Source organism: Microbulbifer mixtoriginis (SeqCode) (assembly GCF_052466765.1).
Genome location: NZ_CP174289.1, coordinates 1,383,449 through 1,441,119 on the forward strand (window position 1 = coordinate 1,383,449; position 57,671 = coordinate 1,441,119).

Sequence of the window (57,671 nt, forward strand, 5' to 3'; positions counted from 1 at the left end):
CGTCATTGAAATCCGCCTCGATCGGTGTACCAAATGCGGTGTGCACCCGCCCTTTGAAGCCGATCACACCCTTGCCGATGGAGGCCAGATCCTCGTTCTTGGCCTTCTTGTACTCGTCCTTGTGTTCGGTGATGTAGAGTTCCTTGGCTTTCTGGGCATCGCAGGGGTCCCACTCGTAGGAGATGGACAGGGGCACTATGTGCAACTTGCGCCAGAAATCCGCAAAGGGCATATCCCGATCTTTAGTCATGGCGAACATGGCCGCCAAGGCCGGATTAGTACGATCCATACCATCCTTCGCACGCCCGGAGCGCTGCGCGATCCACACATGCTCATTGTCATTCACGATGGAGTGGTAGATGTAGTTAGACAGCATTGTCGCCGACTGCAGCTTTTCCCTGCGGGTGCCAGAGCTGCGCTTAACGGTAAAGCACTTGTTGAGCTTCATAATATCGCCGGCAAACTGCTTGCCCAGCAGGTTATCGCCGATGGCGATTCGGGAGGTCTCATGCCCCTCCTTGTACATGGACACGATGGCAAAAGCCGGGTCCATGGCAATATCCCGGTGATTGCTTACAAAGAGGCAGGCGCGGTCCCGCGGCAGGGTATCCAGCCCGGAAATCGTCAGCCCGGAGGTGGTGCGGCTCACCACCTTGTCGATATATTTTTCTACAATCGCCTGCACACCACGTACATCGTGCACTTTGCGGAATTCAAAACGCAGGAACTGACGTACCAGCCAGGCCAGGGGGCCTTCCAAGCGTGCCAGTTTGGGGATCAGGAAATGCGCTACAGCGTGGGACATTTCCGGATCGGCGATCAGCCTGTCCAATACAGCACGCACCTCATCGTCGCGATAAGGGCGCATATCCTCAAATTGAGCGGGGTCTAACTCACTTGCTCTCATGACATCACTACCTGCCGGACCGACTATCTACCCGTGGCCCGGGCTCATTTTATTGTACGGCCACAGGGTAGCCGGGATAAGAAATCGGCGCAGAACATACCGGAAGCCTCGCCGAACTGCTAGCACCTCACCCGACCAGATCGATGACCAAGGCGATGAAAGAACCGTTAGACGGGTCAGTCAGCAAAAAGGTCCTCCTGTCCCAATGCTATTCAAAGTAGACTTCACCGTCCCAAGCCGGGAGAATAGGAAGGTCAACCGCCGCCGACGGCAAAAACAACGATAACGAATACGGCACAAGCCACGCAGTCAAGCAGGAGTCCACCTTGTCTCAAGCCACCCCCATAAATGAACCGCGCACGCCCAGCCTGCTGGATGCGTTGATCCCCCTGGGGATCCTGATCGCTCTCTTATCGCTGTCAGTGTACTTCTATGGCGCCGACTCCTCTTACGGCCCCAACCAAATTGCACTGCTGTTGTGCGCCTGCGTAGTTGCGCTGATGGGCATGAAAAATGGTCACAGCTGGAGTGATATGGAAGGCGGTATGCTGCACGGCATTGGCCTGGTATTCGGCGCGATTCTGATACTACTGGCAGTGGGTGCTTTGATCGGCAGTTGGATATTAGCCGGTACCGTGCCGTCGATGATTTATTACGGGGTACAGATTCTCTCGCCCCAATGGTTCTACGCCGCCAGTTGTATTATCTGTGCCGTAGTGGGTCTTAGCATCGGCTCCAGCTGGACCACCGCCGGCACACTGGGTGTGGCTCTGATGGGGATTGCCGGTGCACTTGGCTTGTCCCCGGAAATCACTGCGGGTGCGGTAATTTCCGGCGCCTACTTTGGCGATAAGATGTCGCCGCTATCTGACACGACTAACGTGGCTGCGGCGGTAACATCGAATGATCTGTTCCAGCACATCCGTCATATGATGTCGACCGCGATTCCAGCCTTCGTTATCGCCTTGGTGGTGTTCGCGTATCTCGGCCTCACTTCTGAGGCCAGCACTGCCTCCGCCTCAGATATCGAGTCTTTACTTACTGCCCTGAAGAGCGAATTCAAAATCTCCCTGATCAGCCTGCTGCCTCTGATCTTGCTACTCGCTATGGCCTGGCGCAAAGTCCCCGCCTTCCCCACGTTGATCGTCGGCTCCCTGGTGGGCTGTGCCATCGCACTGATTTTCGAACCAGAAGCTGCTCGCCGCCTAGGCGGAGGAGAAGGCGCATTGGCCACGCTCAAAGGCGCCTGGTACAGCCTGTTCGATGGCTATAAATCCACCTCCACGAATGAGAATGTCGCCGCACTCCTCTCGAAAGGCGGTATGAGCAGCATGCTCAATACCGTGTGGCTGATCACCTCGGCCATGGCCTTCGGTGGCGCCATGGAGCGCGCCGGCTTCCTACAGGTCATCGTTCAAGGTGTTTTATCACTCGTTAAAACTGTAGGTGGCCTGGTAACTGCCACCGTATTCACCTGCTTTGGCATGAACCTAGCCGCTGGTGACCAGTATATGGCGATTATTATTCCGGGCCGTATGTTCCGCGAAGCCTTCAAGGAAAAGGGCCTGCACGGGCTTAACTTGTCACGCACCCTCGAGGATTCTGGCACCATCACCTCCGTGCTGATTCCCTGGAATACCTGTGGAGCCTTTATGGCTGCAACGCTGGGTATTGGAACCTGGCAGTATTTACCTTTTGCCCTATTCAATATTATCTGCCCGCTGCTAGCGATCGCCTACGGCTGGTTGCACTTTAAGCAGATGCCGATCTCAGTTGCGGCCACAGCACCCTCCGATAAAAAAGAAGGAAATCTACAAAGCTGTCATGAGTGAAAGCGGTAGCCTGAGCGCCCTGATAAAAGAGGCGGACTTTAAATTACGCTGGTTCGATCTGGGCCGGCGTCTTCAATCTGTACCAAAGTCTACAGCCGAGGCTTTCGAGGCGGGCCAAAAAGCCTGGCCTCACCCCTATTTGCGCCAGGCCTGGAGCGGACTCTTACTGCAGCCCGTTGAGGGTGGTGAACCGGCGGTTTGGTTCTTGCGCTTTCCCCTCGATGAGCAGGGCAAGCTACAGCTACAGGCCCGCGATGGCTTGCTGCGCGCCCTGGCCCAAGAGCTGAAGCAGGCGCCCGCTTCGGAATCCGCAGCGCAGCTGGACCAATTACTGCAACAAAGCGGTCTACTTTATACTCCTTCCAACGAGCGCCAAGCTGCATTTCACGCGCACACCCAACGGCTTCTGAAGCGTACACCTAGCGCGCACTATGCAGCAGTACTCGACTATTTTCACAACCCCCAGAAGTCCCGCTGGGATAACCTGGCCCTACAGGGCATTGCCGATCTATCAGCCCGCTGGGACTCCCAGAAAGAGCTTCTGTTAAATCAGTTGTCCCATATTGCTGCGCCAGTTTTTGTCAATCTGTGCCACTGTCTGGAAAATGAAGCGGTCGATCACCAGTTGGTAGAAGTCATCGCCACTCGGGCACGTGACTCTTTACAAGATGACACTCCAGATTTCACCCTGATTGCCGCTGCAGTGCGTGGTATCTCTCATTCGCCGGCGCAGGGGTTGCGCAGCACTTTACTGCAAGAAGTTTTAAAGCATCTGACACAAAAATCATCGAGTGGCACTCAGAGCATCAAGGCTAAGTCTATAGAGCTTCTTGCTGCCATCGGCAGCCGCTGCCCCCAAGACCTAGAAAATCCACAATTAGCCAAACTCTGGCTCAATGCACTGGCAGATAGCGATAACCAGGATACCTTTAACTTATTGCTCTCTGACTTGATGTTTCTGCCCAAGGTGCGCACCTCTCTACTGAGTACATTACGTGACCCCGAACGGAATGAAACCCTTGCTCAGGCCTTCGGTCATTTCCTTCATGGACCCAAATCCATTCACTAGGATCTTCAATCTGGCAATGATGTAGCAAAATTTTGGCCTACCTCATTGCCATGCTTCACTCCTTAGCTTTACACACTTCACCTGTAAATGAATTTCGCCATCTTCATAAGAAGAGTACCCATCTGCGTAACGAATAAAAGACTGCCATTTTTAAATTCGCCAACTTCTATTCCAGCAATAGTTCACCTAAAATCCCGCTAAAGAAAACTGCAACAAAAAACATTAAAAAATAAATTCCAACGCCCTCCGCCGCCACAAAAAACAATACACTTAGCAGCGCCTCAGAAAGAAAACGCTATTTTTACAGCCTAAAACCCCACAAATTGGCGCAAGCTTCTTCCTGACTTTGCACCTGACAGCTATTTTTTTCCTGCGCCTATTACACTCAATTAGGCGGCTTCTTTGTAAAACACATTTTACAAAGCTGACCAACAGGTGACGTTTTATTGGCTATGCTAATGGCTAACATCAACGGAAAGGAGTTAGGGGATGAATTTCACTCCAGCCAAGTACTTAATCGGTATTATCAGTGCACTGGTTCTAGCAGGTTGCTGTAGCCCTCCGGCACCGCCAGCTTACTGCCCACCAGGTGCTGAACAAATTCCAGTTTCCATGGCCTGCCCTGCAGATGCTGACTGCTGGATGGCTTCTGACAGAGTACGCTGCATGAAAGTGGTGAAGTAAAATCTTTTCAAGCAGAACAGCGTGGTGATTCATACTAAATGAGGTTTTGACTAAATTTACACTGACAGACACACAAGTAACAAAGCATTATTTAGTATGGATCACCACCAAATGCCGCTTTAACGAGCGGCATTTGTTTTTTCTCTCCCCCATTCTTAGCGAAGACTCTTTTCTTGTAATAGACTGTACCGTCTCAGATACTGGTCCCGCGAAAGTAATAAGTTAGGATTGCCAACCCTTCGACACCAAGCGCCGTTCAGCTTGGGAAGACCGAAAAAATTACTCAAAAGAGAGTTTATTAACGACCACCATGACAAGTGAAACTCTGGCCCTGAGCCGTGCCTCTGCAATCAGACAACTCCAATTTCATTTCAAACAACAAAAGTGGTCTTTACGCGAACTTTTCGCCACCGATCCCCAGCGCACAACCAGTTTTAGCTGTGAAGCCTCTGGTATTTATCTGGACTTCAGTAAAAATCACCTGCGGCAGGACACTCTGCAACTGTTACTCGACTATGCCGAAGATCAGGATTTGGGCAGCCAGATTGCCGCCCTGCTTGACGGTGCCAATGTCAATAATACCGAACATCGATCAGCCCTACACACCGCCCTTCGCTTTCAGGGAGCGGCAAAAACCGAACACGAACGCGCCGTGGCCGACTGTCGCGTTCAGATGCAGCGATTTGCCGATAGCATCCATCAACAAAAATGGCTTGGATTCAGCGGCAAAGCTATTCGCCATATCGTCAATATCGGCATCGGTGGCTCCGATCTCGGTCCGCGTATGGTGGTTGAGGCTCTCGGCTCATGGCACAAGGAGAGTATTCGAGTACATTTCGTAGCAAATATTGATGGTGCCGACCTCAGTAATACCCTCAAAGGTCTCAACCCGGAAGAGACTCTCTTTATCATTGCCTCTAAATCTTTTTCCACTCTGGAAACCCGAGAGAATGCTCTAAGTGCACGTCGATGGGTACTAGCGGCGGGTGCCACTGAAAAACAATTATCCCAACACTTTGTTGCCGTAAGCAGCAATATTGTGGCCGCACAAGACTTTGGTATTGCCCCAGAAAATATTTTCCCTATGTGGGACTGGGTAGGTGGCCGCTACTCACTGTGGTCGGCCATTGGTCTGCCGATCATCCTGGCCTGCGGCTACAACGTTTATGAGCAACTATTGGCCGGTGCCCATAGCATGGACACCCATTTTGCCAGTGCCCCTCTGAAGGAAAGCCTGCCGGTATTGCTGGCTCTTATTCAGTTCTGGTATCGCCAGTGCTGGGGTGCCAGCAGCCAAGTGATTCTGCCCTATGCTCAGCGTCTATCCAAATTTCCCGCCTGGATGCAGCAATTGGATATGGAGAGCCTGGGTAAAAGCGTGGATAAAGAGGGCAAGCCTCTGGAGTATCCCAGCGGCAGTGTGATCTGGGGCACTGAGGGGACCAATGGACAGCACTCCTTCCATCAACTATTGCACCAGGGCACCGACCTGATTCCAGCGGATTTTATCGCCATCAAGCAACCGACCTCTGAGCTAAGCGAGCAACACCGCTGGTTACTGGCTTGCTGTATCAGCCAGAGCCAGGCTCTACTACGCGGCAAATCCCTGCACGAAGCCCGCCAGGAACTGGAGGATGCCGGCTATACCCACCGCGAAGCCCATGCGCTGGCACCACATAAAGCCATTCCCGGTAATCGCCCAAGTAATACTTTGATACTGGAAAAGTTAGACCCGCATCACCTGGGAGCTCTGTTAGCGCTTTACGAACACAAGGTATTCACCAGCGGTTGCCTTATGGGAATTAACCCATTTGACCAATGGGGGGTAGAGCTAGGCAAACAGTTAAGTGCGCAGATTTATAATGCCGCAGATGGAAATGTTCCCGAGGATTGGGATAGTTCAACTCGCTCTCTGATGGAAAAGCTCTTGTAAGACCATTTACAGAGAGCTCCACTAAAAAGGCCACATCAAAATGTGGCCTTTTTAGTTATGTTTCACAGAGAAAGAGAATTCTTTATTTCTGCGCCTCAGCACCACGTTTCAATAGAGGCTCAATCAAATCCAGTGGAAGTGGAAACACAATGGTTGAGCTATTATTTGCTCCGGCAATATCAATCATGGTCTGCATATAGCGCAAAGTAATGGCGTTAGCATTTTGAGATAGCTGATTGGCAGCTTCTGTTAACTTTAAGGCTGCCTGGGCTTCGCCTTCTGCATGAATTACCTTGGCTCGTCGTGCCCGCTCTGCTTCAGCCTGCTGGGCAATAGCACGCACCATGCTCTCATCCAGATCGATATGTTTAATTTCGACATTAGTGACCTTAACACCCCAGGCATCAGTTTGCTCATCAAGAATTTTTTGAATATCCACATTGAGTTTGTCCCGCTCGGAAAGCATCTCATCTAACTCATGCTTACCCAGTACAGATCGAAGCGTCGTCTGGGCCAGTTGACTGACAGCTTCATGATAAAATTCAACATTGATAATCGCTGACTGTGAATTAACAACCCGGTAATAAACTACCGCATTCACTTTTACTGAAACATTATCGCGACTTATCACATCCTGTGTAGGGACATCCATCACTACGGTGCGCAAGTCCACGCGCTCCATGGTCTGGATAATTGGGATGATGATAATCAGGCCAGGTCCTTTCACCGTCTGAAAGCGCCCCAGAAAAAAGACCACCGCACGCTCATATTCCCGCAAGATTCGGATGGCATACATCAATAGCAGTAATACCGCGAGCACCAACAGCCCAACAAAATAACTGACCATGCTTATCTCTCCCTATAACTGCTTATAAATTTTGCTGGGGTAAATTCGCACCAGCAAAAGCCAATTTAAATGCCAACCGCAATGACTAGCCCGGCTCAACATAGAGCAGCAAACCACGCTGGGCGATAACACGCACTCGCTGCCCAGGCTCCAGTGGCATCTCACAGTGCGCCCGCCATATTTCACCACCGAGGTGCACCAGCACCTCTTCTTCGCTCACATTACTCACCACCGCCACACGTCCCACCAGGGCCTGATCGGAGGCAAGTCGCGGTTTGCGCAAACTCCTACCCACCGCCATTAAAAGACCCAAAAGAAAAACACCACTCACTCCAGCAATTGCCGCGATGAGTTTTCGCGATACCTGCATGCCCGGCACATCGGTATCGATCAACATTACTGAACCAATCACCAAGGCAATAATTCCACCAATTCCCAAGGCGCCAAAACTGGGCATAAAGACTTCCGCCACAATCAAAAGCGCCCCAACAATAATCAACGCCAGCCCGGCATAATTAATCGGCAAAACCTGCAAAGCATAAAATGCCAAAAGCAGGCAGATAATCCCCACAATGCCGGGCACAAAAGCACCGGGGCTATACCCTTCAAAAATCAGCCCATAAATACCGATCAATAAAAGAATATAAGCCACCTGGGGATTGGTAATCAGAGCCAGTAATTCATTACGCCAATCTGGCTCGTAATTTTCTATGGGGAGTTGGGCAATCTCTGCCGAAATGGTAATTTCACCGGAATCAAGAGACACTTTACGTCCGGCCACTTGCTTCAGTAAATCCTCGTCATTCTTGGCAACAATATCGACAACATTCATCTCTAGCGCTTCCGAAGCGGTCAGAGTTGCCGCTTCACGAACGGCCTTCTCCGCCCACTCGGCATTGCGTCCATTGCGTTGTGCCAAGCCTCGAATAAAAGCAACGGAGTCATTAACCATCTTGCGCTCCATGGCGGTGCCGGATAATGGCTTTTCCTTTTTGTCCTCGTCTTTACCTTCTTCGTCGTCTTTATTCGCTTTTTCTTTTTCCTCTTTTTGGTCGCTCTCTTTCGGGTTGCCACCTGGAGATGGCGTTCCCGGTGGCCCGCCTATTTGTACCGGCGTGGCGGCCCCCAGGGTTGTAGCCGGGGCCATGGCTGCTATCTGGCTGGCATAGAGGATATAGGTGCCGGCACTGGCTGCACGGGCGCCCGAGGGGTACACATACATGGCAATAGGAATAGGAGAGGAAAGGATATGCTGAATAATATCCCGGGAAGCCGCATCCAGACCGCCTGGAGTATCGATATGCACAATGATTAGCTCAGCACCCCGCTCACCAGCACTCTCAGTGGCACGCTTAAAGTAATCCGTCGTAGAGGGACCTATGGCGCCATCAATAGTCAACAGCGCCACATGGGGGGAAGTACTTTCCTGTGCGGCACTTTTTGAAATCAAAACGACGAGGAGCAGCGTCAGGATGAGCGCGCCGCGCAAGAATACCGCTGACGATATCTGATTCGACATGCATCTTTCCCTGATGCGATTGCGGAGAAACCCGGGCCAGCCATCGTATTTCTGGCCGGGGTAACTCAATCAGATTAACAGAAAAAAACGGCGTTATCCGAAAACAAGGAAAGTGACGTTAAACCGGGTTGCGACGGCTATGCCAGTTTACTTCGCGGGCGTATTTATCCACTTGACGTTCCACCCCTAATAGCAGGGCGAACAGAGCCATACGCACCAGCAGGCCGTTATCGGTCTGGCGGAAAATCGCCAGGCTAGGATGTTCGTTCAGGTCGGTATCCAGTTCATTGGCCTCTGCGCGTGAATCCCTCGGCAGGGGGTGCATAATCACCGTATTGGGCTCTGCATAGCGAGTAAAAATCGCCCGGTTAAGGCGGAAACGCCCGCGATAGCGGTTGGCCTCATCCTGAGAGGCAAAGCGCTCTTCCTGGATACGGGTGGAATAGACGATATCCACATGAGCGATCGAGGATTCCAGCTGGTCGGTCACCGTTACCTCGTGCCCCACCTCGCGCAGCTTCTCCACAATCGCATCGGGCATTGCCAGCTCCGGTGGGGAAACCAGAGTGATATGCACACTGCCAAATAAGCACAGCAGCTTGCACAGGGAGTGCACGGTACGGCCGTGTTTGAGATCGCCAATCATGGCAATGCGGAAATCATCCAGGGTGCGGCCATGGGCGGCCAGCTCTTTGCGAATAGTGTAGAGATCCAACAACGCCTGCGTGGGATGCTCATTAGCGCCATCACCGCCGTTCACCACCGGCACGCGGCTCGCTGCGGCAAATTCTGCCACAGAGCCCTCCTGCGGGTGGCGCATACAAATCACATCGCTGTAGCCGGACAATACCCGCGCCGTATCGTAAAGGGATTCGCCCTTGGCCATAGCGCTGGCAGTAATCCCCACAGTTTCCCGAACCGTGCCACCCAGCAGGTTAAAAGCAGCCCCAAAACTCAGGCGGGTACGGGTGCTCGGCTCCATAAACATATTGCCGAGAATCGCCCCCTCCAATACGCGCGTTACTTTTTCGCGCTTTGCATAAGGGGTCATGGCGTCAGCCACATCGAATACGCGCTCTATATCGGCACGTTCGAACTGGCTGACAGACAGAATATTGGCTCCGATAAAGTCCATGGTTACTCCAGTGATTGCGCCTTGTGGGCGCGGGTGTTCGCGAGCGGCATTCTACTCGGGCACCGCAATAGAGCCCAGTGAAAGAATGGCCGCTGGCGCGATTCAACACATTAGGCGAGTAGGCTATCGCCCCAGTTTTCCAGCTCGGTAATCAGCGATATCCGCTCTGGATGCTGTACTCGCAGTTCGGACAGCTGGCGGAAGTAATCTTCGAGGGTGATAGAGGCCCCTGCGGTGGGATCGGTTAACCGCTGGAAACACCAGATCTGCCAGCGCTGATGTTCCTCGTCCGATAGGGTCTCTGGGAAGTTGCGCGCACGCATGCGGAACAATAACTCGGGTAGGCGCTTGTCACTGAATGGCACTTCGCCAGCCAGGGCTTCGGGCCCGCGGGCTGCCAAGCCGCGGTGCAGCTCACGGCAGATATCTCGGTCAGCATCGCTAAGGAAACCGCTGTAGAGATCCGCCTCTACATCTTTCTGGGGAAACTCCCGATCCAGAAATACGTTGTGCAGTTTCTCGGTCAGATCAACGCTTTTCAACTTCTGCCAGTTGGCTTCGCAAGCCGCTCGGTCGATGCCCAGTTCACTGGCACGTTTATCGTCGAGCATATTGGCTGGGGCCAATATCGGGCACTTGTTCAAGTGCACCAGTTTCAACCCAACCGGCAGTTCGCTTTCACCCAGTTGATCGCGAGCGGTATAGAGGCGCTCACGCAGCGTATCCGCATCCAGGTTGAGTAAAGGCTCGGGGTCCATCGCCAAATTGGCAACAATTACGGCGTTGCGATTCACCGGATGGCTGGCCAACGGCATCACGTAGGTCAAATGCCCATGATTGGCAGAAATCTTGCCAGAGATATGCAACAGCGGGCGGCGCTCACGCATATCAATCATCTTGGCGGCTTCCTGCTTTCGGCGCAGGCGGAAAACATAATCGTAAAGCTTCGGCTGTTGCTTGCGGATCAGCCGCGCCATATCTATCGTAGCGTGGACATCAGAGAGTGCATCGTGAGCGCCCTCGTGGGAAATTCCATTGGCTGCGGTCAGTTCTTCCAGGCGGAAAGACGGCGCACCGTCTTCGCGTGTCGGCCACTGGATACCCTCGGGGCGCAGGGCATAAGTGAGGCGCACCATGTCGATAATGTCCCAGCGGCTATTGCCAGAGCGCCACTCGCGCTCATAAGGATCGAGCAGATTGCGGTACAGGGTGTAGCGAGTTACTTCGTCATCAAAGCGCAAACTGTTGTAGCCCACTCCGCAGGTACCAGGAGCACCCAGTTCAGCGAGGATACGCTGGATAAATTCAATTTCCGGCACGCCGTTAGCCAGGGCCTTTTGCGGGCTGATGCCCGTCACCAGACTCGCCATGGGCTGCGGCAGGCAGTCCGCTGAAGGGCGGCAGTAAATCATCAATGGCTCGCCGACGATATTCAGCGCTTCGTCGGTCCTGATACCGGCAAACTGCGCCGGTTTGTCGGCACCCGGGTCTGTGCCCCAGGTTTCATAATCGTGCCAATAAAGTGTGGTAGAACTCACGGTACCTCCATAATTTGGCGGCATCATACCACTGAGCACCACACCATCTGGACACCTGACCCCAGATTTGAGTCGCTCTCCAGCCCTCGCTGGTTGCAAAGCCGCCACCGCCCATTAAAATTCGGCGTTTCCACGAATTTAAGACAGCTATAACCCTCTATGAATATTCGCCAACTCCTCTCCGACAAATTCCAGGCCGCCATGCTTGCCGCCGGTATCCCCGAAGAATGCGGCCCGATTGTGGCACCTGCGAAGAAAGCCGGATTTGGCGACTACCAGGCCAATGGCGCTATGGGCGCCGCCAAGCGACTGGGCACCAACCCGCGTGAGCTGGCCAGCAAGATCCTTGAGCAGCTGGACAAGGGCGATATGATCGAAAAGGTCGAGATCGCGGGTCCTGGCTTCTTAAACATCCATCTGAGTGAACAGTGGCTGAGCCAACAGCTGTTGGCTGCCCAAGGCGATAAGCGTCTCAATATTGCCTCTGTTGAAGAACCCAAAACCGTAGTCATCGACTATTCCCACCCCAATTTGGCCAAGGAAATGCACGTAGGCCATTTGCGAACCACCATTATCGGTGATGCCTTGGCGCGCTTATTGGAGTTCCAGGGCCACAAGGTGGTCCGTCAAAACCATATGGGCGACTGGGGCACCCAGTTCGGTATGTTACTGGCACATCTGTCCGACAAGCTGGCAGACAATGCTGCGGAAGTAGCCCTGGCCGACCTGGAAGTCTTCTACCGCGAAGCCAAAGTACGCTTCGACGAGGAAGAGGGTTTTGCAGACCGCGCCCGTGAATACGTTGTAAAACTGCAGGGCGGCGACGAACAGTGCCTGAAACTGTGGAAACAGTTTATCGATATTTCTATCAGCCACTGTGAAGAGATCTACTCCAAGCTCAATGTCACCCTTAAGCAGGAAGACGTTTACGCGGAGAGCCAGTACAACGACGATCTGCCAGTGCTGGTTAAAGAACTGCTGGATAACGACATCGCCGTAGAGGACCAGGGTGCTATCGTGGTGTTCCTGGAAGAGATGGCCGATAAAGAAGGCAATCCAAGCCCGATGATTATCCAGAAAAAGGGCGGTGGTTACCTATACGCTACCACCGATCTGGCTGCCATTCGCTACCGCGCAAACCAGCTCAATGCAGACCGTATTCTCTACGTAGTGGATGCCCGTCAATCCCTGCACTTACAGCAGGCCTTTGTCGCTTCACGCAAAGCGGGCTTTTTACCAGAATCCGTTTCTCTTGAGCACTGCGCTTTTGGCACCATGATGGGCGACGATGGCAAGCCGTTTAAAACCCGCAGCGGCGGTACGGTAAAACTGGCCGCCCTGCTAGAGGAGGCGGTAGAGCGCGCAGAAAAACTGGTAGCCGAGAAAAACCCTGAGCTGGATGCACAAACCTGTGCGGAAATCGCGCGCAAGGTAGGCATCGGCGCGGTGAAATATGCGGACCTAAGCAAGACCCGCACTAACGATTACATCTTCAGCTGGGAATCCATGCTCAGCTTTGAAGGCAATACGGCGCCTTATCTACAGTATGCCTATACCCGCGTGCGCAGTATTTTCCGCAAGGCCGGTATTGAGGCGAGTGAACTCAAGGGCGATATTAATCTGGAAAGTCCCCAAGAGCGCGCACTGGCAGTAAAACTGAACCAATTTGGTGAAATACTGGATCAGGTAGCCAAAGACACCTTCCCACACGTGCTCTGTACTTATTTGTACGAGCTTGCCAGTGCTTATATGAGCTTCTACGAAGCCTGCCCGGTCTTGAAAGAAGGGGTAAGCGAAGAACAGAAGCACAGCCGTCTGCAGCTGTGTAACCTGGTGGCCAGCACTATCGCGACTGGCCTCGGCTTGCTCGGTATTGAAGTTATGGAGCAGATGTAAATTGTTCTTGCCCGGCCATACCTCCAGCAAATATGCAGGCTGGCTGGCCGGGCGGCTCTCTGGCGGGCAGGCTTCCCTAGCCTCCAGCCAAACTATCCTGCACCATTCATTGCCCCACATAGGCCACCGTTTCCCCACTGGTCTAATTAAAGGAAAGTAACCCGTGAAAATCCTGATTACCGGCGCCTCCGGCCTGCTGGGCCGTAGTGTATTTAAGCAACTTTCCAACAACCCTACTTTTTCCGTAATCGGCACCGCTTTTTCTCGCTCAGGCGAAAACTTAATTCGCCTGGACTTATCGGATAGCAGCGCAGTGAAAGCTTCCCTGAACGATATCAAGCCGGAAGTGGTGATCCATTGTGCCGCTGAACGCTGGCCAGACCGCTGTGCTGACAATCCAGATACCACCTGGCAACTCAATGTCAGCAGCACAGAGTTGTTGTCCAAGCACTGTAGCGAAATCAATGCACAGTTGGTGTATATCAGCACAGACTATGTCTTTGATGGTACTGCCCCACCCTATGCCCCTGATGACACACCCAATCCCGTGAATTTTTACGGCCGCAGCAAGCTGGCGGGAGAGGAAGCAGTATTGAAAAACGGTAACCATTGGGTTTTAAGATTGCCCTGGCTGTTTGGACCCGTCTCCTACCTGGAAGAATCCGGTATTACCGCCCTATTAGAGACACTGCGAGAACAAAAACCGGTCACACTGGATCACTGGGCAATTCGTTTTCCCACCAGTGTGGAGGAAGTGGCAGAAGTATTGGAGCAATGCCTGTTGAAAACCCAGCGTGGCATCCAATTTGAAGGTATCTATCAGTGGAGCGGCGACACCGCCTGCACTCGCTTTGAACTTGCGCATATTATTGCCAAAGTGTGCGAATTGAGTGCTGACCATATCAGCGCAGATAGCAAACCCGATTTTTCAGTACCGCGCCCCTACAATTGTCAGCTGGATAAATCGCGCTTAACAAACCTGGGCATCAAAGGGACCGAACCATTGCCTCAGCAACTGGCACGCAACCTGAAATCTTTTATCCAGAATTAAAAGCTAATGGAAAACGAATAAAAGAAATTAAATGGTATAGGGATATACCTGTGCCGGCCTATAAGCCGGCATTAACTTTTGTAATTGAGCACTATTTATAGCTAACAAGCGTTAATGGTAGTTATTACAGGAGTGGCCATGTATCGACACAGGGAAGGGTCGTGAAATCGCCAATTAAAGACTCTCGAACCATAGGGAAATATAGATGAAATTAAAACGTTGGCTATCTGTCGGAGCCCTGATTCTTGGTAGCTTTGCAACCCTGGCCTCCTGCCATGCGGATAATGGTCGTCATGGAAAGCGCCTGCACCAAGCAACCAAAAATGAAGATGCCCAACCGATTATCTGGATCGGCGACTTCAATAACTTTGACGATGCCGTAGCATTGATGCTGATTGCCAAAGACCCGCGCTACACCCTGGAGCTGGCAGTGGTTGAAGACTCTTTCAATACTGTAGCGCACGGAGCCAATACGGTTTACAACATCCTCGAGTGGTTGGGTAACAACGATACCAAAGTGATACGCGGTGCCTACTTTGCCACTGAGGAGGTCGCTTACGGGGCTAACGGTAAGGCTTCCAGCGCTCCGGTAAATGACGACAACGCTGTAACTGACCGCGATGATTACCAGCTGCCCAACTCCTCCGATTTCAGCACCGGCACATGGAATCTGGAGCGCCGCAATGCCATGGGCATTAACCTTTATGGCCAGTATGTGCCCGGTCCCTGGCGTGACAACGGCTCCACCTTATACGGAACTGACCACCTAATCCCCCGCGCAAAACAGGAACACTACCGCTACCAAGGTAACAATGGTGTCTCCTTCAATTTTGAACTGGCCGAAGACATTATCCTGGAAACTCTGGATAAACTGGAGCAACGCCCAGTGGTTTTCAATACCGGCAAACTCACCACACTGGCCCGGGTACTTGGAAAAGCGAACGAAGAGCAGCTGGCAAAAATTGATCGTGTGATTATGATGGGTGGAGGCTTTGAGAATTATGAGCCGTTTACCGAGAATCACCAAGCAGCCTGCTTTGGCGATAAATCTAGAAATCTGGGCGGCAATATTTTCTCCCACCCAAGTTTTGGCTGTGACAGCGACTTCAGCACCCACCAGGAATTCAATATTCTACTCGACCCACTGAGTGCGCAGTGGGCCTTTAACGCCCTGAGTGAAAATGATATTGAAACCTATTTGGTACCCACCAACTCTACCGACATGGCCAAGGTACAGGGCAGCACCATCGAAGCCCTGGCTAAACGTCGCGCAACCCCTGAGGCCTGCTATACCTCTAAACTCCTCAGCTCTATCCGTGAATTTGAAGGTGGGGATTTCCAGGGTAATGGTGACTTCGCTATGGATGCAGTAATTCGCCTGTGGGATATTATCGCCGCACTGGTACTGTTGGAGCCTGAAACTCTAGAAATGGATCTGGTGGCCGGATTTATTGAAGTCGACCAGTTAAATACCGGTCTGGCTGACAGTATGACTCCTTACGACCCTATTTCCTTCGACCCCACCGTGGGTAAAACCACTTTTGCCGAAAACGGCGAGGGCCTAGAAGTGAATGTCGTAATGGGTATCAACCACGATGCCGCCCGCACTGCAATGATTGAGCGCCTGCGCGATCGTTTTAATTCTGCCCGTAAGGGATCTAGATGTAGACTGTAATTTACTAAATTGAAATTAGCCCCCCGTACTCTATTGACAGAGTGTTATGAGGGATATTGGGGGGCATTCGAAGATCCTTAATAAGGTAATTTTGAGAAATTAGTCAACCCTAAAGTACTAGTAATAATATTCTAAACCTACCTCTAAATAATCATCTTTTTGGAAACTACTCAATGGATCCTCTTTACCATAACTATTAAAAATCCATCCATTCACCCTCCACAGCCAAGAATTTGTAATCCTGCTCGATGCTTCAAGCTTTATAGCTCTGGAATTAAAATAATCAAGATCCTGGGTTACCCCCAGCAATATCTCAGTCCCTGCGATATCATTAACTGCAAGTCTAGTTCCTATAAAAATATCTTGCTGCCATGCTGTCGTAGCACTCTGTCCACGGGAATCATACAAAACCTCCGTTAGAATACCTAAATCCATATTTGTATCAGTGATCCCTACAAGGCTGTATTCAAAACCTGCGGTTATTGCAAAGTACTCTTTTTCACCAGTATCACGCCACAGAGCTTCGGAAACCCAAGAAAAATCTCCTTTTAGCCACTGGGCATCAATTCCAACTTGTCTAATCTGCCGGTAAAAAGGTAACAATTGCTGCTGGTTATAGATAAAATCAGGATCTCTACCAGTGCCCTGGAAATAGCTTACCCCCAGATCAACCGAATTCATACTAGTAGAGTATCTAACTGCAAAATCCAAATGCCTATTCCCTTTCGAGGACTTATACTGAGCAGACGAATTTTCAACGCCTAAACTAAGTCTCCCATCCTCACCTGGAAATGTACGTTCTCGAAAATAAGGGAGTAGAAAACCCTCAACACTTCCCCATTCCTTAATCCATGAAACATGAAGCATTGGCTGACCGAGTTTATCCTCATTATCTAATGATTCGATACTGTCAGTTTGATTAATTATATCCACTAGATGCTGAGACTCAGTTACACCCCAAAATACCTTACCTATTCCAAGATCAACCTCAAGATCTACCTCTTTAAAGTGATATCGCACCATAAATTCACGGATATCCCAGTGAGACCGTTCATCATCTAAAGCATCTAACCGTAAAAAAGGTACTATAGTGATGCTAGCACTGTCTTTCAAAAAAGATTGATAGAGTTCTGGTTCAACAAAAACAGAAGGCTGAAAGGTCTTCTGACCAACCTCGCCTCTAGCAAGGAATTGGCGATACTCAACTGCAGCAATCCCTCGTAATTCGACACAACTAGCACTAGAGGCGGAAGCAAGTAGAAATATAAAAAAAAGACAATTAAAGATGTGTAGCTTCATTGTAAAAAAATCAACGTATTCTTTTAAGCGTCGCTACATTAAAATCATCTTCACCCAACCCTACTTTAAATTTAAGATCATGAATGGTGAGCACAGTACTTTTGCCCGTCTGATGGTTTATCATTGTCAAAACATGTGCCCGCCAATATTGCTCCAAATATTGGCGATAGTCCTCCAAATGTAATGTTTTTAATAACTCTCCCTTTCGATCGTAAAATTCCGTTCTAATTGGTTGATAGTGATCTTTATCAATCCAGACTACCTGCCTTGTATAGCCAGAATACTCATCAGTAGGTATTTGTTCCACAACAAGGGTTTCCCTCCCCTTTATTAGCTCCTCTCTTAGATAGCTGAACTTATATTTCTGCAATTCAAAGGAAGTCATGTCTTCATAGGCAAATTCACTACTCATAAAAGGCCCTGATTTATTTCGTGAGGCTATTCGCTTAACTCTCTTTAACCGAGGTAGATAAAGCCACTGATCATCTGGACTATTAATGTGAGAATAGGATAAAAAAGCAGTTCCTTTTACATCACGAGGCTCATCAAATACAGTTAATCCTCTATCTCCATCACCTTCAATTTCCAGAGTTCTAACCCTAAGTTCTCTTGAGCTAGTTTCACCCAATGCATTTTTCAACAACATACTGACAGTTGCAATTGAGTCTCTCCAGCCTTCATCTCTTACCTTTCTCTCTTTGGCAATTTCCAGCCCCATTTCGGTATTCGCCATCGCGAGAGAAGCCAAAAGAAGTAACAGGCAAGTTAAAATTCCATTCTTTATCATGATTTTTCCTATTGATATTTTTAATTGGCAGCAGACAAAAGCTCATTGTTGGCCTTGGCTTGCACAATATCCGTTCTTCTATCAAAAATTAAAAGCACAGCTGGCAGAAGTAAGAAATCGACAACTAGGGCAATTGTAATCACTAAAGCACTTAAAAGACCTAAATCTGAATTCAACCTAAAACTAGATAATGCAAGAACAAGAAATCCAGCAACCAGTACGAGAGAAGTTACCCAGAGAGCACGCCCCACGGTATTAAAAGAGTAGGATATTGCTTCTTCCACAGAGTTTCCCTGACGACGAGAATATTGATATTTACTCAAAAAATGAACAGCATCATCCACCACAATACCCAATGTAAGTGACACGACAACAGACAAACCTAGATTCACCTCTCCTGAAATAAACGCCCATAAACCAAACCCCAATAAAACTGGAACCAATGTAGGTAACAAGCTGATTATTCCTATCCTCAAAGACTTTAATGCAATAACTAAGAGTGTAGAAATTAACACTAAAATAATTGGTAATGATTTAAGCATGCTATGCATATTTGTCTCTCCAATATGTGCGAACATAAGAGAGGGACTAGATGCAACTATTTCATATTGTGGAGCATTACTACTGAACCAGTCATATATTTTGTTTTCAAAATCAACAAGCTCACCGCTACCTAAATTTTTTGTTGTCAATTGCAGTTTAACCGCTGATTTATCAATATCGACTTCATTATTAATATCTAATCCATAGGGCAAGGAAAGTTCATACAATAGAAGATATTGTGCAGCCAACTCTCTATCATTGGGTAACTTGTAGTATTCTTCCTTGTCACCATGTAGGTTTTTATTTAACCTTTTATAGGTATCCACTAGACTAGCAACATGATCTATTTGTGGCTGCATACGAAGCCAATTTGTAAAATCATCTAGCATAGAAATAAAATCAGGATCAACTACACCCTGCGATTTACCAGACTTGACAGCAATACTAATATTAGTCATGCCGCTAATATGGTTCTCCATAAAATCGGCAGCAATTCTAAATTTATGACTGGAATCAAAGTACTCTATCGGCTCATCATTTATTCGATTCTGCATCACCATATAGCCAGCAATCAAAACCACAATAGTGGAGACACAAAAGATACTTCGATGGTAACGAATTATCAGATTTGGCAGCAATTGAAATAATTTAGAATAAACACCTCCTCTTTCCTTATATACTTTTACTGGCATCAATAATAACAGCACTGGCAAAAGGAAAATCGAAAAAACAAAAGCCAACATAACTCCCAAAGCAGATAAACTACCCATATGCCGTAAGACAGGCGAATCAGAAACATTCATTATTAGGAATCCGATAGCCGTCGTCACAGAAGTAATTAAAATAGCCATAAAGTTCAGTTTAAAACTATGAACAACAGCTTCTCGATTTCCCAACCCCTGCCTTTTGCCTTCATTGACAGAGGTAATCAGGTGTACACAATCTGCCACTGCCAAAGTCATTATCATTGTGGGAACATTAACTGTGGCAATGCTCAAATACATTCCTGCCCAACCATAAATCCCCATAGTTGCCACTACACTTGTAACAACAATAACCAAGGTTAAAATTACATAGGTGATCGACCTTAGCGTCATAATTAATAATAAACTAATTACCGCAAACATTACTGGCACTAAAGTGAGAATGTCTTTTTGAGCAGCCTTGGTAAAGGAAGAGTTCATAGCAACGATGCCAGCCTGATGAAATGAAACATCAGGGTATGACTCTTGATAGGAAGCAAGCATCCTATCTGAATGGTCCGTAATTTCAGCTACTCGAGCGGTCTTATCGCCTGACGGCAATTGAAAAGTGATATTAATAACTGCGGAATCACCTGTTTTTGAAACCAAGGCCCCCTTAAGCCTTGGGGCATTCTCAGCAACAAACTTAACTTTATTAATATATTCTGTATTTAACGGATAATTCTTGAATACGAGATTTTCAACTAAAAGATCATCTTCTTGAGCCTCAGTATGCTGATAGTTGGCAATGGAATCCACTCTACTGGAATAAGGAATATTCCAAGCATCTTCTGTGAGGAGCATTATCAATTCGAGATATCTTTCAGTATAAATCTCGCCAGTTTCTGGCGCTATAATTATCGCCAAACTGTCAGTCTTGTTAAAGGTACCTTCAATCTCATTGAACGCCTGAAGCTCTTTATTCGAATCGTCAAAAAAAATTGCATAATCACCACGAAAAAAAAGGTTTTTAGCACCAACTGTACAGGCAACAAAAAAAAGCAAAAAAACAGACAATACCAATTTTGGACGCGATAGAATCCCTCTAAATAGTTGCTCCATTATATATGGTCTCCCAAGAGAATATTTTTCTAACAAAAATTAGTAACCATTACTAAGCAATTCCACTCACCAGCTCGATATCACCAAACGGAGTCTTCAAGACTTGAGTAAAGATATCTTTAAAGCAAGCTTCAGCAAGAGCTTTTTCTACTGAACCAGAAGATAAAGAGAGTGGACCCAACTTTAGTTCTGCGTGAATACGACCAACAATGTGAAATTCAGGAGATGTTCTTTCGCTGTTCAGCTTTTCATGAAAGCTAAGGAACATTCCACCAGGATTAAGAGATTGACGTATTTTCTCTAAGGTATGAGTAAGATCATCGGCGTAATATAAGACCATCGAAGCAAAAACTAAATCATATCCGCTCCCTAGAGAAGCTGTGTTCATATCACCTTCTAAAACATTTATCTGTGCTTTTTGAAAAACTTGTTTTTTAATTAGAGAGGCAATACCAGGCAAATCAAAAATTGTTACTTTAAGATCTGGCTTAACCGAAAGTAGATCTATAGCCAACTGCTCTGAACCTGCTCCGAGATCCAATATATGATTAACATCAGACCAGTTAGGCTGTGACATTAGAACATCTAAAACTATTGGATTTCTAACTGATAAATGAAATAACCTAAGGCCTTCTATCATATCGCTCCAAAATTCTGGATCTTTCATAGTAGGGCCATTTTTCTTCTGATGCTTACTGCTCAGGAGGTCAATAATCTCAGATTCACTTACATGCTTTATCTGACTGAGATGTTGCAATAACCCACACAAAGAAGAATCGGAACCAGAAGTCAATAAAGAACGATAGGAGCTACTTATTTGATACTTTCCTTTAAACTTATTAATCAACCCTATTGAAACCATTGAGTTAAGGAAAAGTTCAGCCCGGCTCTCTAGAAAATCAAAGTGAAGAGCAACGTCCTTAACTGTACGTGCATCCTGCAGATAATCAAATATTTTAAGTTTTATCCCTGCTGATAGAATCTCCCACCGTAAAGGAGCCACTAGAGTATCAAATAAAAAAAATTGAGCATCATTCCCAAAGGAGGATTTATTAAACAACATTGATAATTCCAATATTTTCTGACAATAGATATCTAATCACAAACTTTATAATCAAAGATTACCCAATAAGACAGATGACCTGAAAACCCAGCGGTTAACAATTGAGATTTCTAAACATAGTCAGATTAAATTATTTATAAAATTTAAAAGCTAATAACTAAAGCTTTAAGCCATTTATTGACAAATTGGTAACAGGGTTAAGTAGAAAACGCAATAAATAGCTATAGATACCAAACAGATCTAAATCTCATTCCAGAGTTCCTATTTGCTTTAAAGTAACCTGTAGACAAAATTAGCTTCAGGATTCACATCGCTCCTTGATACTTGCTTTAAGAGAACACAATAGGCTGCTCTGCAATCGTTTCCTATCATTACAGGAGCGAAGGAATATCAATTGCTGAACGCCGTTAACCCTTTCGACTGTTCGTGATATGACAAAATCTTGAGCCTAATTTTATATCGAACCTCAATAAAAAACGGTTTGATAATCAAATTCGATAGATAAAAGATATAACAAGGACTACGTAATGACACTGCCCCCGCTTGTCAGCCCCGTTCACGAACTCAGTAAACAAGAAATGGAGAGGTATAGCCGTCACCTACTGTTGCCAGATATTGGAATCGATGGGCAGAAACGGTTAAAAAACAGTAAAGTTTTGATTATTGGTGCAGGCGGACTCGGATCACCGGCATTACTGTATCTGGCTGCAGCGGGAGTAGGAACACTCGGTATCGTAGATTTTGATACAGTAGATGCCTCTAATCTTCAGCGTCAAGTTATCCACGGCCAATCCAATATAGGTGAAAATAAACTAAATAGCGCAAAAGCAACAGTTCAAGAGGTCAACCCTTTCGTTCATGTTGAACTGCATGAAACACGTCTAGATAGGACAAATGCTCTAGAAATAATTTCAGATTATGATCTTATTTTAGATGGAACAGATAATTTTGCTACTCGTTACCTAGTCAATGATGCTTGCGTAATGGCCAAAAAACCTTATGTATGGGGTTCAATATTCAGATTTGAAGGCCAAGCCTCTGTTTTTTGGGAAAATGCTCCTGGCGATATAGGAATCAACTACCGTGATCTATATCCAGAGCCGCCCCCCCCTGAGCATGCACCTTCCTGTTCGGAGGGAGGGGTGTTAGGAGTCCTATGCGCAGCAATAGGCTCAATTATGGCGACTGAAGCCATAAAACTACTCACCGGTATTGGGAGTCCTCTTATTGGGAAATTGATGGTCTATGATGCACTGGATATGACCTTCCGTAAATTACCCATTTATCGTAATCCCGATAGACAACCAATTACAGAACTCTGTGACTATGAATTTTTTTGCGGACTAACTAAGCCTTCGCAAGCACAAGAAGAAATTCCCACTTTAACACCCACTGAATTGCATAAAATTCGGCAGACAGGAAAATCGCATCTGCTGATTGATGTAAGGGAGTCCGGAGAGCGAGACATCTGCTGTATTGAAGGTGCTATTCATATTCCTAAAGCTGACATTCTAGCCGGGCGTGGATTAGAGTCGGTAGATAAAAACACTTTCATAGTTTTACACTGCAAAGTTGGTGGAAGATCCAGACAAGCTCTGGCCGCTTTAGAAAATCAGGGGTTCACTAATCTTTACAATCTCCATGGAGGCATTCTTGCCTGGATTAAAGATATTGAACCTGAACTTCCAGCTTATTAACACTAAAGCACAGACTGGAAATTTACTATGCTGAAGATTTTAGATGTACATATAGAATCTATTATGAATCAAGCACTTGCTGAGCACCCCATAGAGGCTTGCGGCATTATTCTTGGTAAAAAAGATAATCAAGTACCTCATAGAATAGTGCCAATGCAAAATGCAGCACGCTCTGAAAATTTTTTTGCATTTGACCCTAAAGAACAATTTAAGGTCTGGCAAGAAATGGAAGAAAAAAATGAAGTGCCAATGGTGTTCTATCACTCACATACAAACTCCCGAGCCTTTCCAAGTAAAGAAGATATTCAACATGCTTGGTATCCTGATGCCAGTTATGTTTTGGTCTCAACAACTGGGGGTAAACCAGGTGAAGTGCGTAGCTATCGCATAGTAGACAAAAAGGCCATCGAAGAAACAATTAACGTAGTATCGCAATAAAACAAATAGGCAGATAAAAGCATGTCAGTGAAAGTAAAGATTCCCACTATTTTACGAACTCTAACTAACAATCAAAAAGAAGTAACCTCTGAAGGACAAACAGTCAAAGAGTTAATAGAATCTCTAGAATCGCAATATCCAGGGATCAGGGACCGCTTATTAAAAGAAGGGGAAGTTCACAAATTTATGAACATTTATGTAAATGAAGATGATATCCGCTTCAAAAACCAATTAGCTACAAACATAAAATCAAGCGATGTCATTACTATACTTCCAGCTGTCGCAGGTGGCTAATTAAAAACAAATAAAAAACTGTAAAAAACCTTAACATCTGAAAAAGGTGGTCGGCATTATCGACTCACCTTTTTACATTATATAGTGATACCTAATCTAACCGATAGAGAAATAACCAGAGTTACCTTGTTGCTCTTAAATGACGACCTAAATTAATTTAATTGATTGTGTTACTGGCAACAGATTTTGGTGGTATATAAATTATGGGAATGGATAAATTTCTTAGCGATTGTACAATTATTGGTAACTTTAAAGAAGTTCCAGTTCACCTACAGTCAACAATAAATACTTTTCAGTATCAGTGCCATGCGTTAGGAATTCAAGTAGAAAATGATTTAAGTTTAAATAGTGATGTAAATTTTCCATTCAAATTTATATCTTCAGATAGACGAACTCAGGAAAACCTTTTTTCTTTTTGGTCAGATGATCCCCTACGGCAAGGCTCAGAGTCTGTGATTCAAGCCGCAACTGGCTTGATGTCGGTTCATGGACGTTCCATTGGTGGAATAGATGCCTTGAATGCTCCCTATCTATCTAGCGCATCAGCTGTTTTAACTCTTTTAGGCTGTATAGCCACCGCTATAGGCCATAGACGCGGATTAAATTCGAGAGGATTTCAAACCTCCATGGTATCTGCAGGGTTATTGTGTGTTGGGCAATACCTTGCTGGTGCGACTGTAAATGAATATGCGGAGAATATTCCTCCCGGAGTACACGATCATTCTCAACGACCACCTTTCTGTTCAGAAGATGGTGTGCTTTTTGAATTAGAAACTCTTTCTCCAGAACCCTGGCGTCGATTCTGGAGTGCTCTTGGGATCAGCCAGGAGGATATGAGCAAAGCTTGGCAGTCCTTTCTGCAGCGGTATGCTAAAGCAACATCATATCTGCCAAGAACCCTCATATCAAAAATTTCTTCTTGTAAATTTAAAGATATTGAATTGTTAGCAAGTGAATCGGGGGTTGCAGTATGTCGTCAGAGAACACTCTTAGAAAGGTCCACTGATAGAGATATATCTATTTTATTGGAACGAGGCCCATGGCAACTTAGACCTGAAGTTATTAATAATGAAATATACAAAGATTCTTCAGAAAATATTTTAAATCAAGATACCTCAAATAACTTTATTACTGACCAAAGTAAGCCTTTGAGTGGACTTACTGTTATCGAGTCCTGTCGACGGATTCAAGGGCCTATAGCTGGCCATTTACTAGCCTTATTGGGAGCTAGGGTAGTACGAATTGAGCCACCTGGTGGTGACCCATTACGAGGAATGCCTCCTCTTGCTGGAGATTGTTCAGCGCGGTTTGACGCACTAAACCATCTTAAAGAGGTTCGGGAAATCGATATTAAAACGCCTGCGGGTCGCGCTGAAGTTCTTTCATTAGTATCTACTGCGGATGTCTTTATTCATAACTGGGCTCCAGGAAAAGCCAAGCAACTACAACTCGACCACGAACATTTGAAAAAGGTAAACCCTGATATTGTTTATAACTATGCCGGTGGATGGGGAATCCTAGATAACGATGTGCACTATCCTGGTACTGATTTCACCGTACAAGCTTATTCTGGACTAGCTAGTGAGCTTTCACATAATAATAAGAATAATGGAGGCACCCTATATACAGCCCTCGATGTTCTTGGTGGGATAATTTCTGCTCAAGGAACCACCTTAGGTCTATTCCGTAAATTTTTTAATAACCAGGGATGTCGTGTAGATACCTCATTACTAGGAAGCGCGACACTTTTAACCCAACCAATTATTAAATCTATTAGGGAAAAACATCAAAAGCCTGAATTTCAGAAAGGAAGGCTATTCAAGACCTTAGATGGATATATCATCCTAGAGTTCTCCTCACCTAATGAACTAATTCCTTTGCTAGATGAAATAAATTTGACGGCCAGAGATTTAGAACAATCGAACATAGATGAAAAATTAGAGAAAATTCTAGAAGACAAAAATGCTCAAGAGTGGTTATTTATTTTTGAGAAACATAACATCCCATGTAGTCAAGTAATAGAGTCACTCGAAGAGCTACCCAAGCAGCCTCGCTTTAAAGAAAGCTTTCAAACCTCAAATTATTCACGTGTAACCACGCCATGGAGATTCAAATGAACAATACAGGTGTGATTGATATAGTGCCCATTTCGGTGCGACAGGATTGGACTTCTAAAGGATACTATCCCGAGCAAACTGTTTATGAAAAATTTTGCGAAAACGCTATAAAACAACCAAATAAACCAGCAGTACTTGAGAAAGATACAATAACAACTTACAGCCAATTATCTGAATCCGCAGCCCGGCTTGCTAATAGTTTTTTAAAATTGGGGATTGTCAGTGGGGACGTTGTTGTTTATCAGCTGGCCAACTCCTGGCGATCATGTGCTATTGATCTTGCATGTGCTGCAATCGGTGCTGTTGTCTGCCCGATTCCACTTGGGCGAGGCAGCCTTGATATTAAATCTGTTATCAAACGTACTAATGCCAGAGCACTGATTACTGAAAGATCTTATGCAGATATTGATTACTGTGAAATAATTCAATCGATTCGTCCAAATGCATTATCATTGAGAACATTTATCGTCCAAGGTGATAAACCAGCATCCAGTGAAACTAACTGGAATGATCTTGATGAATTATTTAAAAACGATCCGCTTAAAACTCCGATCAAAGTATGCCCTAATAGCCCTGTAAGGTTTCTTATTTCTTCAGGTACTGAATCAGAACCCAAATTAGTTGCTTATTCACACAATGCTATATTAGGTGGAAGAGGACGGTTTTTAGAAAGAATTACTAAGCCCAATAGAGACTTTCGTGCATTATACCTTATGCCTTTGGGTACTGCATTTGGCTCTAGTGCGACATTTGGCGTGCTTTCCTGGATGGGAGGTTCATTAGTACTTCTTCCAAAGTTTGATATAACTACTGCTATAGAGGCTATACAGCAACATAAACCAAGTCATATTTTTGGTGTTCCCACCATGTTTCAGCGTATGGCGGCGGCTGCAGAACTACAAAAAACTGACTTATCGTGTCTTACGGCCATTGTCAGTGGTGGCGCCATTATTGATCAAGCGACAATTTATCGCTGTGTTAGTGCTTTTGACTGTAGAATTATTAGCCTTTATGGATCAGCCGATGGTATTAATTGTCATAATACATTGGAAGATTCTTTAGATTCTATTTGTAGATCCGTTGGACGTCCAAATCCTAGTATTTGTGAAATTCGAATTGTAGATGATCAAAAGCAACCTTTGACTCAAGGGGAGATCGGAGAAATAGCTGGGCGAGGGCCAATGACACCGATGCAATATGTAAATGCCCCAGATCTAGACCAACGTTACAGGGATCATGAAGGCTGGGTTTATACTGGTGATCTGGGTTGTATTGATGATAATGGATATCTTATTCTTCTCGGGAGAAAAAAAGATATCATCATTCGGGGCGGAATGAATATTAGCCCTGTTCAAATTGAAAAAATTGCAACCTCTCATCCTGAGATTATAAGTGCAGCTTGTATTCCTGTACCAGACGAAGATCTTGGCCAAAGAGTTTGTATCTGTATCACTCTGCGCGAAGGTTCAGATCTTCTCTCTCTTAATGAAATTAATGATTACCTTAGGGATCAAGGCCTGGAAGTAAATAAACTACCAGAGTATCTGCAATTTTACCGGCAACTACCGATGACCCCTGCCGGAAAAATTAATAAAAAAATGCTTGTGGAAAATATCTCTTCATTGGGAAAGAGCAGAGAACAATCAAGGAATAGTGAATACGATACTGTAACATAATTTTGCTACCATTTTGGATACCCCATCTCCCTAAATAGGATTAAATCGATCATGAGTGCCCCTCCAACTCATATAGATCCGTTCGATAAAATAAAAATTGGACTGGTTCTTTTACTTGCAATGGCATTACCAATGTTCATTCTTTATGCAACTGGTGTGCTGAGCCCATATTTAATTAAAGCACTACAAGTACAAGAGAGTGACCTGAGCTATATTGTGATGGTTTCTTTTGGGTTAGCATCAATTTTATCCCTATTTGCGGGAAATGCTGTCGACTATTTTGGTCTTAGGGCATCATATGTTCTTCACTTCATAACAATTGCAATATCTTTTTTTATAATTAGTATCTCGGATAGCTTATGGACAATCATTGGCGCAATTTCTATAGTTGGTCTTTCTCAAGCCTTAGCCAATCCCTTAACTAATAAGTTAATTGCACTCAGAATCCCAGACTCTAGTAAGGCCATGATGGTCGGTATGAAGCAATCTGGAGTGCAGTTATCAGCATTACTTGCCGGTTTCACTCTGCCTTTTATAGCAAATAATTGGGGTTGGAGAGTATCCTTCTTGGCTGTAGTACCTATAGCAATAGTAATGGCAATACTTAGTTGGAAAGTATCACCAAATAAGCCTCTAGTAAGGAAATCCTCTCAACAATACATTCCAAATAGAAAGCTTGCGCTATTAATGTTAACCCAAGGAGGAATTGGAGCAGTTCTTTCTGCATACATCACTTATATACCAAGCTTTGCAATCAGTTTATCCCTAAGCCCAGAGCAAGCAGGGCTTCTCATTACATTATTTGGTATTACAGGAATGTCCTCTCGAATTATAATGACACCTATAGCCTCATCATTTGATAATCAAGCAATGTTTATCGTAGGGATGATTGGATTCGCTATTCTAGCCATATTTATCACAATGAAATCAAATATTGAGGCCTCTTGGCCAATTTATATTGGAGTCATTGGAATTGGATTAAGTATTGTGGCAACTAATGCAATAGCTATGGGAATGGTTGTAAAGGATTCAAGATTTGGCCCTATTGCCTATGCATCTGGAATGATATCTGCTGCTTTTTTTGCTGGTATAGCCGTCGGATCATCTATTTTTGGAATGATCATTTCATTCTTTGAATCTTTTTCAAGTGGATGGATATTTACTATTTTAATCCTGTTGATAAGTGGGAGTTCTTGCCTGATTCTTGCAAACCAACATTCTCTCACTCAACAAGAAGCTGTTTAAAATGAATGATTCTTTGTTGGTAGAGAATAAAGAGTCATATTTTTCAGACTCTTCTACAAGTGTAAATTACACAGCCATATATGCCATAACCAATACTTTAGAGGGAATTTCTTATTCTTGTGATGATAATTTCCCAATATTTACATCCCCCCAGGATAATCAGTGGAAATTTTCTTCAGGAGGTTCTTGGATGGGCGGATTTTGGTGTGGCAGCTGGTGGTTAAAGGCAAAAGTCAGTGGAAAAGATATTGATAGAAATTACGCGTCTTCTATTTTAGAACGTCTCACACCAAAACTATATTCAGACACAATATTCCGCAGCATGATTTATTGGTATGCATTAGCGCCTGGAATTCGTTTATTTAACGATACTAAGTCTATTTTATTTGCGGAAAAAGCAGCAAAAACCATCTTTCAAAGTTTCAATCCGAAGTGGGATTGCTATCCTATGGGAACCGCTTTGGGGGCAGGAGAAAAAGGGGAAAACACACTAAATATTGATGGCCTTGCTGCTCTTATCCAACTGTTACAGTATGGTGACTCTGAAACCCGTTCTACTGCAAAATCACACACCGATTCAATTATTAAGTTTATGCTCGACCCAAGTGGTAATTTTTCTGCAAATGCTACACTTGGAAGCAATAAAATAAAAATAAGCAATTCTTCCAAGGGTTGGGCTCGAGGCCATAGTTGGGGACTTTTGGGCTTAGCTACTGCTTCCCGTCTTTGGGGCGGAGATTATCATACATTGGCTGAATCATTGTGCGTTGAATGGCTTAATGAATATTCTGATAAATTCCCTAAGAACCTTAAAAATGGAAATCGAAATCACCTGGATCCCTCTGCATCACTGATCGCGGCATTATCCATGTATAAACTTTCCGCATGTCCAAACAATATGATTGATTGGCGAGCAGAAGCCAACTCTATTATTAAAAATATAATTGAGTCTGACTACTTCAATATAAACGACCAGTCCCATGAGGCATATTTTAACGGTTGCTTTTTTCGTATTAACTCTAGCGAAGAAAGTTTAGGTGAAACAATATGGGGATATTTTTTTCTTCTGCAGGCTCTGCTTATATCAGAAAAAATTATTGACCCAAACGATATTTAACAAAATGAATTAGAGGCTCAACTTTAGAGATGAATCACAACATAGGGATATGCATTATTTCTGAGAATCCTGCTCTTATTGAAGAGCTGGATTATATTTTTTCTCTTATCCATGTCATTCAAAATCCTGAGGATGATTGCTCATTTACGATAGAGCCATTTTCTCTACCGCCGAAAAATAATAGGGACATATTGAATGCCACTATAAAACAAGCTCAACACTATCTAACGAATGCTGGCAAGCGTCATGAATTCTCATTTACTCCATATATATTTAGAGATTTAAATGAAGCAATTAAGGTGTTGCCTGGAGAAAATACTGTTTTTGACATATTTATTGTTGACACTGAATATTTACCTGAATACTCCAAAGAGGCCAACATTAGCTTACCCGAAAGCCCTTTTGATTTATTAATATCATCTTGTAAAGTACGTACACTTACTCCATTTTCTAAAGTTATGTACGTGCCAGAAGAGAGTCTAAATAGTATTTTATCATATGTTGATGGCAGTACTCAGATTCAAGTTCTACAAGACGATCCGGATTTAGTTAGGGCGAAATTGCTAAAACTATTGATTGATCACATGGAGCACGGTTATCTCAATAAGTTATTATCAAGAACTGCAGCAACCACTAAATCACCAATTGGACTCGCCCAGGCAATCTTTAGTCACATGCAAGAATTCTGGCCGAAGCAATGGGATTTCCACTATTATACGGGCTCTATGGTAGCCAACTTAATTCGCTCAATACAGGCATTATGTACGGATGTCCAAGATGATTCATCGCCCAGATGTTTAACTGGTAATAATGAGCATTGTTTAGCTGCTGGCGCATTAGCAGGATGGCAACTATTCGAGCGCTCATACGTTATTACAGTCACTTCTGGTATGATTGATGAATTTCGTGGTACTTTATCCAACCTTCAAAGAGCAAAAGCCCCAGGTTTAATTATATGTGCTGATAGTCCAGCTGATTCTTGGTTTGCTTTTCAGGGAACAATTGACGTTGATACTGATGGGCGTGAGGTCATAGCTGCCAGAAGGATACCCCACGTATACCTACATGATCGGGAAACCTTATCAGAACAGCTGAATAAGGCTTTTCAAGTCATGCATGAAAATCCTGGTCCTGTTTTCATTTTTGCCACTCCTAATATACTCGAGTCTAGGGAGAATACATTTAGCCCATCTGAATTCATATCTAAAGTATCCGAACCTGATGATATACATCAGAATGATCTCGATACTGTTATGAACTTAATTAACAATTCTGATATCAGATTACTCTGGAACTGTGGTCCGCTTTCTAAGTATGAGCTTGAGTTGGTAACCCAGATTGCGCAAGATGCAGGTATAGCTCTAACCGATTCATTAACTCATCCAGGTACGGTTCAAGCTTATAGAAATGGAAAACTAAATAAAAACTATCTTGGAACCTTCGGCGTCTATGCTTTCAGTCGACGGGTTTATCACTACCTACATGACAATGGAAAACTACGAGGACCGGATACTCTTAGTCAATTTTTTTTAAAACATAAAATTGATCAGGCTGCGACCCCATTTTCAGAAGGTAAACTGAAGCGTAATATCCATATCGTCCAAGTTAATAAAAATAAACGTCACCTCTCTCCTTACAGCAATATTGCCCTTAATATGCCTCTTGTAAAACTCTTGGAGTATATAAAGGCGCACTTAGACGTACAGGATCACATCAAAGCAAATCGCTTAGCATACTTGACAGAGGCTACAAATCTTGACGAATGTGTACCCGGGGATTATATGTCCAGCCTTCCAATGTCAGCCAATTATTTCATGTTGAAATTAGGTCAACAGGTTAGGAGATTAATTGAGAACAATGCATTTGAATTCATTGGTGTTTATGATGTAGGGCGCTGTGGGTTATCTGCAATACGTAATATACCAAGGACCTGTCGTAGTTTTTCTGGCTGGTACGGAAGAGCACTAATGGGAGATGCGCTTTCTGCCCTACCCTACATTGCTAGAACTTCTGATAAAAATGTATTGGCATTTATTGGCGATGGTGCACGTGCACTGGTCCCCAATATTGAGAGTCAACTTGTCCATGCTTTATCTCAAAACCCAAATGGGACAAAAATTAATATTACACTTTTGTATCTATGCAATGGTGTTTTATCAATGATTCAAACATATTTGGACAAAAGAACACCATCCGGCTGTGGTCGACAGGTAGTGGTGCCTTTACCACTTCAGGAGAACCATACCGAGTATAAGAGAGAGCCTATTACTTCCCGCAATATCATTGTTAATCGAACAAGGGTTAGTAGCTATCAGGAGCAGCAAATAGAAGATCTTTTGAATCAAAAGGGAAGAATAAATATTGCTGAGGTGCTTCTATCCCACAATTCTGATGGAGATGGTCTAAGCCTAATCTCTGAAGCCTCCTGGAATCGAATTACAGCTTGAATTTGGACTTAAAAGAATGAAATTTGGATTTATCGCTCACCCAACATCAGTTGCCCTGAAGCGTCATGTTAAACTTATTGATTTGGTCAACCGAAATATTGATGAGCAAAGTAATGGTTATCATGAGGACTACTGGAAAAAGCAAAACCTTGTGCCATTTACTACTTTTGATTCCGTTATCAGTAAGGCAGGGTCACAATGTAGTGGAATTATCCACTATATGCCTCTAACCGCAGAGGAAATGCTTTCGGAACATCGAAATGTAACAAAACGTGTTATTGAGGGAATCAATGACTTACAAAGCCGAGGAGCAGAACTAGTTGGGTTAGGTGGATTCACTGGCATCGTTGGAAATCGGGGCCTGCAGACAGCAGAGAAATGCTCAATTCCAATCACCACAGGTAACTCTCTAACAGCTTATGCTGCTCAAAGAAACATTCTACAAGCTATGGAGCGGCTCGAACTATCACCTCAAGGTATAGAAGTTGCCATTATAGGCTATCCAGGCTCTATTTCTCTCGCTATTGCTCAACTACTTATCGATAAAGGTTGTCACCTAACATTAGTGCATCGAGGTAAGAGCGATCCTGATAAATATCTGAACTACCTGCCTAGCCAGATGCATTCATCTGTAACGCTCACTAATAATATTGAAGATTGTTACGGTAGAATTAAATTCTATATTGCCGCAACTTCTACAGGCAGTGTAATAGATCCAGCCAGACTTCTTTCTGGCTCAATAGTGGTTGACGCAGCCTTACCTAAGGATGTAATGCCCACACTACAGCCGAGAGAAGATATTCTGATTATAGATGGTGGCCTGATTTCTGCAGGTCCTGAAGTCAGCTTCGGGGAAGCCACTAAAAATTTTGCTCCAAAGAAGTTCATGAATGGTTGCTTAGCAGAAACTATAGTTTTAACTTTAGAGCAATGCAGAGAAGACTATTCATTAGGTAGAATACTGCCGCCAGAGCGTGTATTAAACATTGGCCAACTAGCGGAAAAACATGGTTTTACCACTGTACCAATGGCCACCGACGGAGAGTGGATTACCGATTCCCACTTTTATGGGCTTCTTCGCCATCATCGTGATATTCAGGTCTCTCTTGATACTTCAAAACACCTACAGCGCACTCAAACAATTAGTAGATTTCGACATCACATTAATCCTGTGATGGCAGATTTTTACCAATTTAATCATATTGAACGTGTTTTTCATCACGGAAGTGGATGTCAACTCACTGATATGGATGGAACAATTTACTTAGATTTTGTTGCCGGTTATGGGTGCCTCAATACTGGCCATAATCACCCTAAAGTAACAAAAGCTATCACAGATTATTTATCATCGGAGAATCCTACTTTTGTTCAGTATGTCTCCATGCCATATCATGCTTCTCTACTTGCAGAGAGGCTGGCTGAGCTTGCTCCTGGAGATTTATCAAGAGTCTTCCTCAGTAACTCAGGTACAGAGGCTGTGGAAGCTGCTATTAAAATGGCTCTTGCCGCAACTTCAACGGGTCGTTTGATATATTGTGATAATGGATATCACGGAAAAACCCTTGGGGCATTATCTATCACTGGCCGCACTAAACACAGATCAGAATTCGAACCTCTATTACCTGAATGCCATGAAATACCTTTCGGTTCCTTGACCGCATTAGAGGAGGAATTACAGAAAGGTGACGTGAGGGCATTTATCCTTGAGCCTATACAGGGTGAAGGCGGTGTTCTATTACCACCTAAAGGATATTTAAAAGAAGTCAGGCGCTTATGTACTAAATATAATGTCATAATGATTCTCGATGAAGTGCAAACGGGACTAGGTCGAACCGGTAAACTCTTTTGTTGTGAGTGGGAGAATGTGGTACCTGACATTTTAATATTATCCAAGTCACTTTCCGGTGGCACTATTCCAATTGGTGCTACGATATCAAATCCTCGTTTATGGGATAGCGCTTACGGTAGTATGGATCGCTGTATTTTGCATACATCAACTTTTGGAGGCGGAAACCTGGCTGCTGCTACAGCTCTTGCGACTTTAAATGTTATTGTAGAAGAAAATTTAGCGGCTAATGCTATAGCTATGGGAGAAAAACTTAAAAGCTCATTAGAAGAAATTTCCAGTCAATACCCCTTCATTAAGTCTGTAAGGGGAATGGGACTTATGCTTGCAATTGAATTTTCTCAGTCTTTCAAAGGCAGTATTAACGCTACTGCTCAGGAACTTGCTCATCGCTTACCCTGGAATTCACGTGAAACTTACAAAATGCTGTCAGATAATGCCAAGCATCATATGCTTGCTGCCATTGATGCAATTGAGTCCAATTTGGAAGATATGTTTTCCCTAAGATTCGTTACAAAGCTTTCTCAAGAACATAATATTTTAACTTTTCTTACTGCCAACAATAGTCGCGTGATGCGCATTCAACCTCCATTGGTTTTGAATTCCCAAGAAGCATTAAGATTTATTTCTGCTTTCGATTCAGTATGCCGAGACATGTCTACTTTTATGGACTAACCATCATACATGCTAAGCAATTAATTTTTAATGGAAGCCAGCAGCTAAAGGATAATCATGTCATTATTAACAAAACAACAAGAAAAGCTTGTTCAGAGAGCACGTGATTTTGTACAAACAGAACTCCTTCCTCTTGAAAAGGAGGTTGAAAAATCTGGTGGAATAAGTTCAGAATCTTCTAATGAAATCATAAGAAAGTCTCAACAAGAAGGTCTTTTTGCGGCCAATATTGATCGCCGATTTGGAGGAGGGGGGCTCACCACATTAGATAACGTTCTCTTGCAAGAACAGTTCGGAGCCACCAAAGAAATTCTTGCACGTCGAGCGGCAGGAAATATCTATGAGTGTATTAAGGAAGGTACAGCCGAACAAATTGAGCGTTTTTTAATTCCTAGTATCAGAGGTGATCGGCACTCAGCATTAGCCGTCTCTGAGCCTGAGGCAGGTTCTGATGCGGCATCTATTACTACTAGGGCCGTACGCTGTGATGCCGGCTGGATACTTAATGGAAGGAAATATTTCATTAGTGATGCGGATTTCTGTGACTACTTTATTGTTGCAGCTGTAACTCAACCAGATCTTGGTCCACGTGGAATCTCTTTATTTTTGGTTGACAGGAGTCAACAGGGATTTGCCTATGGCAAAAGTTTTAATATGCTCGGATTTAAGGGTACAACGCATCGTGAGCTAATTTTCAACAACCTTATTCTGGGAAAAGATGCGCTGCTAGGAGAGGAGAATGACGGCTTTAGAATCCTGGGCGATACATTAGGAAAAGCAAGATTAAGTAAAGTCGGAGCTAGGGCAATTGGAAAGTGCCATCGTCTGTTGTACTTGATGAAGAAACACGCCCAAGATCGTCAACAATTTAGTAAAGCTCTCATTGATTTTGGCCAAATAAAACAAATGATTGTTGATAGTAATATTGAAATTGCAGCTGCAAGAGCACTTCTTCTACAAACTGCTAAGGAAATTGATACTGGCTTAGATTCTCGGGCTGCCATTTCCCAAGTAAAGATACTCGCAACCGAAACTTTGGGGCGTGTTGCAGATAGGGCTGTCCAAGTCTTTGGCGCCTCGGGCTGTCACGATGAAGAGGTGATTGAGAGTTTCTATCGCGATGCTAGACTGTATCGTATTATAGATGGAACATCAGAAATCCATATGAATATCATAGCGAAGGGTCTAAAAAGATCAGTTGGGCCTTGTTTCGTAGCCAACTAAATTCCCTTGATAGCCAGAACTACTATTTCAGTCAGTTTCTGGCTACACCAGAGAAATTAGATTGATTGATTTCCTTTTAGAAGGATTAACTTATGATTTTTAACTCTCCAAAAACTAACAGCGACCATTAGCCCACCTAATAATATAGTAAACATAAAAGGTGAGAGAGGGGAAAACTGGTGAAGAAAAGCTCCCATCAATGGGCCCAGGGCCAATCCTAAGCCTTTACTGACGCCATTGATTCCAGCTATTTTCCCCTGTGTATTCTCATCACCACTGAGACTTAATAACGCGAGATTTCCGGGAAAAAGTAAACCCATTCCACCTCCCAGAATTGCCATACCTAAAAATAACCACAGGTAAGAATCTGCAGAAGCAGATATAACTAAGGCTACAACTTGAATTATACAACCACCTATTAGTAACTTCTCAGGGGACCATGAAAGTAATTTCATTAACACACCCTGAGTTATAACCATAACTGTCATACTGGTCATCATTACTGCACCAGTTCTTTTAAGTGCCTCTCCCGAGGAATAACCAAATTCATCTTGTAACCTCAAACCAATAACTTGCTGTAATGTTCCATAAATTAGCAGACCACAAAATGTTATGAACAACATTGGTAGCAGATTCTTATAAGATAATTTAAATTTTGTATTTAATGACGAACTTCCAATTTCCTTTGATTCTTGTAGATTATTGCAGCCTAACCACCACAATATTAATAGACTTAATCCAACGATCGAGAAGCCTATCGCAATGGAATGCTTACCAATAAGCATTGCTATGAAACCACCAACAATAGTACCAACTCCGAATGCAGCACCCATTTTACCCATTCCTCTTGCGCGGTAGTCACGAGAGGTGAGATCAGCAATAAATGCCTGAGCTGCCGGCATAATGCCTCCAACCCCGATTGCCTGGCATAACCTTAAGCAAAGTATAATTAAAAAGACAGACGCCACAGTTATATCAAAAGTTAGCTTTATATATATTGTACTTGCGGTCAATATCAAAAATAAACCCGTGACCAATATACCAATAGATATAATCTTTTTTCTTCCATAAATTTCACTTTTAACCCCCCAAAATGGAGCCGAAATAATCATAGCGAGAGAGGAAACCGTTAATATAAAACCGGTTTGAATATCTGTTAGCCCCAAACTTCTACCAAGTAAAGGAAATGTTATAACAAATAGACTGTGTGCTACTCCATTGGCAACCAGGATAAGAAGTAATAAATTAATGTTTTGTGCTTTCTTAAAAGACTTAACTGATTCCATACTCACAGTACACTTCCTGTAGTTTTTCATTATTCCTAAATTCAATAGGAGTGCAGTTATATCTCTGTTTAAAGGTCTGTGCAAAATGGCTTGCACTGCTAAACCCACATAAGAAAGCAATATCTGTAATGCTTCTTTGCTTATCTTTTAACAGTGATCGTGCTCTCGCCAACCGATAATCTCTTAGCCAACCAAATACTGTCTTGCCAAAAGTCTTTTTGAAGGTTCTATTTAATCGACTATGGCTCATCCCTACTATTCTTGACATTTCCTCCAGCGAAGGGACATTAGCTAAATCAGCCGTCATCAAGTTTATTATCTTGTCCATTTCGGATGATTTTTTTGCGACGGGAGTATCATCAGGTGCAAGTTCAGCGAGAGGTCTCAGCCATCGAGCCAATACATCGAGCGTTTTTGCCTCCGCACTCAAACAATCTAAAGCCGTATTAAAAGGGTTTCCCATTAAGTCTGAAATCCAGGATTCATTTGCTTCTTGATAACCCAGCCTCATAAGCCAAGGTGTTCCATTATCGGAAAAAATTCTAGATTTATTTGGAAAGGCAAAACCGACACGTTTTGTTGCATATTTGATTACAACCATTTCATTCTTTTGCTTAGAAGGTGTATATCGAAAAAGCTTACTGCCTCCGGTATTCACCAACCAAACATCACCAGGTCTAATCAAATAATTTATATCATTTTTGGAAAACCCAATGGAACTAACTCCTTCAAATCCAAATATCAGTAGTGTTGTATTTTTTTGATAGCGAATACACGAAAGATAGTGGTCGTTAAACGTACAGCTACTTCCAGTCAAAGTAATATCGTCGCATATTCTACACGTCGTGAACTCCGTATCGCCAATTTCGGGTGGCAGAGAAGTTTGGCTCCACTTGCCCTGGGCCCTACCTGTCTCTTGTAAGTAATTATCAGAGACAATAAATGGTACGCAACCATCAATTACAGACTTTTTTCCACACAACTCCATTTGATCTAATCCATCTATCCATCAAATTTTTACATGAGAATACATTAGATCACCTTCATTTCAAGGAAATTAAACTAACTACCTTTCATTTTCTACAGGCAAGAAACTAAATAGGATGTTATTTATCTAAACTGTTATTTAGTGACTTATCTATCTTGATTATTTGTTGAGTAAAGTTATACAAGATCTGAAGAGAGGTTAAATAATCACCTACTTAACAGCCTGGGGCAGAAAACATCTAAAGTTTCAAAATTTCACTCTACTTTATGCCATTGATACTTTTGAAATATTCTTCCACTCATACTGGAAACTATTCTTCTACTTGAACTTTCTTGTCAGATTCTATCTAAATTATGGCCCACCAAGCCATCTTTAGGAGATTCAAGAACTCTCTATTTTCCACACGAAAAGTAGGTGTTTTGTATGCAATGTCGCATCAGACATGAGGAGGAGAGGAACACTATTTCTATACTGAGGTTACTGTTATGGTACTTCTTACTTAAATATCGTCAGCAGTCAGCAGTCAGCAGTCAGCAGTCAGCAGTCAGCAGTCAGCATCTTTCCATTCTTATTTTCCCATATCTAGATTACAGTTTTCCTATGCTAAACCGCTAGAAAGCCCTTTCATCTATTCAGGGTAATTATTTGTCAGACTTCTTGAGAGGTGTTTCGTTCATGTAATCAATCATACTACCTACTCTTCTCAATACTGAAGCCTACTTAAGAAAGAACTCACAGCTTATCCTTTAAATCTGTCGGATAATCGAAATTTCTTAGACATCACTTCTACTTTTCAGAAGAATTAGTGGATATTTTATGGTTGCATAATGTTCGCCATTTAATCCCATTTGGCAACTGTAAATACCGGTAGTTCTACCTATTTTGGATGAGAAAAAATAATTTACTTTATGCTATACAAAACTTTTAACAACAGGCTAATGTAGGCTAGGTGGTTAGCTTGCCCTTTCATATAAGTCCTATTCCTGACAAGCTAAATACCACAATTCAAAACATTTTAAAATCTAAGATACATTGTCAATATCTATACATCACCCCTGAATTTAAAAATTCATAGTAATCATCAACCAAAATTTATTTGTATCAGATAAATAATCTTTTGCATTATAGGTTGCATATTTCACCATACCGGACAAATGCTTACTGAATTTGCGATTATATCTGACACTCCACTCACTACCATAAAACGCGCTTCCCTGATTGGCTTCAAAATTATGATAACTAATGCCCAAATTCCCACCGATCAGTTTTAAGTTTGCAGTAACATACAAATCTTCAACGCCTTTTGCTGGTGTTTTTCTGAATTTATCTGTAAATCCTTGAAATTTATGGATAGTTGCAAGTGGTGTACTAAAACCAATACCGTTGTTTGCTCCCAGTATCTCGTAACCTATTTTCCCCTTCATTTTTCCTAAGGTGCCTGTAATCTCAGCTAGATAATAATTTGCTGAGTAATCATTAAGGTTTTTATTAATATTTTTCTGGTGTGCGAAACTCAAACGGGTTTCAAAGGCACCAAAATTTCCCAGATAATCCATACCGTAAGTACGACTAGAATCATTTATGGCATTATCGAAGTCTAGATTATATAAAAATACAGATAGCTGATGTTTTATTAAAACAGGGTAGCTAGCTCGAAATAAGTGGATATCCCCTTTGAAATCTGAAAAGTTGCTATCTTCTCCATAAACACGATTGATGTTGTAGATATAGCTGTGATCTAACTGTAATTGACCGGGATTACCATATTGATAGCGAATACCATCGTATGTTCTTTCGTTCTGACGCCAGCTTGCTTTACCCTCCATGCCTCCAACAAAGCGTGGGTTATTTAAGTTAATACGCTGATTACCTACCGTAACTTTCAATTGTTCTAAATTATATCTCAAGTACACCTGATTAATCTCTGTACCTTTGGGGTCAGCCACAACCGGGTATTCAGTCTTGCCATTAACCGTAGAGTTATACTTATCTACACCAATCTCACTCACATTGTCCAACTCAAGGAAGAAGTTCGCCCCCTGAAAGCTACCACTTCTCCAGTTAATACGTGTTCTTAAAGTAGAGGCTACAGCATCTTCATACAAATTATCTTGTTCGACATACTCTGTACGGTATCGAAGGTTCAGTCCAACCTCACCCGACTTTAGAACTTCTGTTATTCTTTTGGTATTACCACCGTTAGCCTCTACTCTTTGAGTATTGCAAACACTTAGGATGAGTATTGTTACCACCATGTATAAATTATTATTTTTCACTCGCTAATCCTTTGCACATTTTAATAAGCTCCGCTACCGGATAGTATCAAAACTCAAACATCCTACTTATCAAACTACGGTAGCTTGCTAATAGTTAGATACCAACCTTATCGGATCCCGAATCATGAACCGATAAGATAAGTATTTGGCTAAGATTAACCTTAAATAAGTCTCATGTCATTTTTCCATGATTCAGCATCATAAAAATACGGCTTCATAAATTACTAGCACCGATAATTACTAACCTCCCAACCATTCTCTTGCACCATTTTCAGGTTAAAAAGACAGTCTAAATGATTATCTCTACCAACTTTATGAAGAGTTAAAGCCTAAAGTGGGATTGTAAAAAAGTCGATCCCGTAATAAACCTGCTTCACAAAAGGAAATCTATGATATAACTAGATGTACCACCCCTTAGAATATATAGTAATTATGAAATGGCGATTGCAGTGAGGATTACTTTGAAAGAGATAGAGATTACACAAAAAGACAACCTTCATTTAACGCTACATCTTTCAGGTAAAGATGAATTAAATACCTCTTCTTACCGTATAAAGCCATTAAATAGTAAAGCTATGCTATCAAATGAAAACTCAAAGAATTTGGCGTTGATGAACGTCAGATATCTAACGCGTATATATTCAAAAATTTCTTTTTGTGCTTAGAAATTATTCTTGAAGTTAAAAGTTTAGCCATCCAGTAACGTCGGTCTTGGAAAAGGATTATTTTGATTGAAGCACAAAATTTGATTGGAACAGCTCAGAATATTTCTTCTATTTAATAATATTGCTAGATTTAAGTAACAGCTGTAATAGTACACTTTTACAGATTACTAACTTTTATATCATTCATTTAAAATTTAGCCAGGCACCTTAGATGAAAGCTAAATGAATGAGCTTGGAGACAAAATTAGGTTATACCCATCTAAGGAGATCTCTAGTTTCCAGCCGTTACTGAATATACATATACTCGATGCCCTAGTAGAAGGCTACTCGCTACCGTAGGGTCTGGGACTATATGTTCACTCATACCCTTTGTTCGCACTTAAAACCATAACTTCTTCGGCTCACCCAGAACAAAATACCTCAATATCCCACATTACAGGATTTAACCCACTTTTTGCGCCAAAATTTAGCAGTTTCCCCGCCCAAAACCCGCAGATTGCCCCTACTCGCGCCGATTGCTAAGATGCGCGCCTGCCGCTATGGCCCGGCTTCCCCTCTGGTTCCGTATTGCAACACTGGGGCTGCCAGCAAACCGATTCTCCCAAGCGTTACCCTCGCCTATCCGCTACGCGGAGGCCCGAGGCTTTCCACAGGAAAAGCGGTACCGAGGCCAGGTGCTATTTTTAACCGCGAGCGCACCGCGACGACTCCCTGCGACTACAGGAACGAAGTTTATGACCCAACCATCGCTGCAGCAGTTGGAACAACACGACGCCTTTATCCATCGCCATATTGGCCCCGATGCCAAACAGGTAGAGGCCATGCTGGAAACCCTCGGAGTTGCCAGCCTCGAAGAGCTGATCGAGAAAACCGTGCCCGAAGCCATTCGCAAGACTGATGAGCTGGATCTGGCCGATGCAATCAATGAAGTTGAGGCCCTCGCAGAGCTGAAAGATATCGCGGCGCGCAACAAGATCTACCGCACCTTTATAGGTATGGGTTACCACGACACCATTACCCCCAATGTGATCCTGCGCAACGTGCTGGAGAACCCGGGTTGGTACACCGCCTATACCCCTTACCAGCCGGAAATTGCCCAGGGCCGCCTGGAAGGCCTGCTGAACTTCCAGCAGATGATTATGGACCTCACCGGAATGGAATTGGCCAACGCCTCCATGCTGGATGAAGGTACCGCAGCAGCTGAAGCCATGGCCATGTGTAAGCGCCAGGTCAAACGCAACAAATCCAACGTCTACTTTGTGGACCAGGACTGCCACCCGCAGACCATCGCCGTCGTTAAGACCCGCGCCGAGCACTTCGGCTTCGAGGTCGTTGTAGGCGATGTGGAAAAAGATATTCCCGCCGAGCTGTTCGGTGCCCTGCTGCAGTACCCCGGCAGCACCGGTCGCGTACGCGACCTGACCGACATCATCACCAAGGTGCACGAAGCCAATGCCCTGGTAACTGTGGCCGCAGATCTGATGAGCCTGGTAGCCCTGCGAGCACCGGGTGATATGGGTGCAGACGTGGTTGTTGGCTGTAACCAACGCTTCGGCATCCCCATGGGCTACGGTGGTCCCCACGCCGGTTTCTTCGCCTTCCGCGAAGCTTACAAACGCTCCGCACCGGGTCGTATTATCGGTGTTTCCGTAGACAGCAAAGGCAAGCGTGCACTGCGCATGGCCATGCAAACCCGCGAACAGCATATTCGCCGCGAGAAAGCCAACTCCAATATCTGTACTTCCCAGGTACTGTTGGCGGTAATGAGCGCTTTCTATGCGATTTACCACGGCCCTGAAGGCCTGAAAACCATCGCTGCCCGCATCCAGCGCCTGGCAGATATTCTCGCTTCCGCCCTGCAGCAGGAAGGCTTCAATCTGGCCCACGACAGCTGGTTCGATACCCTGAATGTCACCGTTGGCGCCAAGCAGGAAGAGATTTTCCAGCGCGCCCTGGCCGCTGAGATCAACCTACGTAAAATTGGTGAAGACGCCTTGGGTGTGAGTCTGAGTGAGACCGCCACCCTGCAGGATGTGTCCGACCTGATCAATACCTTTATCGGCACCGAACACAGCGTCGATCTGCATACTCTGGACAGCGAAATTGCCAGCAAGGGCTCTCTGGGTGTACCCGCCTCCCTGGTGCGCGATACTGAATTCCTAACTCACCCGGTGTTCAACACCTACCACTCCGAGACCGAGATGCTGCGCTATCTCAAGTCTCTGGAAGCCAAGGATATCGCCCTGAATCACTCTATGATTCCCCTGGGCTCCTGCACCATGAAGCTGAACGCCACTGCGGAGATGATCCCAGTCACCTGGCCCGAGTTCGGCAAGCTGCACCCCTTCGCACCCGTAGATCAAGCGGAAGGCTACGCGGAAATGTTCCGCCAGCTCCAGCAAATGCTGTCCGCCTGCACCGGTTACGATGCGGTGAGCCTGCAGCCCAACGCCGGTTCCCAGGGTGAATACGCAGGCCTGGTTGCTATCAAGAAGTACTTCGAAGCGAAGGGCGAAACCCAGCGCGACATCTGCCTGATTCCCGCCTCTGCCCACGGCACCAACCCGGCTTCCGCCATGATGGTGAGCATGAAAGTGGTAGTGGTTGCCTGTGATGATAAAGGCAATGTGGATATCGAAGACCTGAAAGCCAAAATCGAAGAGCACGGCGACCGCGTTGCCGCACTGATGGTCACTTACCCGTCCACCCACGGGGTGTTCGAAGAAGGTATCCGCGAAGTTTGCGACCTGGTACACCAGGCTGGCGGCCAGGTTTATATCGATGGTGCCAACATGAACGCCCTGATTGGCGTCGCGGCTCCGGGCCAGTTCGGTGGTGACGTATCCCACCTGAACCTGCACAAAACCTTCTGTATTCCTCACGGTGGCGGCGGCCCCGGCATGGGCCCGATCGCTGTTGGCGAACACCTGAAGCCCTACCTGGCGGCCCACCCGGTGACTGAAGTACCGGAAACCAATCTGGATAACGGCACCATCTCCGCTGCTCCCTGGGGCTCCGCCAGCATCCTGCCGATCAGCTGGATGTATATCCGCATGATGGGTAAGCAGGGCATGAAGCAGGCTACCGAAATGGCAATCCTGAACGCCAACTACGTAGCCAAGAAGCTGGGTGAGCACTACTCCCTACTCTACACCGGCACCAATGGCTTTGTTGCCCACGAGTGCCTGGTTGATCTGCGCCCACTCAAGGAAGCCAGCGGTATCACTGAAGAGGATATCGCCAAGCGTCTGATGGACTTTGGCTTCCACTCCCCCACTATGTCCTTCCCGGTAGCCGGCACCCTGATGATCGAGCCTACCGAAAGCGAATCCAAGGGTGAGCTGGATCGCTTTATCGAAGCAATGGCAACAATTCGCCAGGAAGTGGAAGATGTCACCAGCGGAAAATACACCCCTGAAGACAACCCGCTGCACAATGCCCCTCACACCCTTGAGGACGTGATGAGCGATGAGTGGACCCACAGCTACTCCCGCGATATCGCTGCGCGCCCGGCGGCGTGGTTAAAAGAGCACAAGGTGTGGCCCGCTGCCAACCGTATCGACAACGTATACGGCGACCGCAACCTGATTTGTTCCTGCCCTCCGATTGAGAGCTACGCTGAGTAAAATCAGACACTCTCAGGAAGGATTAAAAGCGGGCTTTATGCCCGCTTTTTCGTTTTTATTAGGCCTATTTAACCTTCGCACCACCCGCAAAGCTTTCCCCTTTTCCTCTCAATCAATGGTATGGAACACCCAATGAAAAGCGGCAAACAAAGAAGAACCGAAATTAAGCAAGCTCGAAGAAAAAGAATAGAGAAGTTAAATAGAGGCAAGATCCTTGATCAGTTCAGTGGCCCCATTCCCGACTGGGCTATTGCGGTAGATAGGACAGCAATTGTGCACCACTCTTACTACATTGACACTCCTCTCTACTACTTGGATCGAGAATTTCAATGTAAAGATTGTGGCTCAGATGAAGTATGGACGGCAAAGCAACAAAAATGGTGGTATGAAATCGCCAAGGGAGACTTTGAGACCTCTGCGATTCGTTGTCGCCCCTGTAGGAAAAAGAAAAACCAAGCGAAAGCAGAACAGAAAGCTCATATGGAAGCAATGGCAAAGAAAAAGCACACCCCAATGAGGCCTTCTTTAAAAAGGGCTTTTTTAAGGAATAGTATAGGTGCATCTGGTAAGAACCAGAAATCACTCCATGGGAACCGAGTATAAGGATTGTATTTCGGAGTGTTTACTACCCACTCCGAAATAGCTTTACTAAAGAAAATTAACTAAATCATAACTATCAATATTTTTGAACTACTTAAGGCAATTAGGAAGCGCTGAAGTACCTGGCCATATTGTAGAAAGGTAACTGCTAGAATCTTTAGTCACATTAAATATCATAGTGCCACCTCCAAGGTTATTATTTTCGTTACAGGAGGCCAAAGCACTTGCAGTAGATGCACCATTCATCACAGTGGAAGCTCCAACACCTAGCTTAGACTTATCAACACCCAGATTGATATACTTCTGGATTCTTGAAGTACAACTTGAGCCCAACCAATAGCTCATCTCCCAGCCATAAGTTAGTTGATCGCCCAGTTTCTTGCCATTCCATTCAGCCTGAAAAGCATCGGTATCACTCCAGAGTGCTTTGGAAATGATTTTATTCGGCATTTTCTCTCGCAATGCACTAGTCACTTTTACCAGGGAATCAGAATAGGTTTGGCTGCACTGTGAGTACTCATCATCAATATCAATACCATCCAGACCATATTGATCCACTGCATCTTTCAACTGCTGAGCAAAGTCATCAGCGGATTGCTCATCGGCAAAACAAGACCAACCTGCATTTTGGTGATTTCCGAGAACGCTGAGCACCACTTTCGTACCCTTGTCTTGCAAGTCTTGTACTGTACTCAAATTGTTATTGAGCAAGTCTGACACTTGGTCATTAAAATGCAGTACAGCTTTCTGACCATCGTAATTAATATTTGCCGCGAAGATCACAGCTATATCAAACAACTGGCTGCCATCGCTCTCTGTAAAGCAGCCTGCATTGCCCAGGTTATTACTATTAACTTCTACGTAAGCAACTTTAGGCGCTGACACACTTTCCTGAGGAGTATCAGATTTACACAGAGTTGAGCCCAGCTCACGGATTTCATTCTTACGTGAACCACATCCATAGCCACTGCCATCCATGGAGGCATTACCGGCAAGGTTTGCAATTTCCCAGTCTCCCAGAACAGAGCACAGCTCATCTTTATAAATTTGTGCCTCAAGATAGGTAACCGGGTCTGCATCGGACGAACAACTGCTTCCACTAACAACATGTGGTGCTGAAGGTTCAGACGTACATAGTGTCTTGGAGATTTGGCGACTTTCATTATCCGTCAATTGGCAATTGTCACCCAGGTGCTCTATTGAAGCCCCTCCTGATAGACCAACAAGATCACCACTATTGAGAAGACCACAAAATTCATCAGGATAATTAAGCGCTTCAGAATAGCTTACTTTGGTAGCATCAGAGGGACATACGCCTGAACTGACCACTTCAATATCTGCGTAGGCACCAGCCTGAAATAAAAAGGTGGCACAAGCAGCTTGCATTGCTCTAAGTGTTGGTTGTTTCATATCTATGCTCATTTTTTATTATGTAGTTATGTGAATTTTATAATCTAACATCTAAAGTCAAAAAATGGTGTAGTGCATTTGCACTACACCCAATACTACAATTAACGAGGTGTTAGAATTTATAGTTTGCACCAATATAAAATCGGCGCCCAGAGTAGTTGTTGTATGTCATCCGATTTTCCTGTTTCCAATATCCCTCCGCCACTTCTTCAGTTAAATTGATAATAGAGGCAGAGATATTAAAGTTATCAGTGAAGGTATAGGTTGCATTCAGATCCAACTGTCCGTAGTCCTTATCGTATACCGCATACCCACGATGTAAACTTGTAACCCTGTCATCCACCCAATTATAGGAGGCACGAACACCGAAATTTTCATTCTCATAAAATGCAGATAAATTATATTGGTGTCTCGCAGTACCAGGTATTTCAGCTTCGATTGACTCATTAGCAAGAATGATGGTGGAAGTGCCGGTATCGGTAAATGTATAGTTGGCCATAAGACCGAAGCCACTTTCGAAAGCATGCTGGGCAAACAACTCCACCCCTCTAGAAGTTGCGTTTCCTCCCCCTATCTGCCCCTTCATTTCTACTTCAATAGGGCCATTACAACAATCGTGCTCACGCTCAACAATTTCAGTTACTTGGATTGGCAGATTGTCAATATCTTTGTCAAATAAAGTTACACCCAATGCAGAACCATCGGCGTAATACCACTCTAGGCCCAGATCGAACTGCTTGGAGATCATGGCCTCCAGATCCGTATTCGCAAAGAAGCCACTTCCTCGCCCCGTCCACTCATCCGGAGAAACAATATGAACTGGTGGACCATAAGTTTCAGCCTGCCCCAAATAGGCGTAACTCACCCTTGACATAGCTTTAGAGGCTGTAAATCGTATTACCAGATCATCAGTTAGATCCCAGGCAACATTCAAACTTGGCAAAAATTCTTTTGTGGTATTACTGCGGGAGTTAGCAATAACTTCATCCGATTCCATTCCAGTAATATCATCATACGTTTCAGTAGATAATTTTGTGCTGACATAGCGAACTCCCAAGTTTCCGCGGAAGTCTCGCCATATAAAATCAGCTTGGGCATAGGTAGAGAATATTTCTTCATCAATTGTATAAGTGCCAGATAGTACTGGCATAACAGTGAGGTTGAAGTTTCCACGCACATAGTCCATCAAGGCATCGGTATCAAATGCCAGATAATCAATTGCACCTGTATTACCAGCACTATTATCAACTACCTTATCGCTAATTAAAGTTGAAGTATCTGGGTGGTAATCAGGATTGTGGAACCATTGATCGCCAGATAACCAACCTCGGTAACCGCCATTATCATCAGTCTCGTCATCCCAGCGATAGATATCTCTATAGGATCTAGCCTCATGATCCCTATACTTTGTGCCCACATAAAACTTATTAACAATTCCCCAGTTAGTATCAAATGCCAAATCTAGCTGATAGTAACTCTCTTCATCGCTATTTTCCGTAGCATCTGAGCCAAACCAGTCATAGTAGGGATAAGCTTCAGTATCTTTTGTGAGATCTGTGGAAACTTCATAGCTCGGCTTACCATCTGCAATTGACCAAAGCCAGCTATCCACGGAACCATAACGAGCATCCATATTAGCGTATGTGAGTTCAGAAGTTCCCCCCTCTGCTTCTGTATGCCCAACATTTATCGCTGCGGTATAAAAGCCCCCTTCATAGATAACTTCAAAATCATAAGTGTTAGATTCCGATTCACCCTTGCGGGTATAGCCGGTCAGCTGGGGAGACATCAAACCACGGTATACGTCTACACCGCCATTTACATCTCCATCGCCCCAGTTATTTTCATTAAGGTCACCATTGTCGTTAAAACCATAGGTGACGACTGTATCTCCATCCACTTCAATGCCATAGTATGCATCGTCATGATCATTCCATTCCGCAAATGTCAGGCTTTGAGTATTAGTGTCATAGCCAAGCTTGGAACCGAAATAAGCAAAACCAAACTCCAGGCGTTCAGTGGGTCGCCACTGTGCGGCAAGCTGGTATCCATCACGGGTTCGGTCTTCCTTAGAGTTGTGAATACTGACCTGCGTGGGCGCCCACACATTGTTGAAAACTTCTTCTGTGGTCTGGTCAACAAGAGCTGACAAATCTGCATTTTCATCAGTATCTGAGTGCAAACGCCAGCCACTTGCATAATTGGTAACTCCGGTTACGCCACGGTCCTGGCTGGTGTACCCCACTAAAATACCAAAAGTTTCGCTCTCATTTTTCCAGGAGTAGAAAGCATTATATTGTGGGTCCCACTCTTCGGTAGTATCTGAATAAGTCGCCTCTGTGGTGATTACACCTTGTCCAGCATCAAGATCAAGAGGTTTGTGGCTATGTAGGATAACGGTACCACCGACACCACCTTCATCAATTCTTGCCTCGGGGCTTTTATAAACCTCTGCCCTACTGATCATACTGGAGGGAAGTAATAAGTAGTTAAAATTTCTGGAGGGAGCTCCACTACCGGAAGTAGCAATGTAATTTCCATTTAACTGGGTGAGAGTCCACTCTGAGCTGGTTCCCCGAATACTAACCGTGCTACCTTCACCACCACTGCGATCGATAGTGACACCTGGCACACGCTGGAGAGAATCAGCTACATTTTTATCGGGGAACTTACCAATATCTTCTGCAGTAATAGCATCTACTACTGCAAGGGAATCCCTTTTGATTTCAAGGTTTTTGGTAGCACTCTCAAGAATTCCAATGACTTGAACCTCTTCAATTCTCTCATCAGAGTCCGAAGTATCTTCCGCGATTGCCATGCTGCTAACGACCAGCGAGATAGCAGTAACCATAGACTTTTGCCTGAAACCTCTGCTCCAGGTATTAACCCTTTTTCGGCTATTCTTCTTCATTATTTTCATAGCATCCCAACTTTCTATTTTTTCTCTCACCGGTTCAAAAAATGCCAGCCCCTTTCAAAGGGCTGGCGTAAAACTGTCAGGGGACCCTAAACCCCAAAAAGACAGTTCATTTGTTGAGCACTAAAACCCTAAAAAAAAACCTTGATGGAGAGGTAATCAATACTGGGATACTAATGAAACAAAATCGGCGTTTTAGATTTTTAAGAAAAAACAAGCAGTCGCAGAAAGCCAAAAATGAATCGACTAACTACCTGTTTTAAGGAATAAAATCCCAAGTCAAACTCGGGTCTAGAATTTCCGGAAATGAATGAAATGGGCGGCTGTCAACTCATCGGCGGAAGTTAACGTACTGCTTTCTCTAAAGTAGCTGAGGACACTCAGCTTTTTCGGTGTTTATATATTGGACTGAACTTCACTACGATAATTTGCTGGAAGCTGTCCAAACATGCCTTTGAAGTGTCTACTGAAGTAACTATGAGATGTAAAGCCAACCCGATAAGCAATTTCAGATATTGGGCTTTGTGTTTCCACCAGCATACGACGAGAGTTCTCTAATCTGACTTCCCGAACGAATTGCATGGGTGTTTTATCCAGATATTTTTTGAAACGCCGCTCTAATGCACTAACCGATAAACTCGCGACCTCTGCCAAATCTTCAACTGCAATTGGCTGACTATAGTTATTTTTTATGTATTCAACTGGCCTTTTAAGTTTATCCATTCTAGAGAGAGTCTTAACCGTTTCTTTAAGGTCTCGAGCTACACCATAGGTTCCTATGATTTCTCCATTGGCACTCTTTAATGGGCGCTTTGATGTCGTAAACCAAACTAACTCGCCTGTTTTACCAATATTTAATTCCAGGCGATCTGTAATCGTCTCTCCTGACATCACCCTTTTGTCATCACGTATATAGTTTTTAGCGAGATAAGAAGGGGAAAAATCCATATCTGAACGGCCAACTACCTGATGTAATGACCTGCAGCCGACATGCTCAATAAATTCCCGGTTACAATGCACCACATAGCCGGATTCATCTTTTACCCAGAAAATAATATCTGATATAAGGTCAAACACCGCAATGATCTGCTGCGTAGAGACCTGTTCCAAGACTGATTTATACTTCATTATTCTTATTTACATTTTGTATAAAACTGGAATATAGCTGAGCTTACTGGCTAACCTCTTAAAAATTAACAAACTCAATAAGTTTTTCTAATCAAGACACTAAAAGTATCAAAATGCCCCCTCTCTACACTCACCTCGCACTTCTCCCCCATATGGGGAGATAATTCGCTCAATTTCAAAATAACCACGCTCGCAGAAACCGGTTTCTATCAACTTCTGCTCCAGAGCCCAATCAAAATAGGCTTCTACCCGACGACTTGAAGGGCCACCGCTCTCCACTGGCCCTCTCGGCATACGGGACTGCGCACTGGAACCTGCCACAACTGGCGCAGGGATATCACGCTGCTTTCCCTTTAACGTAAAAGTAAAACGCTTGGCGCCATTGGGAGCAACTTCTGTCTCAAAGGATTCCTTCATTCCTGGTATCGGGCTGTTACTGGTACAGCCTGTCAATATCAGGGCAATTGCCAAGCCCCCAAATAGTCGTATTGGGGAAAATGGGGAGTTAAATTTATTTTTATTCAGCACAGCAAGCCCTCTTGGCTCATCAATAGCTTCCATAAAAGGCTATTAGCCTCAGGAGACTTTATCAATTATTTGAATACCACGGTTTTATTGCCATGGATAAATACCCGCTCCTGCAACAGTAACTGCAGTGCGCGGGACAAAACCAACTTTTCCACATCTCGGCCCGCATCCGCCATGGACTCCGCCGAATAGGCATGATCCACATGTATTACATCCTGTTCAATAATCGGGCCCTCATCCAGATCATCAGTCACAAAGTGAGCGGTGGCACCGATAATTTTAACTCCGCGCTCATAAGCCTGCTGATAGGGCTTGGCCCCGATAAAGGCCGGCAGGAAGGAGTGGTGAATATTAATAATTCGGCCAGCATAATGAGCGACAAACTCCGGAGTGAGTACCCGCATATACTTGGCCAGAACCAGGTAATCCGGATTGTACTCATCTACCAGGGCAGCCACTTTTTCCTCGTGCTCGCTGCGTTTAAGATCTTGTGCCGGTACACAGTGAAAGGGAATATCAAACTTCTCTACCAACCCACCCAGGTCTGGATGGTTGCCAATCACAGCGGCTATCTCAACATCCAGTGCGCCCGAATAGCACTTCATCAAGATGTCACCCAAGCAGTGAGGCTCGCGTGTCACCATCAGCACCAGGCGCTTGCGTTTGGTCGACACCAGGCGCCGCTCGGCCCCCTGCGGCAGGGCCATATCCAAATCTTCTAGGAAAGTAGTGTCGTTGAAGATACCTTCCAGGGCGGTGCGCATAAAAAAGCGGCCCTCCACGCGGTCTACAAATTCATCATTCTTGATGATATTGAGCTGGTGCTTGTAGCAAATATTGGTAATCTTCGCGATCAGGCCCTTATCATCGGGGCAGTCGGTTAGCAGTATCTTCTTTTCCATGGTCGAATTTCAGGCCAAATATCCAGAGTTCAGACTATACACTATGCCGTCTAATCGATTCAGCGATCCATTCCGGGGAGAACATGGATAAAAACCTTTACGCAGATCATATGGCCACCCTGTGCCGCCGCTACGAAGAAATATTGGAGTCCTGCGGCTTCGATACCCTGAATGTATTCAGCGGTGCACCCAGGATGCAGTTTCTGGATGACAACCCCTATCCTTTTAAGGTCAATCCCCAGTTCAAGGCCCTGGTACCAATCACCGACAACCCAAACAGTTGGGTGATCTTCAGGCGCGGGCAGAAGCCCAAACTCTTGTTCTACCGCCCGGTGGACTTCTGGCACTATGTCCCACCCGCGCCACAGACCTTCTGGAGTGAGCTCTACGATATCGAGCTGTTGAGTAAGCCAGCAGATGCCCGGGAATTCCTAAAGGCGGATAACGCCGCCTTCATTGGTGAGGCCGACAGGTTCCAGGACTGGCCACTCGGCGAGATCAACCCCGAAACCCTAATCAACCGTCTACATTGGGCGCGCGCCAACAAGACTCCTTATGAAGTCGCCTGCCTGCGCGAGGCCAACCGCATTGCGGTGGCAGGGCACCGAGCCGCCGAACTGGCTTTTCGCGGTGGCGCCAGCGAGTTCGAGATCAACCAGGCTTACTTGAGTGCTACCGGCCAGGGCGAGAACACCATGCCGTACGGCAATATCGTGGCCCTCAATGAACACGCAGCGATACTGCACTACACCCACCTCTCCACCCAGCGCCTGCCCGGCACAGAATTAAAGACCTTTCTGATAGACGCAGGGGCCGATTGCAACGGCTATTGTGCGGATATCACCCGCACCTATAGCTATGCCGACAGCGAGTTCGCTCAGCTGGTGGCGGCAATGGATGAAAAGCAGCTGCAGCTGGTGGACGGCCTCAAACCCGGCCTGCCCTACCCGGATCTACACCGCCAATGCCACTTGAAAGTTGGCGAGTTGCTGGCCCAGTTCGATATCATCAAATCTGCTGCCGAGAGCGCGGTGGAGTCCGGATTAACCCGGCCATTTATGCCTCATGGTCTGGGCCATTTCCTCGGCCTGCAGGTACACGATGTGGGTGGTCACCAGAGTGGCCCCGATGGCGGTACCACACCCCCACCTGCGGAGTACCCTTTCCTGCGCACCAGCCGCACTATTGAAGAAAACCAAGTATTTACGATTGAGCCAGGGCTCTACTTTATCGATAGTCTGCTGGCAGAATTGAAAGCCTCCTCCCTTGCCAGTGAAGTTAATTGGAATAAGGTTGAAGAGTTCCGCCCCTACGGCGGCGTGCGTATTGAGGACAATATTGTGGTGGGTGCCGAAGCGAACGAGAACCTCACCCGCGCCTGCGAGGCAGAATATTAATGCCATAGGTAAACAAATACTCTAACTCACTCTCGCCAAGAGTAAGGCAATCTGGCAGGTTTTGCTGTCTTCCAGGTTGCCGGACCTCCTCAAGCTCTCCCACACCCTTAACAGGTAAAATAAAAAACTACTGAGGTTTATCCCAACGCCCTGTCGCCCTGATTCATCCTTCTGCCGAAATTACTCCTAAAGCCATCACTCGCTGTGCTGCTATCTCTTGCCTGAATAGAAAAAAACAGCCAACCTCCCCTGCGCAAAAACAACAAGAAAGGTTCGCCCTATGAAAAAGTCCAGGCTTGCAACACTGGTCGCCGCAGCGGTATTTGCCACTGCCAATTGCGCCTATGCAAAATCAATCGAATATATCTTTTACGATAAAGAGGGTATCGCCGGCAGCGAGGTGATCGAACAAAAGGGCTCGAAAATTTCCGGAGAATTAAAGCTCGGTTGGAATAACCGCCGACTTAATCTAAAGGAGAGCTTCACGATCGGCGCTGCCAAAATGCCCGAGCAGGTACACATTGAAGGTATCAGCCCCTTTGGCGCGCCAGTTAATGAAGAATTTACACTGAAAGATGGTGTGGCCACTTGGCAAGGCACCGATGAACACGGCAGCGCAAAAACTTCCGAAGCGCAGTTTTATATTCCCAAAAACTCGACTCTGGCCGTACAAACCCAGCTGGTAAAAGCGCTACTTGCCGATAAGGATCACAGCATAGGTTTACTACCCCAAGGACAAGCTCAGCTACACAAGCTGGATCAGCTCACTCTTGAGCAGGGCGATGAGAAGAAAACCGTGTATCTCTACGGTGTGAGTGGCCTGGGTTTTACTCCGGACCTGGCCTGGTACGATGAATTCGGTGATCTGTTTGCTGCCGATGAAGGAGGCTGGTTCGCCATACTGCGCAAAGGCTGGGATAAATCCCACCTGCAACAACTCAAAGAACGCCAGGTTGCCGCTTCCGACCAGTATTTACTGGATATCGCCGAAAAGCACACCCATACCTCCGTCCAGCCGATTCTAATTAGCAACGTCAATCTGGTCGATGTAGAAGCGGGCAAGCTTCGCAAGCGTCGCCACCTACTGGTGGAAAACGGCAAAATCACCAAGATTAGCCGCCGCCCAATCAAAGTCCAAAACGCCACCCGCATCGATGCCAAAGGCCACACCCTGATTCCCGGGCTGTGGGATATGCACGCACACCTATCACCCACTGATGGTGCCCTGAATATGGCCGCCGGTATTATTAATGTGCGCGATATCGGTAATACCCACGAAAATATTATGCGCATCTCCGGCCTGTATGAGTCCGAACAGATTATCGGCGGTGACCTGTTCCGTGCGGGCTTTATGGACAGGGAAAGTGAAAATGCCATGCGCATGGGTAAAACGGCAGATAGCCTGGAAGAAGCCAAGGAAATTGTCGAGTGGTATGCGGAACATGGCTACCAGCAGATAAAAACCTACAGCTCCATGGAGCCCGAGTGGATCGCACCCTTAGCCAAACATATCCACGAAAACGGCATGCGCTTATCCGGGCATATCCCCGCCTTTATGACCGCAGAGGAAGCGGTGGATGCCGGCTTTGATGAAATCCAGCATATCAATATGCTGTTCCTCAATTTTATGGGCAAGATCGACACCCGCAAAAAACTACGTTTTACCGAAATTGGTGAACATGCCCACGAGCTGGACTTGGAAAGTGCAGAGGTTGATGAATTCCTGGATAAACTCGCTGAGAAAGGTACAGTGGTAGATGCCACGACTACCGTATTTAGCTCTATGTTGCTGCGCCAACCTGGCAAAATAGATCCGGAGTTTGAAGATATCGCCGACCATTTCCCGGTGAATATTCAGCGCGCATTTGTCGGTGCCGAGCTGGATGTAAAACCGGAACACAGGGATGACTACGACCTCTCCGCCGATGCCCTGCTGAAAATGATGCGTAAACTGCATGAGCACAAGGTGACCATGGTAGCGGGTTCCGATGGTATTCCCGGATTTACCCTGCTGCGCGAGTTGGAGCTCTATGCCAAATCCGGTATACCCACTATGGATGTCCTACGTACTGCCACATTGGTACCCGCTCAGGTAATGGGAGCCGATCAATATACTGGCAGTATCACCGTGGGAAAAAATGCAGATCTGGTTTTACTGGAAGGTAATCCGCTGGAAGATATCAGCGCACTGCGTCGCACCGCTTTGGTTATTGAGGGGCAAAATCTCTATCGCCCTGATGAACTGTATCAAGCCCTGGGCATCAAACCATTTCACCCCTCGGTACCATTTGAAATAAATGGTACGACTACCATTGCAGCCAAGTCTGAATAAAAAGACAAAGCGGCAAGCAAAAAAAGAAAAGAAAAAAATCGGCAGTCAGAAAGACTGCCGGTTTTTTTATTAGCCAAATATTAAGCCAACTCGCTGCGCACAGTGCGCGCCGCTTCCACCATGTTCAGTAGGGAGGAGCCCACTTCGGCCCAGCTGCGGGTTTTTAAGCCACAATCTGGGTTCACCCAAAGCCGCTGTATCGGCACTACTTCGGCAATTTTCTTCAGACGCTCAACCAGCTCCTCCCGCTCAGGCACATTAGGGGAGTGGATATCGTAAATTCCCGGCCCTATTTCATTGGGGTAACCGCCATTCCTATCGGCAAAAGCACTGAGCAGACGCAGATCTGAGCGGGCGGATTCGATAGTAATGACATCCGCATCCAAAGAGACAATCGCCTCCATGATTGCATTGAAATTGCTATAACACATGTGGGTGTGAATCTGGGTTTCCGCTTTTACCTCGCTACAGGTAAAACGAAAACATCCCACCGCCCAGGCAAAATAATCAGCATGCTCGGATTCACGCAGGGGAACCCCCTCGCGCAGAGCCGGCTCATCAATCTGAATGATTCCTATACCCGCATTCTCAAGATCCAATACTTCCTGGCGTAATGCCTCGGCAATCTGCAAGCAACTTTCACTTCGGTGGATGTCCTCACGAGGGAAGGACCAGTTGAGAATCGTCACTGGACCTGTGAGCATGCCTTTTACCGGCCTTTGGGTCAGGCTCTGGGCATAGCGGCTCCACCCCACCGTCATAGCCTGTGGACGAGAAATGTCACCGAAAATAATGGGCGGTTTTACACAGCGGGACCCATAGCTCTGTACCCAACCATTGCCAGTATGCACAAACCCCTGCAGTTGCTCGCCAAAATACTCCACCATATCGTTGCGTTCGGCTTCACCGTGTACCAACACGTCCAAGCCAAGAATTTCCTGGCGACGGATCGCTTCGGCGATCTCCGCACGCAAATGCTGGGTGTAATCCGACTCACTGATCTCACCGCTGCGATGCTGGCGGCGTACCTTGCGCAATAGGTCCGTTTGTGGGAAAGAACCGATCGTGGTGGTCGGCAACAGTGGTAACTGCCAGCGTTTTTCCTGCAGTACCGCGCGCTCCTGATAGCACTGTGCACGCCAGCTGTCCTGTAAGCGCTCAGTGACGGAGTTGCCGGCGATAGGGTTCTCTACAGGAGTTGCCGTTGATGGAACTGGCTCGGCCAATAGTTTTTGCAACTGGGCCAACTCCGCTAGC

General features: G+C 45.3%; 40 protein-coding genes (2 of these 40 running past the window's edge). 22 read left to right on the forward strand and 18 right to left on the reverse strand.

Annotated elements, in window-relative coordinates; all coding sequences use genetic code 11:
* Nucleotides 1-907, reverse strand: partial view of a 1-acyl-sn-glycerol-3-phosphate acyltransferase gene (locus ACJJIV_RS06130; RefSeq protein ID WP_444888193.1) — the 5' portion only. The gene continues 263 nt to the left of window position 1, outside the view; the window shows 907 of its 1,170 coding nt (coding positions 1-907); it begins with the start codon at nucleotides 905-907; its stop codon lies beyond the left edge, outside the window.
* 326 nt (nucleotides 908-1,233) lie between these two features.
* On the opposite strand from ACJJIV_RS06130, the gene nhaC reads away from it, so the two are divergent.
* The 4 genes from nhaC (at nucleotide 1,234) to pgi (ending at nucleotide 6,425) form a co-directional block, all read left to right on the forward strand.
* Nucleotides 1,234-2,739 (forward strand): Na+/H+ antiporter NhaC, encoded by a 1,506-nt coding sequence (nhaC, locus tag ACJJIV_RS06135; RefSeq protein WP_444888192.1) that lies wholly within the window; start codon nucleotides 1,234-1,236, stop codon nucleotides 2,737-2,739.
* Entirely contained in the window at nucleotides 2,732-3,808 is a 1,077-nt protein-coding gene (locus tag ACJJIV_RS06140; RefSeq protein ID WP_444891116.1) for a DUF3549 family protein, read from the forward strand. The genes nhaC and ACJJIV_RS06140 overlap by 8 nt, the downstream gene beginning before the upstream one ends.
* A gap of 489 nt (nucleotides 3,809-4,297) precedes the next feature.
* On the forward strand, nucleotides 4,298-4,492 hold the full coding sequence (locus ACJJIV_RS06145) for a hypothetical protein (RefSeq protein WP_252084792.1): 195 nt from the start codon (nucleotides 4,298-4,300) through the stop codon (nucleotides 4,490-4,492).
* A gap of 310 nt (nucleotides 4,493-4,802) precedes the next feature.
* Complete coding sequence (gene pgi / locus ACJJIV_RS06150; protein WP_444891117.1) at nucleotides 4,803-6,425, forward strand: glucose-6-phosphate isomerase; 1,623 nt, start codon at nucleotides 4,803-4,805, stop codon at nucleotides 6,423-6,425.
* Nucleotides 6,426-6,507: 82 nt separating this feature from the next.
* On the opposite strand, the gene ACJJIV_RS06155 is transcribed toward pgi, so the two are convergent.
* The 4 genes from ACJJIV_RS06155 to sbcB all read right to left on the reverse strand — a co-directional run bounded on the left by ACJJIV_RS06155 (nucleotide 6,508) and on the right by sbcB (nucleotide 11,488).
* Nucleotides 6,508-7,272, reverse strand: a complete 765-nt coding sequence (locus ACJJIV_RS06155; protein ID WP_252084790.1) for a slipin family protein — start codon at nucleotides 7,270-7,272, stop codon at nucleotides 6,508-6,510.
* Between the two features lie 85 nt (nucleotides 7,273-7,357).
* Entirely contained in the window at nucleotides 7,358-8,791 is a 1,434-nt protein-coding gene (locus ACJJIV_RS06160) for an NfeD family protein (RefSeq protein ID WP_444891118.1), read from the reverse strand.
* Between the two features lie 118 nt (nucleotides 8,792-8,909).
* Nucleotides 8,910-9,926, reverse strand: coding sequence for an aspartate carbamoyltransferase (locus ACJJIV_RS06165; RefSeq protein WP_252084788.1), 1,017 nt, complete (start codon nucleotides 9,924-9,926; stop codon nucleotides 8,910-8,912).
* Between the two features lie 110 nt (nucleotides 9,927-10,036).
* Nucleotides 10,037-11,488 (reverse strand): exodeoxyribonuclease I, encoded by a 1,452-nt coding sequence (gene sbcB / locus ACJJIV_RS06170; RefSeq protein ID WP_444891699.1) that lies wholly within the window; start codon nucleotides 11,486-11,488, stop codon nucleotides 10,037-10,039.
* A 135-nt stretch (nucleotides 11,489-11,623) separates the two neighbouring features.
* Here sbcB and argS point away from each other — a divergent pair, with 135 nt between their 5' ends.
* The 3 genes from argS (at nucleotide 11,624) to ACJJIV_RS06185 (ending at nucleotide 16,086) form a co-directional block, all read left to right on the forward strand.
* Nucleotides 11,624-13,360 carry an arginine--tRNA ligase gene (gene argS / locus ACJJIV_RS06175; RefSeq protein WP_444891119.1) on the forward strand — a complete coding sequence of 579 codons (1,737 nt, stop codon included), beginning with the start codon at nucleotides 11,624-11,626 and terminating at the stop codon, nucleotides 13,358-13,360.
* 163 nt (nucleotides 13,361-13,523) lie between these two features.
* On the forward strand, nucleotides 13,524-14,411 hold the full coding sequence (locus ACJJIV_RS06180) for a dTDP-4-dehydrorhamnose reductase family protein (RefSeq protein ID WP_444891120.1): 888 nt from the start codon (nucleotides 13,524-13,526) through the stop codon (nucleotides 14,409-14,411).
* Between the two features lie 205 nt (nucleotides 14,412-14,616).
* The gene (locus tag ACJJIV_RS06185; protein ID WP_444891121.1) at nucleotides 14,617-16,086 is read left to right on the forward strand and encodes a nucleoside hydrolase; all 1,470 of its coding nucleotides are present in this window, start codon (nucleotides 14,617-14,619) and stop codon (nucleotides 16,084-16,086) included.
* 117 nt (nucleotides 16,087-16,203) lie between these two features.
* Here ACJJIV_RS06185 and ACJJIV_RS06190 read toward each other — a convergent pair whose 3' ends face one another.
* Genes ACJJIV_RS06190 through ACJJIV_RS06205 form a run of 4 tightly spaced genes read right to left on the reverse strand, consistent with a single transcriptional unit; the run spans nucleotide 16,204 to nucleotide 21,583 of the window.
* Nucleotides 16,204-17,385 carry a hypothetical protein gene (locus ACJJIV_RS06190; protein WP_444891122.1) on the reverse strand — a complete coding sequence of 394 codons (1,182 nt, stop codon included), beginning with the start codon at nucleotides 17,383-17,385 and terminating at the stop codon, nucleotides 16,204-16,206.
* Between the two features lie 10 nt (nucleotides 17,386-17,395).
* Nucleotides 17,396-18,172 (reverse strand): outer membrane lipoprotein-sorting protein, encoded by a 777-nt coding sequence (locus tag ACJJIV_RS06195; RefSeq protein WP_444885890.1) that lies wholly within the window; start codon nucleotides 18,170-18,172, stop codon nucleotides 17,396-17,398.
* Between the two features lie 20 nt (nucleotides 18,173-18,192).
* The gene (locus ACJJIV_RS06200; RefSeq protein WP_444891123.1) at nucleotides 18,193-20,520 is read right to left on the reverse strand and encodes an efflux RND transporter permease subunit; all 2,328 of its coding nucleotides are present in this window, start codon (nucleotides 20,518-20,520) and stop codon (nucleotides 18,193-18,195) included.
* Nucleotides 20,521-20,572: 52 nt separating this feature from the next.
* Nucleotides 20,573-21,583: a class I SAM-dependent methyltransferase gene (locus ACJJIV_RS06205; protein WP_444891124.1), complete on the reverse strand. Its 1,011-nt coding sequence runs from the start codon at nucleotides 21,581-21,583 to the stop codon at nucleotides 20,573-20,575.
* Between the two features lie 527 nt (nucleotides 21,584-22,110).
* Between ACJJIV_RS06205 and moeB the strand changes: the two genes are divergently transcribed.
* The 10 genes from moeB to ACJJIV_RS06255 all read left to right on the forward strand — a co-directional run bounded on the left by moeB (nucleotide 22,111) and on the right by ACJJIV_RS06255 (nucleotide 36,359).
* On the forward strand, nucleotides 22,111-23,280 hold the full coding sequence (moeB, locus tag ACJJIV_RS06210) for a molybdopterin-synthase adenylyltransferase MoeB (protein ID WP_444891125.1): 1,170 nt from the start codon (nucleotides 22,111-22,113) through the stop codon (nucleotides 23,278-23,280).
* Nucleotides 23,281-23,307: 27 nt separating this feature from the next.
* Nucleotides 23,308-23,718: a M67 family metallopeptidase gene (locus ACJJIV_RS06215; RefSeq protein WP_252084779.1), complete on the forward strand. Its 411-nt coding sequence runs from the start codon at nucleotides 23,308-23,310 to the stop codon at nucleotides 23,716-23,718.
* 21 nt (nucleotides 23,719-23,739) lie between these two features.
* A complete protein-coding gene (locus tag ACJJIV_RS06220) occupies nucleotides 23,740-24,012 on the forward strand; it encodes a MoaD/ThiS family protein (RefSeq protein ID WP_444891126.1) in 273 nt (90 codons plus the stop codon).
* A 203-nt stretch (nucleotides 24,013-24,215) separates the two neighbouring features.
* Nucleotides 24,216-26,129, forward strand: a complete 1,914-nt coding sequence (locus ACJJIV_RS06225) for a CoA transferase (protein WP_444891127.1) — start codon at nucleotides 24,216-24,218, stop codon at nucleotides 26,127-26,129.
* The gene (locus ACJJIV_RS06230; protein ID WP_444891128.1) at nucleotides 26,126-27,805 is read left to right on the forward strand and encodes a class I adenylate-forming enzyme family protein; all 1,680 of its coding nucleotides are present in this window, start codon (nucleotides 26,126-26,128) and stop codon (nucleotides 27,803-27,805) included. Before ACJJIV_RS06225 ends, ACJJIV_RS06230 begins: the two co-directional genes overlap by 4 nt.
* A 51-nt stretch (nucleotides 27,806-27,856) precedes the next feature.
* Nucleotides 27,857-29,050, forward strand: a complete 1,194-nt coding sequence (locus tag ACJJIV_RS06235; RefSeq protein WP_252084775.1) for an MFS transporter — start codon at nucleotides 27,857-27,859, stop codon at nucleotides 29,048-29,050.
* Nucleotide 29,051: 1 nt separating this feature from the next.
* Nucleotides 29,052-30,167 carry a hypothetical protein gene (locus ACJJIV_RS06240; RefSeq protein ID WP_444891129.1) on the forward strand — a complete coding sequence of 372 codons (1,116 nt, stop codon included), beginning with the start codon at nucleotides 29,052-29,054 and terminating at the stop codon, nucleotides 30,165-30,167.
* Nucleotides 30,168-30,196: 29 nt separating this feature from the next.
* Entirely contained in the window at nucleotides 30,197-32,614 is a 2,418-nt protein-coding gene (locus ACJJIV_RS06245) for a hypothetical protein (RefSeq protein WP_444891130.1), read from the forward strand.
* Between the two features lie 16 nt (nucleotides 32,615-32,630).
* A complete protein-coding gene (gene pigE / locus ACJJIV_RS06250) occupies nucleotides 32,631-35,135 on the forward strand; it encodes a prodigiosin MAP biosynthesis aminotransferase PigE (RefSeq protein WP_444891131.1) in 2,505 nt (834 codons plus the stop codon).
* 57 nt (nucleotides 35,136-35,192) lie between these two features.
* Nucleotides 35,193-36,359, forward strand: a complete 1,167-nt coding sequence (locus ACJJIV_RS06255) for an acyl-CoA dehydrogenase family protein (RefSeq protein ID WP_444891132.1) — start codon at nucleotides 35,193-35,195, stop codon at nucleotides 36,357-36,359.
* 56 nt (nucleotides 36,360-36,415) lie between these two features.
* Here the strand turns inward: ACJJIV_RS06255 and ACJJIV_RS06260 are convergent, their stop codons facing one another.
* The 3 genes from ACJJIV_RS06260 to ACJJIV_RS06270 form a co-directional block, all read right to left on the reverse strand.
* Nucleotides 36,416-37,645 (reverse strand): MFS transporter, encoded by a 1,230-nt coding sequence (locus ACJJIV_RS06260; protein ID WP_444891700.1) that lies wholly within the window; start codon nucleotides 37,643-37,645, stop codon nucleotides 36,416-36,418.
* The gene (locus tag ACJJIV_RS06265) at nucleotides 37,632-38,633 is read right to left on the reverse strand and encodes a helix-turn-helix domain-containing protein (protein WP_444891133.1); all 1,002 of its coding nucleotides are present in this window, start codon (nucleotides 38,631-38,633) and stop codon (nucleotides 37,632-37,634) included. The genes ACJJIV_RS06260 and ACJJIV_RS06265 overlap by 14 nt, the downstream gene beginning before the upstream one ends.
* Before the next feature lie 1,061 nt (nucleotides 38,634-39,694).
* Nucleotides 39,695-40,909 (reverse strand): hypothetical protein, encoded by a 1,215-nt coding sequence (locus tag ACJJIV_RS06270; protein ID WP_444891134.1) that lies wholly within the window; start codon nucleotides 40,907-40,909, stop codon nucleotides 39,695-39,697.
* Between the two features lie 437 nt (nucleotides 40,910-41,346).
* Between ACJJIV_RS06270 and ACJJIV_RS06275 the strand changes: the two genes are divergently transcribed.
* From ACJJIV_RS06275 to ACJJIV_RS06285, 3 genes are all read left to right on the forward strand, one after another.
* A complete protein-coding gene (locus tag ACJJIV_RS06275; protein WP_444891135.1) occupies nucleotides 41,347-41,574 on the forward strand; it encodes a hypothetical protein in 228 nt (75 codons plus the stop codon).
* A 734-nt stretch (nucleotides 41,575-42,308) separates the two neighbouring features.
* On the forward strand, nucleotides 42,309-45,200 hold the full coding sequence (gene gcvP / locus ACJJIV_RS06280) for an aminomethyl-transferring glycine dehydrogenase (RefSeq protein WP_444891136.1): 2,892 nt from the start codon (nucleotides 42,309-42,311) through the stop codon (nucleotides 45,198-45,200).
* A 132-nt stretch (nucleotides 45,201-45,332) separates the two neighbouring features.
* Nucleotides 45,333-45,803: a zinc-ribbon domain-containing protein gene (locus tag ACJJIV_RS06285; RefSeq protein WP_444891137.1), complete on the forward strand. Its 471-nt coding sequence runs from the start codon at nucleotides 45,333-45,335 to the stop codon at nucleotides 45,801-45,803.
* 87 nt (nucleotides 45,804-45,890) lie between these two features.
* On the opposite strand, the gene ACJJIV_RS06290 is transcribed toward ACJJIV_RS06285, so the two are convergent.
* The 5 genes from ACJJIV_RS06290 to purU form a co-directional block, all read right to left on the reverse strand.
* On the reverse strand, nucleotides 45,891-47,210 hold the full coding sequence (locus ACJJIV_RS06290) for a glycosyl hydrolase family 18 protein (RefSeq protein WP_444891138.1): 1,320 nt from the start codon (nucleotides 47,208-47,210) through the stop codon (nucleotides 45,891-45,893).
* 112 nt (nucleotides 47,211-47,322) lie between these two features.
* Nucleotides 47,323-50,130: a TonB-dependent receptor gene (locus tag ACJJIV_RS06295; RefSeq protein ID WP_444891139.1), complete on the reverse strand. Its 2,808-nt coding sequence runs from the start codon at nucleotides 50,128-50,130 to the stop codon at nucleotides 47,323-47,325.
* A 393-nt stretch (nucleotides 50,131-50,523) separates the two neighbouring features.
* Nucleotides 50,524-51,255 carry a PAS domain-containing protein gene (locus tag ACJJIV_RS06300; protein WP_444882582.1) on the reverse strand — a complete coding sequence of 244 codons (732 nt, stop codon included), beginning with the start codon at nucleotides 51,253-51,255 and terminating at the stop codon, nucleotides 50,524-50,526.
* Nucleotides 51,256-51,363: 108 nt separating this feature from the next.
* The gene (locus ACJJIV_RS06305) at nucleotides 51,364-51,783 is read right to left on the reverse strand and encodes a hypothetical protein (protein ID WP_444891140.1); all 420 of its coding nucleotides are present in this window, start codon (nucleotides 51,781-51,783) and stop codon (nucleotides 51,364-51,366) included.
* A gap of 65 nt (nucleotides 51,784-51,848) precedes the next feature.
* Complete coding sequence (gene purU, locus ACJJIV_RS06310; protein WP_444891141.1) at nucleotides 51,849-52,685, reverse strand: formyltetrahydrofolate deformylase; 837 nt, start codon at nucleotides 52,683-52,685, stop codon at nucleotides 51,849-51,851.
* Between the two features lie 83 nt (nucleotides 52,686-52,768).
* On the opposite strand from purU, the gene pepQ reads away from it, so the two are divergent.
* Together pepQ and ACJJIV_RS06320 are read left to right on the forward strand one after the other, a co-directional pair.
* Nucleotides 52,769-54,082: a Xaa-Pro dipeptidase gene (gene pepQ, locus ACJJIV_RS06315; RefSeq protein WP_444891142.1), complete on the forward strand. Its 1,314-nt coding sequence runs from the start codon at nucleotides 52,769-52,771 to the stop codon at nucleotides 54,080-54,082.
* A gap of 280 nt (nucleotides 54,083-54,362) precedes the next feature.
* Nucleotides 54,363-56,414, forward strand: coding sequence for an amidohydrolase family protein (locus ACJJIV_RS06320; protein ID WP_444891143.1), 2,052 nt, complete (start codon nucleotides 54,363-54,365; stop codon nucleotides 56,412-56,414).
* A gap of 80 nt (nucleotides 56,415-56,494) precedes the next feature.
* On the opposite strand, the gene metE is transcribed toward ACJJIV_RS06320, so the two are convergent.
* Nucleotides 56,495-57,671, reverse strand: partial view of a 5-methyltetrahydropteroyltriglutamate--homocysteine S-methyltransferase gene (metE, locus tag ACJJIV_RS06325; protein WP_444891144.1) — the 3' portion only. It continues 1,055 nt past the right edge of the window; the window shows 1,177 of its 2,232 coding nt (coding positions 1,056-2,232); its start codon lies off the right edge, out of view; it ends in the stop codon at nucleotides 56,495-56,497.

Excerpts from the sequence above, each read along its gene's own strand:
- ACJJIV_RS06140 (WP_444891116.1), top strand. The coding sequence starts at position 2,732 with ATGAGTGAAAGCGGTAGCCTGAGCGCCCTGATAAAAGAGGCGGACTTT.
- ACJJIV_RS06145 (WP_252084792.1), top strand. The coding sequence starts at position 4,298 with ATGAATTTCACTCCAGCCAAGTACTTAATCGGTATTATCAGTGCACTG.
- pgi (WP_444891117.1), top strand. The coding sequence starts at position 4,803 with ATGACAAGTGAAACTCTGGCCCTGAGCCGTGCCTCTGCAATCAGACAA.
- ACJJIV_RS06155 (WP_252084790.1), bottom strand. The coding sequence starts at position 7,272 with ATGGTCAGTTATTTTGTTGGGCTGTTGGTGCTCGCGGTATTACTGCTA.
- ACJJIV_RS06160 (WP_444891118.1), bottom strand. The coding sequence starts at position 8,791 with ATGTCGAATCAGATATCGTCAGCGGTATTCTTGCGCGGCGCGCTCATC.
- ACJJIV_RS06165 (WP_252084788.1), bottom strand. The coding sequence starts at position 9,926 with ATGGACTTTATCGGAGCCAATATTCTGTCTGTCAGCCAGTTCGAACGT.
- sbcB (WP_444891699.1), bottom strand. The coding sequence starts at position 11,488 with ATGCCGCCAAATTATGGAGGTACCGTGAGTTCTACCACACTTTATTGG.
- argS (WP_444891119.1), top strand. The coding sequence starts at position 11,624 with ATGAATATTCGCCAACTCCTCTCCGACAAATTCCAGGCCGCCATGCTT.
- ACJJIV_RS06185 (WP_444891121.1), top strand. The coding sequence starts at position 14,617 with ATGAAATTAAAACGTTGGCTATCTGTCGGAGCCCTGATTCTTGGTAGC.
- ACJJIV_RS06190 (WP_444891122.1), bottom strand. The coding sequence starts at position 17,385 with ATGAAGCTACACATCTTTAATTGTCTTTTTTTTATATTTCTACTTGCT.
- ACJJIV_RS06195 (WP_444885890.1), bottom strand. The coding sequence starts at position 18,172 with ATGATAAAGAATGGAATTTTAACTTGCCTGTTACTTCTTTTGGCTTCT.
- ACJJIV_RS06200 (WP_444891123.1), bottom strand. The coding sequence starts at position 20,520 with ATGGAGCAACTATTTAGAGGGATTCTATCGCGTCCAAAATTGGTATTG.
- ACJJIV_RS06205 (WP_444891124.1), bottom strand. The coding sequence starts at position 21,583 with ATGTTGTTTAATAAATCCTCCTTTGGGAATGATGCTCAATTTTTTTTA.
- moeB (WP_444891125.1), top strand. The coding sequence starts at position 22,111 with ATGACACTGCCCCCGCTTGTCAGCCCCGTTCACGAACTCAGTAAACAA.
- ACJJIV_RS06215 (WP_252084779.1), top strand. The coding sequence starts at position 23,308 with ATGCTGAAGATTTTAGATGTACATATAGAATCTATTATGAATCAAGCA.
- ACJJIV_RS06220 (WP_444891126.1), top strand. The coding sequence starts at position 23,740 with ATGTCAGTGAAAGTAAAGATTCCCACTATTTTACGAACTCTAACTAAC.
- ACJJIV_RS06225 (WP_444891127.1), top strand. The coding sequence starts at position 24,216 with ATGGGAATGGATAAATTTCTTAGCGATTGTACAATTATTGGTAACTTT.
- ACJJIV_RS06230 (WP_444891128.1), top strand. The coding sequence starts at position 26,126 with ATGAACAATACAGGTGTGATTGATATAGTGCCCATTTCGGTGCGACAG.
- ACJJIV_RS06235 (WP_252084775.1), top strand. The coding sequence starts at position 27,857 with ATGAGTGCCCCTCCAACTCATATAGATCCGTTCGATAAAATAAAAATT.
- ACJJIV_RS06240 (WP_444891129.1), top strand. The coding sequence starts at position 29,052 with ATGAATGATTCTTTGTTGGTAGAGAATAAAGAGTCATATTTTTCAGAC.
- ACJJIV_RS06245 (WP_444891130.1), top strand. The coding sequence starts at position 30,197 with ATGAATCACAACATAGGGATATGCATTATTTCTGAGAATCCTGCTCTT.
- pigE (WP_444891131.1), top strand. The coding sequence starts at position 32,631 with ATGAAATTTGGATTTATCGCTCACCCAACATCAGTTGCCCTGAAGCGT.
- ACJJIV_RS06255 (WP_444891132.1), top strand. The coding sequence starts at position 35,193 with ATGTCATTATTAACAAAACAACAAGAAAAGCTTGTTCAGAGAGCACGT.
- ACJJIV_RS06260 (WP_444891700.1), bottom strand. The coding sequence starts at position 37,645 with ATGGAATCAGTTAAGTCTTTTAAGAAAGCACAAAACATTAATTTATTA.
- ACJJIV_RS06265 (WP_444891133.1), bottom strand. The coding sequence starts at position 38,633 with ATGGAGTTGTGTGGAAAAAAGTCTGTAATTGATGGTTGCGTACCATTT.
- ACJJIV_RS06275 (WP_444891135.1), top strand. The coding sequence starts at position 41,347 with ATGGCGATTGCAGTGAGGATTACTTTGAAAGAGATAGAGATTACACAA.
- gcvP (WP_444891136.1), top strand. The coding sequence starts at position 42,309 with ATGACCCAACCATCGCTGCAGCAGTTGGAACAACACGACGCCTTTATC.
- ACJJIV_RS06285 (WP_444891137.1), top strand. The coding sequence starts at position 45,333 with ATGAAAAGCGGCAAACAAAGAAGAACCGAAATTAAGCAAGCTCGAAGA.
- ACJJIV_RS06290 (WP_444891138.1), bottom strand. The coding sequence starts at position 47,210 with ATGAAACAACCAACACTTAGAGCAATGCAAGCTGCTTGTGCCACCTTT.
- ACJJIV_RS06295 (WP_444891139.1), bottom strand. The coding sequence starts at position 50,130 with ATGAAAATAATGAAGAAGAATAGCCGAAAAAGGGTTAATACCTGGAGC.
- ACJJIV_RS06300 (WP_444882582.1), bottom strand. The coding sequence starts at position 51,255 with ATGAAGTATAAATCAGTCTTGGAACAGGTCTCTACGCAGCAGATCATT.
- purU (WP_444891141.1), bottom strand. The coding sequence starts at position 52,685 with ATGGAAAAGAAGATACTGCTAACCGACTGCCCCGATGATAAGGGCCTG.
- pepQ (WP_444891142.1), top strand. The coding sequence starts at position 52,769 with ATGGATAAAAACCTTTACGCAGATCATATGGCCACCCTGTGCCGCCGC.
- ACJJIV_RS06320 (WP_444891143.1), top strand. The coding sequence starts at position 54,363 with ATGAAAAAGTCCAGGCTTGCAACACTGGTCGCCGCAGCGGTATTTGCC.